At 68.0% G+C, this 56,335-nt stretch carries 53 protein-coding genes and 4 tRNA genes (1 of these 57 cut by a window edge); 16 read left to right on the top strand and 41 right to left on the bottom strand.

The annotated features are described in order from the left end of the window. Positions 1-1,007: the 5' portion of an ABC transporter permease gene (locus CQ034_RS10890; protein WP_105711051.1), read on the bottom strand. 22 nt of this gene lie to the left of the window's left edge; the window shows 1,007 of its 1,029 coding nt (coding positions 1-1,007); its start codon is at positions 1,005-1,007; its stop codon lies off the left edge, out of view. Beyond that, entirely contained in the window at positions 1,004-2,533 is a 1,530-nt protein-coding gene (locus CQ034_RS10885) for a sugar ABC transporter ATP-binding protein (protein ID WP_105711050.1), read from the bottom strand. Before CQ034_RS10885 ends, CQ034_RS10890 begins: the two co-directional genes overlap by 4 nt. A 149-nt stretch (positions 2,534-2,682) precedes the next feature. Between CQ034_RS10885 and CQ034_RS10880 the strand changes: the two genes are divergently transcribed. After that, entirely contained in the window at positions 2,683-3,690 is a 1,008-nt protein-coding gene (locus CQ034_RS10880) for a LacI family DNA-binding transcriptional regulator (protein ID WP_029263743.1), read from the top strand. Positions 3,691-3,695: 5 nt separating this feature from the next. Here CQ034_RS10880 and CQ034_RS10875 read toward each other — a convergent pair whose 3' ends face one another. The 9 genes from CQ034_RS10875 to serS all read right to left on the bottom strand — a co-directional run bounded on the left by CQ034_RS10875 (position 3,696) and on the right by serS (position 13,467). Next, entirely contained in the window at positions 3,696-4,643 is a 948-nt protein-coding gene (locus tag CQ034_RS10875) for a carbohydrate ABC transporter permease (RefSeq protein WP_091035694.1), read from the bottom strand. Beyond that, positions 4,640-5,605, bottom strand: a complete 966-nt coding sequence (locus tag CQ034_RS10870; protein WP_181156285.1) for a carbohydrate ABC transporter permease — start codon at positions 5,603-5,605, stop codon at positions 4,640-4,642. Before CQ034_RS10870 ends, CQ034_RS10875 begins: the two co-directional genes overlap by 4 nt. Before the next feature lie 6 nt (positions 5,606-5,611). Further along, complete coding sequence (locus CQ034_RS10865) at positions 5,612-6,982, bottom strand: ABC transporter substrate-binding protein (RefSeq protein ID WP_105711049.1); 1,371 nt, start codon at positions 6,980-6,982, stop codon at positions 5,612-5,614. 42 nt (positions 6,983-7,024) lie between these two features. Then, positions 7,025-8,668, bottom strand: a complete 1,644-nt coding sequence (locus CQ034_RS10860; RefSeq protein ID WP_181156298.1) for a glycoside hydrolase family 13 protein — start codon at positions 8,666-8,668, stop codon at positions 7,025-7,027. Between the two features lie 179 nt (positions 8,669-8,847). After that, positions 8,848-9,852: a LacI family DNA-binding transcriptional regulator gene (locus CQ034_RS10855; protein ID WP_105711047.1), complete on the bottom strand. Its 1,005-nt coding sequence runs from the start codon at positions 9,850-9,852 to the stop codon at positions 8,848-8,850. Between the two features lie 63 nt (positions 9,853-9,915). Continuing rightward, on the bottom strand, positions 9,916-11,154 hold the full coding sequence (locus CQ034_RS10850; RefSeq protein ID WP_105711046.1) for an LCP family protein: 1,239 nt from the start codon (positions 11,152-11,154) through the stop codon (positions 9,916-9,918). Positions 11,155-11,204: 50 nt separating this feature from the next. Then, positions 11,205-11,289: transfer RNA gene (locus tag CQ034_RS10845), tRNA-Ser, on the bottom strand. A 43-nt stretch (positions 11,290-11,332) separates the two neighbouring features. Further along, positions 11,333-12,154 carry an HAD family hydrolase gene (locus tag CQ034_RS10840; RefSeq protein ID WP_105711045.1) on the bottom strand — a complete coding sequence of 274 codons (822 nt, stop codon included), beginning with the start codon at positions 12,152-12,154 and terminating at the stop codon, positions 11,333-11,335. Continuing rightward, positions 12,151-13,467, bottom strand: coding sequence for a serine--tRNA ligase (gene serS, locus CQ034_RS10835; protein WP_091035711.1), 1,317 nt, complete (start codon positions 13,465-13,467; stop codon positions 12,151-12,153). The genes CQ034_RS10840 and serS overlap by 4 nt, the downstream gene beginning before the upstream one ends. 111 nt (positions 13,468-13,578) lie before the next feature. Here serS and CQ034_RS10830 point away from each other — a divergent pair, with 111 nt between their 5' ends. After that, on the top strand, positions 13,579-13,959 hold the full coding sequence (locus CQ034_RS10830; RefSeq protein ID WP_029263734.1) for a nuclear transport factor 2 family protein: 381 nt from the start codon (positions 13,579-13,581) through the stop codon (positions 13,957-13,959). 34 nt (positions 13,960-13,993) lie between these two features. Here the strand turns inward: CQ034_RS10830 and CQ034_RS10825 are convergent, their stop codons facing one another. Next, a complete protein-coding gene (locus CQ034_RS10825) occupies positions 13,994-14,524 on the bottom strand; it encodes an RNA polymerase sigma factor (protein WP_105711044.1) in 531 nt (176 codons plus the stop codon). A gap of 82 nt (positions 14,525-14,606) precedes the next feature. Between CQ034_RS10825 and CQ034_RS10820 the strand changes: the two genes are divergently transcribed. Next, positions 14,607-15,605: a diacylglycerol kinase family protein gene (locus CQ034_RS10820; RefSeq protein WP_105711043.1), complete on the top strand. Its 999-nt coding sequence runs from the start codon at positions 14,607-14,609 to the stop codon at positions 15,603-15,605. A gap of 109 nt (positions 15,606-15,714) precedes the next feature. Here CQ034_RS10820 and CQ034_RS10815 read toward each other — a convergent pair whose 3' ends face one another. The 3 genes from CQ034_RS10815 to CQ034_RS19575 all read right to left on the bottom strand — a co-directional run bounded on the left by CQ034_RS10815 (position 15,715) and on the right by CQ034_RS19575 (position 18,220). Beyond that, the gene (locus CQ034_RS10815) at positions 15,715-16,443 is read right to left on the bottom strand and encodes a hypothetical protein (RefSeq protein ID WP_105711042.1); all 729 of its coding nucleotides are present in this window, start codon (positions 16,441-16,443) and stop codon (positions 15,715-15,717) included. A gap of 56 nt (positions 16,444-16,499) precedes the next feature. Then, the gene (cls, locus tag CQ034_RS10810) at positions 16,500-17,960 is read right to left on the bottom strand and encodes a cardiolipin synthase (protein WP_105711041.1); all 1,461 of its coding nucleotides are present in this window, start codon (positions 17,958-17,960) and stop codon (positions 16,500-16,502) included. Positions 17,961-18,046: 86 nt separating this feature from the next. Then, complete coding sequence (locus CQ034_RS19575; protein WP_168380830.1) at positions 18,047-18,220, bottom strand: hypothetical protein; 174 nt, start codon at positions 18,218-18,220, stop codon at positions 18,047-18,049. Between the two features lie 112 nt (positions 18,221-18,332). Here CQ034_RS19575 and CQ034_RS10800 point away from each other — a divergent pair, with 112 nt between their 5' ends. Next, entirely contained in the window at positions 18,333-19,457 is a 1,125-nt protein-coding gene (locus tag CQ034_RS10800; RefSeq protein ID WP_105711040.1) for a DUF4192 family protein, read from the top strand. 16 nt (positions 19,458-19,473) lie between these two features. On the opposite strand, the gene lysS is transcribed toward CQ034_RS10800, so the two are convergent. Next, positions 19,474-21,006: a lysine--tRNA ligase gene (gene lysS, locus CQ034_RS10795; protein ID WP_105711039.1), complete on the bottom strand. Its 1,533-nt coding sequence runs from the start codon at positions 21,004-21,006 to the stop codon at positions 19,474-19,476. A gap of 80 nt (positions 21,007-21,086) precedes the next feature. Here lysS and CQ034_RS10790 point away from each other — a divergent pair, with 80 nt between their 5' ends. Continuing rightward, the gene (locus CQ034_RS10790) at positions 21,087-22,955 is read left to right on the top strand and encodes a DUF2207 domain-containing protein (RefSeq protein WP_105711038.1); all 1,869 of its coding nucleotides are present in this window, start codon (positions 21,087-21,089) and stop codon (positions 22,953-22,955) included. A 13-nt stretch (positions 22,956-22,968) separates the two neighbouring features. On the opposite strand, the gene CQ034_RS10785 is transcribed toward CQ034_RS10790, so the two are convergent. The 15 genes from CQ034_RS10785 to CQ034_RS10715 all read right to left on the bottom strand — a co-directional run bounded on the left by CQ034_RS10785 (position 22,969) and on the right by CQ034_RS10715 (position 35,580). Then, positions 22,969-23,661, bottom strand: coding sequence for a DUF2520 domain-containing protein (locus CQ034_RS10785; protein WP_029263726.1), 693 nt, complete (start codon positions 23,659-23,661; stop codon positions 22,969-22,971). Positions 23,662-23,663: 2 nt separating this feature from the next. Beyond that, positions 23,664-25,703, bottom strand: coding sequence for a PH domain-containing protein (locus CQ034_RS10780; RefSeq protein ID WP_105711037.1), 2,040 nt, complete (start codon positions 25,701-25,703; stop codon positions 23,664-23,666). Beyond that, positions 25,700-26,281, bottom strand: coding sequence for a PH domain-containing protein (locus CQ034_RS10775; protein ID WP_029262837.1), 582 nt, complete (start codon positions 26,279-26,281; stop codon positions 25,700-25,702). Before CQ034_RS10775 ends, CQ034_RS10780 begins: the two co-directional genes overlap by 4 nt. Next, a complete protein-coding gene (locus tag CQ034_RS10770) occupies positions 26,232-26,714 on the bottom strand; it encodes a DUF3180 domain-containing protein (RefSeq protein ID WP_029262838.1) in 483 nt (160 codons plus the stop codon). The genes CQ034_RS10775 and CQ034_RS10770 overlap by 50 nt, the downstream gene beginning before the upstream one ends. After that, positions 26,711-27,250, bottom strand: a complete 540-nt coding sequence (gene folK, locus CQ034_RS10765; protein WP_105711036.1) for a 2-amino-4-hydroxy-6-hydroxymethyldihydropteridine diphosphokinase — start codon at positions 27,248-27,250, stop codon at positions 26,711-26,713. Before folK ends, CQ034_RS10770 begins: the two co-directional genes overlap by 4 nt. Next, positions 27,247-27,642 (bottom strand): dihydroneopterin aldolase, encoded by a 396-nt coding sequence (gene folB / locus CQ034_RS10760; RefSeq protein ID WP_029262840.1) that lies wholly within the window; start codon positions 27,640-27,642, stop codon positions 27,247-27,249. The genes folK and folB overlap by 4 nt, the downstream gene beginning before the upstream one ends. Before the next feature lie 44 nt (positions 27,643-27,686). Further along, positions 27,687-28,496 carry a dihydropteroate synthase gene (gene folP / locus CQ034_RS10755; protein WP_105711035.1) on the bottom strand — a complete coding sequence of 270 codons (810 nt, stop codon included), beginning with the start codon at positions 28,494-28,496 and terminating at the stop codon, positions 27,687-27,689. Further along, positions 28,496-29,101, bottom strand: coding sequence for a GTP cyclohydrolase I (gene folE / locus CQ034_RS10750; RefSeq protein WP_105711034.1), 606 nt, complete (start codon positions 29,099-29,101; stop codon positions 28,496-28,498). Before folE ends, folP begins: the two co-directional genes overlap by 1 nt. A 1-nt stretch (position 29,102) precedes the next feature. After that, complete coding sequence (gene ftsH / locus CQ034_RS10745) at positions 29,103-31,103, bottom strand: ATP-dependent zinc metalloprotease FtsH (protein ID WP_105711033.1); 2,001 nt, start codon at positions 31,101-31,103, stop codon at positions 29,103-29,105. Between the two features lie 71 nt (positions 31,104-31,174). Then, on the bottom strand, positions 31,175-31,726 hold the full coding sequence (gene hpt, locus CQ034_RS10740) for a hypoxanthine phosphoribosyltransferase (RefSeq protein ID WP_029262844.1): 552 nt from the start codon (positions 31,724-31,726) through the stop codon (positions 31,175-31,177). Between the two features lie 55 nt (positions 31,727-31,781). Then, the gene (locus CQ034_RS10735; RefSeq protein ID WP_105711032.1) at positions 31,782-32,234 is read right to left on the bottom strand and encodes a hypothetical protein; all 453 of its coding nucleotides are present in this window, start codon (positions 32,232-32,234) and stop codon (positions 31,782-31,784) included. 148 nt (positions 32,235-32,382) lie between these two features. Beyond that, positions 32,383-32,886: a hypothetical protein gene (locus CQ034_RS10730; RefSeq protein WP_258134183.1), complete on the bottom strand. Its 504-nt coding sequence runs from the start codon at positions 32,884-32,886 to the stop codon at positions 32,383-32,385. Between the two features lie 26 nt (positions 32,887-32,912). After that, positions 32,913-33,356 carry a hypothetical protein gene (locus CQ034_RS10725; protein ID WP_136025628.1) on the bottom strand — a complete coding sequence of 148 codons (444 nt, stop codon included), beginning with the start codon at positions 33,354-33,356 and terminating at the stop codon, positions 32,913-32,915. A 62-nt stretch (positions 33,357-33,418) separates the two neighbouring features. Beyond that, entirely contained in the window at positions 33,419-35,314 is a 1,896-nt protein-coding gene (locus CQ034_RS10720; RefSeq protein WP_105711031.1) for an alpha/beta hydrolase, read from the bottom strand. After that, positions 35,311-35,580: a hypothetical protein gene (locus tag CQ034_RS10715; protein WP_029262849.1), complete on the bottom strand. Its 270-nt coding sequence runs from the start codon at positions 35,578-35,580 to the stop codon at positions 35,311-35,313. Before CQ034_RS10715 ends, CQ034_RS10720 begins: the two co-directional genes overlap by 4 nt. A gap of 138 nt (positions 35,581-35,718) precedes the next feature. Here CQ034_RS10715 and CQ034_RS10710 point away from each other — a divergent pair, with 138 nt between their 5' ends. Continuing rightward, positions 35,719-36,321, top strand: coding sequence for a DUF937 domain-containing protein (locus CQ034_RS10710; RefSeq protein WP_105711030.1), 603 nt, complete (start codon positions 35,719-35,721; stop codon positions 36,319-36,321). 51 nt (positions 36,322-36,372) lie between these two features. On the opposite strand, the gene tilS is transcribed toward CQ034_RS10710, so the two are convergent. After that, on the bottom strand, positions 36,373-37,365 hold the full coding sequence (gene tilS / locus CQ034_RS10705; RefSeq protein ID WP_105711170.1) for a tRNA lysidine(34) synthetase TilS: 993 nt from the start codon (positions 37,363-37,365) through the stop codon (positions 36,373-36,375). A 64-nt stretch (positions 37,366-37,429) separates the two neighbouring features. Here tilS and CQ034_RS10700 point away from each other — a divergent pair, with 64 nt between their 5' ends. Continuing rightward, positions 37,430-38,077: a TMEM175 family protein gene (locus CQ034_RS10700; RefSeq protein WP_105711029.1), complete on the top strand. Its 648-nt coding sequence runs from the start codon at positions 37,430-37,432 to the stop codon at positions 38,075-38,077. A gap of 40 nt (positions 38,078-38,117) precedes the next feature. Then, on the top strand, positions 38,118-38,609 hold the full coding sequence (locus CQ034_RS10695; RefSeq protein WP_105711028.1) for an inorganic diphosphatase: 492 nt from the start codon (positions 38,118-38,120) through the stop codon (positions 38,607-38,609). Between the two features lie 80 nt (positions 38,610-38,689). Here the strand turns inward: CQ034_RS10695 and CQ034_RS10690 are convergent, their stop codons facing one another. Then, positions 38,690-40,066, bottom strand: a complete 1,377-nt coding sequence (locus CQ034_RS10690) for a M23 family metallopeptidase (RefSeq protein ID WP_105711027.1) — start codon at positions 40,064-40,066, stop codon at positions 38,690-38,692. Between the two features lie 210 nt (positions 40,067-40,276). Here CQ034_RS10690 and CQ034_RS10685 point away from each other — a divergent pair. The 4 genes from CQ034_RS10685 (at position 40,277) to CQ034_RS10670 (ending at position 41,016) form a co-directional block, all read left to right on the top strand. After that, positions 40,277-40,349: transfer RNA gene (locus CQ034_RS10685), tRNA-Glu, on the top strand. Positions 40,350-40,378: 29 nt separating this feature from the next. Then, a tRNA-Asp gene (locus CQ034_RS10680) sits at positions 40,379-40,452 on the top strand. A 69-nt stretch (positions 40,453-40,521) separates the two neighbouring features. Beyond that, positions 40,522-40,594 (top strand) — tRNA-Phe (locus tag CQ034_RS10675). 89 nt (positions 40,595-40,683) lie between these two features. Then, positions 40,684-41,016 (top strand): hypothetical protein, encoded by a 333-nt coding sequence (locus tag CQ034_RS10670; RefSeq protein ID WP_258134182.1) that lies wholly within the window; start codon positions 40,684-40,686, stop codon positions 41,014-41,016. Positions 41,017-41,034: 18 nt separating this feature from the next. Here CQ034_RS10670 and CQ034_RS10665 read toward each other — a convergent pair whose 3' ends face one another. Both CQ034_RS10665 and CQ034_RS10660 read right to left on the bottom strand, forming a co-directional pair. Continuing rightward, complete coding sequence (locus tag CQ034_RS10665) at positions 41,035-41,880, bottom strand: transposase (protein ID WP_105711025.1); 846 nt, start codon at positions 41,878-41,880, stop codon at positions 41,035-41,037. Between the two features lie 51 nt (positions 41,881-41,931). Beyond that, on the bottom strand, positions 41,932-43,257 hold the full coding sequence (locus CQ034_RS10660; protein WP_105711024.1) for a VCBS repeat domain-containing M23 family metallopeptidase: 1,326 nt from the start codon (positions 43,255-43,257) through the stop codon (positions 41,932-41,934). Positions 43,258-43,587: 330 nt separating this feature from the next. On the opposite strand from CQ034_RS10660, the gene CQ034_RS10655 reads away from it, so the two are divergent. Beyond that, complete coding sequence (locus tag CQ034_RS10655; protein WP_105711169.1) at positions 43,588-44,979, top strand: cell division initiation protein; 1,392 nt, start codon at positions 43,588-43,590, stop codon at positions 44,977-44,979. Positions 44,980-45,064: 85 nt separating this feature from the next. On the opposite strand, the gene CQ034_RS10650 is transcribed toward CQ034_RS10655, so the two are convergent. The 4 genes from CQ034_RS10650 to CQ034_RS10635 all read right to left on the bottom strand — a co-directional run bounded on the left by CQ034_RS10650 (position 45,065) and on the right by CQ034_RS10635 (position 49,008). Beyond that, a complete protein-coding gene (locus CQ034_RS10650; RefSeq protein ID WP_181156284.1) occupies positions 45,065-46,237 on the bottom strand; it encodes an acyl-CoA desaturase in 1,173 nt (390 codons plus the stop codon). A gap of 94 nt (positions 46,238-46,331) precedes the next feature. Further along, positions 46,332-46,616, bottom strand: a complete 285-nt coding sequence (locus CQ034_RS10645; protein WP_146114833.1) for a hypothetical protein — start codon at positions 46,614-46,616, stop codon at positions 46,332-46,334. Positions 46,617-46,817: 201 nt separating this feature from the next. Beyond that, complete coding sequence (locus CQ034_RS10640) at positions 46,818-47,786, bottom strand: intradiol ring-cleavage dioxygenase (RefSeq protein ID WP_105711022.1); 969 nt, start codon at positions 47,784-47,786, stop codon at positions 46,818-46,820. A gap of 79 nt (positions 47,787-47,865) precedes the next feature. Next, a complete protein-coding gene (locus tag CQ034_RS10635; RefSeq protein WP_105711167.1) occupies positions 47,866-49,008 on the bottom strand; it encodes a low temperature requirement protein A in 1,143 nt (380 codons plus the stop codon). Between the two features lie 351 nt (positions 49,009-49,359). Between CQ034_RS10635 and CQ034_RS10630 the strand changes: the two genes are divergently transcribed. Genes CQ034_RS10630 through CQ034_RS10620 form a run of 3 tightly spaced genes read left to right on the top strand, consistent with a single transcriptional unit; the run spans position 49,360 to position 53,220 of the window. Further along, a complete protein-coding gene (locus CQ034_RS10630; protein WP_105711021.1) occupies positions 49,360-50,886 on the top strand; it encodes a sugar transferase in 1,527 nt (508 codons plus the stop codon). Positions 50,887-50,890: 4 nt separating this feature from the next. Continuing rightward, the gene (locus tag CQ034_RS10625; protein ID WP_105711020.1) at positions 50,891-52,087 is read left to right on the top strand and encodes a DUF1972 domain-containing protein; all 1,197 of its coding nucleotides are present in this window, start codon (positions 50,891-50,893) and stop codon (positions 52,085-52,087) included. After that, entirely contained in the window at positions 52,084-53,220 is a 1,137-nt protein-coding gene (locus CQ034_RS10620) for a glycosyltransferase family 4 protein (protein ID WP_105711019.1), read from the top strand. Before CQ034_RS10625 ends, CQ034_RS10620 begins: the two co-directional genes overlap by 4 nt. 28 nt (positions 53,221-53,248) lie before the next feature. Here CQ034_RS10620 and CQ034_RS10615 read toward each other — a convergent pair whose 3' ends face one another. Then, positions 53,249-54,583, bottom strand: a complete 1,335-nt coding sequence (locus CQ034_RS10615) for a lipopolysaccharide biosynthesis protein (protein WP_105711018.1) — start codon at positions 54,581-54,583, stop codon at positions 53,249-53,251. 10 nt (positions 54,584-54,593) lie between these two features. Continuing rightward, on the bottom strand, positions 54,594-56,335 hold a 1,742-nt coding region (locus CQ034_RS10610; protein ID WP_181156283.1), incomplete at its 5' end, for a right-handed parallel beta-helix repeat-containing protein.

Here is a 56,335-nt window from a genome sequence, read left to right as displayed (position 1 = left end):
ATGAGCTGCCGTCTCTGTCGTACGGCGAGCAGCCGGTCGAGCACGATCGCGCCGATGATGAGCACACCGACCACGGCGCGCTGCCAGAAGTCCGGGATGCCGAGGATGGGCAGGGCCCGGTTGATGGTCATCAGCAGCATCGCGCCGATGGCCGCACCCCACACGGAGCCGACGCCGCCGGTGATCGCGATGCCGCCGATGACGGCCGCGCCCACGGCATCCAGCTCCCAGCCCGAGCCGACCTGCGAGCTCACGGACCCGTACCGCGTCACGTAGAACACACCGGCGAGGCCTGCCAGAGCGCCGGAGAGCACGAACGCGCTGAGCACCCGGCGGGTGGTCTTGAGGCCGTAGAGCTCGGCGGCTCCCGGGTCGGATCCGATCGCGTAGTACTCGCGGCCACCGCGGGTGTTGCGCATGTACCAGGCGGCGAGCGCCAGCACGATGATCGCGACGATGGAGAGCACCGGGATCGTGAGGATCTGCTGGGTTCCCAGGCGCAGGAAGTCCTTCGGCAAGTCGGACGGGTGCACCTGGTCACTGCCGGTCCAGAGCACGTTGATGCCGCGGTAGGCATACAGCGTGCCCAGCGTGATCACCATCGCCGGCACCTTGGCGAAGGCCACCAGCGCGCCGTTCACCAACCCCAGGAGAGCGCCGAAGATCACGGCGGCGATCACCACGATCGGGATCGGGATACCGGGGACGTCGATGAACAGCCGCCCCGTCAGGAACGCGGTGAGCCCCATGACCGAGCCGACCGAGAGGTCGACGTTACGGGTGATGATGACGATCGCCTGGCCGACGGCCACGAGCACGAGGATCGACGGGGTCAGCAGCAGGTCGCGCCACCCGTCGGCGCTGAACAGGAAGTTCGGGTTCTTCACGGTGGCCGCGACGACCACCAGGACGAGGGCGGCGAAGATGCCGAGTTCGCGCGCGCGTCCGATGCCGCCGGGCTTCTTCGCGAACGCGGGTGCCGGTGCCGCCAGTGCCGTGGTGCTCATGCGTGCTGCTCCGATGCGTGCGTGGCGGCGAACATGACGTTCTCGCTGGTGGCGTCCTCACGGTCGAGCTCGGCGGTGATCCGACCCTCACGCATGACGAGCACGCGGTCGGCCATTCCGAGCACCTCGGGGAGCTCGGACGAGATCATCAGGATCCCCATCCCCTCGCCCGCCAGCTGCGAGAGCAGCCGGTGCACCTCGGACTTGGTGCCGACGTCGATACCTCGGGTCGGCTCGTCGATGATGAGCACCCGGGGGTCGGTGGCAAGCCACTTGGCCAGGACGACCTTCTGCTGGTTGCCGCCGGAGAGCGTCGAAGACACCGTGTCGAGCGCGTGCGTCTTGACCTCGAGGCGGGAGGCCCAGACCTTCGCCGCACGGTTCTCCATGCCGGTGGTGATCAGGCCCCACTTGGCGAGGGTGCGACGGATGGCGAGGGTGATGTTGCCGCCGACGCTCGCATCGATCACGAGGCCCTGCTTGCGCCGGTCCTCCGGCACGAGGGCGAGGCCGTGGCGCATGGCGGCGGTGGGGTTTCGGCGCGGCACACCGGCGCCGAGCATCCGCACTTCGCCCTCGCGGTAGCCGTCCACGCCGAACACGGCGCGGGCGACCTCACTGCGGCCGGCGCCGACGAGTCCGGCGAGTGCGACGATCTCGCCCGCGCGGACGGTGAAGGAGATGTCGTGGAAGACACCGGGGCTGGTGAGTCCGCGCACCTCGAGGAGCGGGTCGCCGATCTCGGCCGCCTGCTTCGGGAAGAGCTCGGTGACGTCACGGCCGACCATCTGCCGCACGAGGTCGTCGACCGTGGTCTCGGCGATGGGCGTCGTGTCGATGTAGGCACCGTCGCGCATCACGGTGACCGTGTCGCACAGGTCGAACACCTCGTCGAAGCGGTGCGAGATGAACAGGATCGCGCGACCCTCATCACGCAGGCTCCGTGCGACCGCGAAAAGCCGATCGACCTCGACGCCGCTGAGCGCCGCGGTGGGCTCATCCATGATCAGCACACTGGCGTCGAGCGAGATGGCCTTGGCGATCTCGATGATCTGCTGGTCGGCGATCGAGAGGCCCTCGGTGATGCGGTCGGGATCGAGTGCGACCCCGAGGCGACGGAAGATCTGATCGACCTCGGTGCGCATGGCCTTGCGGTCGATGCGGCCGAGAGCACCCGTGGGCTGCCGACCCATGAAGATGTTCTCCGTGACCGAGAGGTCGGGGAAGAGCGTCGGCTCCTGGTAGATCACCGCGATGCCCGCGGCCTTCGACTGGGCGGTGCTCGTGAAGTCGACGTCTTCGCCGTGCAGACGGAAGTCGCCCGAGTCACGCCGGTAGAGCCCGGCCATGATCTTCACGAGCGTCGACTTGCCGGCGCCGTTCTCGCCGATGAGGGCGTGGATGGACCGCGACTGCAGCGTGAGGCTTCCGGAGCGCAGCGCGATGACGGGCCCGAAGGACTTCACGACACGGTGCAGCTCGAGCGCGGTGGGGGGAGCACTGCGGGCGGGTGCTTCATCGACCACGGGCTTTCCTCTCCGTTGAGGGGGATGATTGTGCGGAATGAATCTACCTGAATCGATTCAGGTGGGTTTCAGGCTAGTGTATGTGATGCGGGCCGCAGGTCAACCCCTGATGCCCGAACCGTGATCCGCCCGACGTCGAGAGGAGAGCCGTGCCGGTCAGCATCCGTGATGTCGCCCTCCGCGCCGGGGTGTCGGTCGGGACCGTCTCGAACGTCCTCAACCGTCCGGAAGAGGTCTCCAGCGATTCGGTGGCGCGCGTGAGCCGGGCCATCGAGGAACTCGGGTACGTGCGCAACGACGCCGCCCGCAAACTGCGCGCCGGCATCAGCACGACGGTCGGCTTCGTGGTCCTCGACGGGCAGAACCCGTTCTACAGCGATGTGGTGCGCGGCGCCGAAGATGAAGCCTCCAGTCACGGCATCGCGATCCTCTACGGCAACACCGACGACGACCCGTCCCGCGAGAAGGTGTATCTCGACCTCTTCCGCGAGCAGCAGGTGCGCGGCCTCCTGATCGCCCCGTACGGCGACGTCATGACGCAGCTCCGCCGATTCCGGGCCAGCGGCATCGCCACCGTGCTCGTCGACAGGTTCAGCGCCGACAGCGGATTCTCATCGGTCTCCGTCGACAGCGTCGCGGGCGGACGTCTCGCGGTCGAGCACCTCATCGAGGCGGGGCGACGACGCATCGCCTTCGTCGGCGGCCCGTTCGACATGCGCCAGGTCACCGATCGGCTCGCCGGTGCGCGCGCCGCCGCCGAGAACGCCTCGGTGCACGTCGACCTCGAGGTCGTCCCCACCTCGGCCATGACGGTGGAGGAGGGAGCCACCGCGGGCGCGAAGCTGCTCACCCGGCCGCGCCGAGAGTGGCCCGACGCCCTGTTCGCCGCGAACGACCTGCTGGCGCTCGGTCTGCTGCAGTCACTCGTCGCCGGGGGACGGGTGCTCGTCCCGGACGAGATCGCGCTGATCGGGTTCGACGACATCCCCTTCGCCGCCGCCGCCGCGGTGCCGCTCTCATCGATCCGACAGCCCAGCCGGATGATCGGGCGCACGGCCCTGCGCATCGTGCTCGAAGAGGCCTCCGACCCCGAGAGCATCCCCCGGCAGACCGTGTTCCCGCCCGAACTGATCGTGCGGCGCTCGACCACCGGCTGAGCCGACTAGCCCTTCACGGCACCCCCGAGTCCGGCCGAGCGCAGGAACACCGACTGGAAGATCAGGAACATCGCGATCGGGATCAGCGTCGCGATCGCGAGGGCCGCGAGGAACACATCCAGCTCGGTCTGCGACTGCACAGCGGGAAGGCGCACCGACAGCGGCTGCACAGACGGATCCGGCAGCACGAGCATCGGCCAGAGGTAGTCCTTCCACGCGGCGATGATCGCGAACACCGAGACCACCCCGAGGATCGGCTTCGACATCGGCAGCACGATCGACCAGAACAGCCGGAAGGGACCGGCGCCGTCGGTGCGCGCCGCCTCGAACACCTCACGCGGCAGGCTGTCGAAGAACCGCTTGACCAGCAGGATGTTGAAGGCGTTCGCCCCCATCGGCAACCACACGGCGAGGTAGTTGTTGAGCAGGCTCACATCCCCCAGCAGCGGCGGGTGCACGATCGTCAGATACAGCGGCACGAGCAGCACGATGCCGGGGATGAACAGCGTCGCCAGCACGAGCGCGTTCAGGATCGGCGCGTACTTCGGCTGCAGCACCGAGAGCGCATAGCCTGCGGTGGTCGCGATGAACAGCTGCACGAACCAGGCGCCGAGCGCGATGATCACCGTGTTGAAGAAGTACTGGTCGATGTGGATGTCGTTCCACGCGGTCGACAGGTTCTCCCAGTCCATGCCGTTCGGCCACAGCGCGAACGGCTGCTGCAGGGTGTCCTGCGTCGGCGTGATGGCCGACTTCGCGAGCCACAGGATCGGGCCGAGGCCGGCGACGACCAGCCCGACGGTGAGGAACACGTGCGTGATCGACATTCCGACGCGGATGCCGGGGCGCCGGCGCTCCGAGTCGGAGATGACCGTGCGGTCCCCGACGCGATCGGCGGCCTTCTCCGCCGCCTTCTCCGCGGCACGGGTCGAGAGGCGGGTGGTGAGGCTCACGTCGTGCTCCAACGGTCGGTCAGCTTGAAGTACAGCCAGGAGAGCAGGGCGAGGACGATGGCGAGCAGCACCGAGACGGCCGTCGCCTCTCCGTAGTCGCCGCCCAGGCTGTTGCGGAAGGCCTTGTCGTAGATGTACAGCAGCACGGTCTTGGTCGCTCCGGCGGGGCCGCCGCCGGTGAACAGGAACGGTTCGAGGAAGACCTGCGCGGTGGCGATCACCTGCAGGATCAGCATGATGAAGAGGACGCCGCGCAGCTGCGGCAGCGTGACGTGCCAGATCTTCTTCCAGATGCCGGCGCCGTCGACCTCGGCTGCGTCGTACAGCTCGGGCGGCACGCCCAGGAGCGCGGCCAGGTAGATGATGATCGATCCTCCGGCTCCCGCCCATGTCGCCTCGAGCACGAGCGAGGGCATGGCCTGCACGGCGTCCTGGATCCACGGCTGCGGAGGGATGCCGACGAACCCGAGCACCGTGTTGAAGACACCGGACGGGTCGGCGCTGTAGAAGAACTTCCACAGCAGCACCGCCACCACGGGCGGGATCACGACGGGGAGATACGCGAGCGCCGAGTAGATGCCCTTGCCGCGGCGTACCTCGCTCATCAGCACGGCCATGAGCAGCGGCAGAGGGAAGCCGAAGAGCAGAGCGAGCACGGCGAACCACAGGGTGTTGATCACGGCCCGACCGAGTTCGGGGTCGCCGATCACGGCGAGGTAGTTGTCGATTCCGACCCACTCGGAGACGATCAGGTTCGTCTTCTGCAGGCTCATGATCACCGACTGCACGATCGGCGACCACGAGAAGAAGATGAACACGAACAGCATCGGGAGCACGAACAGGAGGTTCGCGAGCCCGCCGCCGCGGAACCACGTGAGCGGTGAGCGGCGGCGGGAACGGCGCACAGCGGGCGGCGGAGAGTCCTCCACCGCCGCCCGCTGCTCGGAGAGCGTCATCGTCATGGAGCGTTACTCGTCGAGCTTCGCCTGCGCATCGGCCTGCACCTGGGCGAGCAGCGCGTCGATGTCGGCGTTCTGATCGGTCAGGACGGTCTGCACCGCGGTGTCGAGAAGCGCGTAGACCTCCTGCGTCTTCACCTTCGGCTCACCGACCGGCGTCTGGTCCCAGATGCGGTCGCTGAACGGCGCCATCTGGTCGACCGGTACGTTGATGTAGTCGGCGATCCACTCCTGCGACTCGTCGTACAGCTCGCGGCTCAGCACCGGCAGCAGCGGCGTGCCGACGGCCTGACCGGACTCGTTCAGGGTCTTCGCGTCGAGGACAGCCGCGTCCTCGTCCATGAGCTTCTGCATGTAGTACCAGTCGATCCAGGTCACCGCTGCGGCCTTCGTCGTGTCGTCGACCGTAGGGCTGATCACGGCGATGTCGCCGCCGCCGAGAGTACCGGGGTCATCGCCCTCCATCGGCACGACCGTCATGCCGTAGATCGCCGAGTCCATGCCGAAGTCCCGCACGAGCGCGGTGTAGATGTCGGAACCCGAGGTGTACATGCCGATGTTGCCGGCCGCGAACTCCTGGTTGATGGTTCCCCAGTCGAGGTCGACCTTGGAACCGAAGGCCTTGTCCTCCCACTTCACGTCGTGCAGGAACTGCAGCGCCGCCTTGGTGGCGTCGTTGTCGATCGTCGACTCCGCCGTGCCGTCGCCGTTGTCGGTCTGCGTCCGACCGCCGCGCGCCACCGTCTGCGAGGTCAGCTGCCAGCCTCCGGTGTTGTTGATCGCCATCTGCGCGTAGCCGGCCTTGCCCGTGGCATCCGTGATGGCCTTGGCGGCCTCGCGGATCTCGTCCCACGTCTCCGGCGGGTTGTCGGGGTCGAGCCCGGCCTGCGTGAACAGGTCGCGGTTGTAGTGCAGTGCGGCCGCGTACGCCTGGCGCGGGAAGCCGTAGATCTTGCCGTCGTCGCCCGTGACGCCGTCGAGGATGATCGGGTTGAACTTGTCGGTGTAGCCGAGCTCGTCGATGGCGTCGGTGACGTCCATCAGCTGGCCGTTCTCGAGCAGCGTCTTGGAGTCGGTGAACGGCACGGTGAAGACGTCGGGCAGGCTTCCGCCGGCGAGCTGCACGGCGAAGGTCGGCCCCTCCCACTCGTACTCGACACCCACGATGTCGATGTCGGGATGTTCCTTCTCGAACTGCTTCTCCTGTTCGGCGAACGCCTCATAGGCGGCAGCATCCGCTCCCGGGGGGAACGTCGCGACCCGCAGCTCGGTCTTGCCGTCGGCACTGTCGTCGCCCCCGCTCGACGTGCAGCCGGCGAGCGCGCCGACCGTCGTGAGCACGGCGACGCCGGCGACGAGGGCTTTCATCGGTGACTTCATTGTCTGTGTCCTTCCATGTGGTGCTGATCGGGTGGTGCAGGGCTAGTCGGTCGCTCGCGACGAGCGCCCGGGGACGGCTCGGAGCGCGAGCCAGGCGGTGGAATCCGGGGGCAGCTCACCGTCGAGCGGGGCGCTGGCGAGAAGCACCTCGTGATGCGCGGGGAGAGGCACCGGCACGGCACCCAGATTCGTGATGCTGACGGTGCCGTCACCGCGGCGGAACGCGAGGATGTCTGCTCCGAGCTCCAACCACTCCAGGGCGCTGCCGGCGAGATCCGCGATCCGCTTCCGCAGGGCGATCGCCGCGCGATACAGGTTCAGGGTCGAGGCGGGGTCGGCGTCCTGCGTCTCGACGGTGAGCGTCGCCCAGTCGTCCGGCTGCGGAAGCCACGGGGCGCCCCCGAAGCCGTAAGGAGTCGCCGTCCCCGCCCAGGGCAGCGGAACCCGGCATCCATCGCGTCCCGGATCTACACCCCCGGAACGGAAGTGCATGGGGTCCTCGATCGCGTCGAGCGGCAGCTCCACCTCGGGCAGACCGAGCTCGTCGCCCTGGTAGATGTAGAGACTGCCGGGGAGCGCGGCGACGAGCAGCGATGCCGCGCGGGCCCGACGCGCGCCTCGAACCGCGTCCGTCGGGGTGCCGAACCTCTTGCGCTCGAACGCGAACGACGAATCGGCCTGCCCGTAGCGGGTGACCGGCCGCGTGACGTCGTGATTCGAGAGCACCCAGGTCGCGGGGGCACCGACGGGCGCGTGCTCGGCGAGGGTGCGCGTTATGGAGTCACGCATCGCCTGAGCGCTCCACGGCTGCGTCATGAACCCGAAGTTGAAGGCGGTGTGCATCTCGCCAGGGCGCAGGTAACGGGCGAAGCGCTCCGCGTCGTCGAGCCAGACCTCTCCGACGAGCACGCGCTCGCCGTCGTATTCGTCGGCGACGGCACGCCAGTCGCGGTAGATGTCGTGCAGTTCGTCGCGGTCGATGTGCGGATGCCCCGAGGCCGGTGCCGTGCCGGCGGGGAGGTCCGGCAGCGCCGGGTCCTTGACCGGGAGGGCCGCCGAGTCGATGCGCACCCCGGCGACACCACGGTCGAACCAGAAGCGCAGGACGTCTTCATGCTCGCGCCGCACATCGGGGTGGTTCCAGTTGAGGTCGGGCTGCTGCGGCGTGAACAGGTGCAGGTACCACTCCCCCGGTGTGCCGTCGGGGTTCCGCGTGCGCGTCCACGTCTCGCCTTGAAAGCTCGACACCCAGTTCGTCGGCATCTCCGCGCCGTCTGCGCCTCGACCGGGATGGAACCAGAAGCGCTCGCGCTCCGGGCTCCCCGGCTGCGCCGCCAGCGCCTGCTGGAACCACGCGTGCCGGTCGGAGATGTGGTTCGGCACGATGTCGACGATGGTGCGGATGCCGTACTCGAGCGCTTCGGCGATCAGCTGCTCCGCCTCCTCGAGCGTGCCGAAGCGCGGATCGATGAGCCGGTAGTCCTGCACGTCGTAGCCGCCGTCGGCGAGCGGGCTCCGGTACCACGGCGTGAACCACAGGGCGTCGACGCCGAGGCTCTTCAGGTAGGGCAGCCGTGAGCGCACGCCGGCGAGGTCGCCGATCCCATCGCCGTTGCCGTCGGCGAAGCTGCGCACGTACACCTGGTAGATCACCGCAGTGCGCCACCATCCCTCGCCCGCGGGCATGGTCAGCGTGCGTGCGGGTGCGGCCGTGCGCAGAACGTCGGTGTCCACGGAACTCCTCGTCGTCGGTGGCGATGAGTCGAATGTAGCTTTCTCTAACGTTCCACGCAAGAACTAAACAGATTATTGGAATTTTGCAATGCCTTGCAGGCGCACAGAAGACCGCACCTTCCGGGTGTCGGTCAGACCAGTGGCCCCGTCGAAGCGCGCAACACCAGCTCGGGCTCGAACAGCAACTCGTCGCTCGGCTGGGAGGTGCCGGCGATCTGCGCGAGCAGCAGCGCGATGATCGCGCGCCCCATCGACTCGATCGGCTGCCGCACCGTGGTCAGCGGCGGTTCGGTGCAGCTCATCAGCGCCGAGTCGTCGAACCCGACGATGCTCACCTCTCCCGGCACCGACAGCCCCGCGCGACGTGCAGCACGCACCGCCCCGAGTGCCATCGGATCGCTCGCGCACACGATGGCCGTGGCGCCGGCGGCGAAGAGTCGCGCCGCCCCGGCCTGCCCCGACTCGAGCGAGTACATGCCGCGCACGATGAGGTCGTCCGAGAGCGGCGCTCCGAGCTTCTCGAGCAGACGGCGCGCGGAGTCGAGCTTGCGCTGCGACGGCACATGATCCTCCGGCCCCAGCAGCAACCCGATGCGGCGATGCCCCAGCTGGTGCACGTGCAGGACCGCCTGCTCGGCCGCAGCCGCATCGTCGGTGGAGACGGTCGCGAACTGCAGCTCGGGGACGCGGGCGTTGACGAGCACGGTCGGCAGGTTCACCTGGCGCAGCCGCTCGTAATGCTGGTGGGCGGCATCCGCCTGCGTGTAGTTACCACCGAGGAAGATCACCCCGGACACCTGCTGCGCGAGGAGCAGGTCGACGTAGTCCGATTCGGTCACCCCGCCGGCGTTCTGGGTGCACAGCAGCGGGGTGTACCCGTTCTGCGTGAGTGCGCCGCCGACGATCTCGGCGAAGGCGGGGAAGATCGGGTTCTGCAGTTCGGGCAGCACCAGGCCGACCAGACGCGCGCGCTCGCCGCGCAGCTTCGTCGGGCGCTCATAGCCGAGCACGTCGAGTGCCGTCAGCACCGCTTGGCGCGTGGCATCCGAGACGCCCGGCTTGTCGTTGAGCACACGGCTGACCGTGGCCTCGCTCACTCCGACCTTGCGCGCCACCTCGGCGAGTCGCTTCGACATGGGGTCAGTGTACGCAAGTTCTTGCAAGAACGCGCAAACGGATTGCGCTGATGCTGTCTCGACTCAGCGGACGTTGCCGTTGGAGCAGGTCTCCTGAGCCGCAGAATTGCCCTTGATCGAGTCCGGCAGCGCCACGACGTTGTCCGGCGTCGCCGAGGGATCCGGCGTCGCTTCTTCGACCGGCGCCGTCGGCTCCTGCACGACCACACCGTCGTTGCTGTTGTTCTGGTGGGTGATCTGCAGCTGCGCGTTCGCCTCGATCGCATCCCAGAGCGCCGCGGCCGCTTCCTCGTTGGGCACGACCTTGTTCGGGTCGGCATAGTCGGCACCGGTCGGGTACTGCACGAAGACGATGTCCTCGAACGGGACCGACTTCACGGCGAGCGCGATCTGGACGAGCGTCATCGGGTTGTTCGCCAACGACGTGCTGGCCTCGAGGTTGCTCAGCGCCGTGTTCGCCAGCTTGAGCATGACGGGCACGTTGCCCAGCACCTCGCCGCTGATCATCTTGCGGGCGAGGCTCGACATGTACTGCTGCTGGTTGCCGATGCGGCCGAGGTCGCTGCCATCACCGACACCGTGTCGGGTGCGAAGGAACTGCAGCGCCTGAAGACCCTCCACGGTGTGCGTTCCCGCGGCCATGTCCAGACCGGTGTAGCGGTCCTTGATCGGGTTCGCCAGGCACACGTCGACGCCGCCGATGGCGTTGGTGATCTCGATCACGCCACCGAAGGTGACGGATGCCGCGAACTGGACCTCTTGGTCGGTGAGTTGCGAAATCGTCTGGACGACGCAGTTCAGGCCGCCGTCCGTGTAGGCCGTGTTGAGAGGCTGCTTGCTCATCGCCGAGTGCACGTTGCCGTCTTCGTCCGTGCACTCCGGGATGGGCAGCATCAGGTCGCGCGGGAAGCTGACGACGGTGATCCGGCGGGGCTCCTGCGACACGTGCACCAGAAGGTTCACGTCATTGAGTGTGCCCTCGGCGTCGCCCCCGGTGCACCGGTCACCGAACAGATCCTTGTACTTCTCTTCGCAGGTGTCGACACCTGTGAGGACGAGGTTGAAGCCGCTCTCGTACTCGCCGATGTCCGGCGGGATGACCTCCTGGCCGTCCAGGTCGACAGCGTTCGCCGCGACGGTGCTGGAGAAGTCATAAGCGATGTACATCGCCACGCCGAACCCGCTGACGAGCACCACGGCCAGACCGATCGCGATGAACCTCAGCAGCTGTCCGAGCGGGCTCGGCGTCGCGAGTTGACCATGTCGTGCGATGGTGCGGCGGCGTCGGGTGTTGTCGCTCACTCGGACCCTTTCGGATTCAGCGCCGGTGCGGGGTCACCGTGCTCACTATGCGGAGGGTGTGGGATTCGAACCCACGAGACATCTCTGCCCACTGGTTTTCAAGACCAGCTCCATCGGCCGCTCGGACAACCCTCCTCGACAGACGTATCTGTCGACAAGGCGTGAGTCTAGCCGAGTTCTATTCTCCCGCGCTGACCTGGGCGGGCGCTGGAAGCGTGTCGAGCGCCTGCGCCAGCCCGCCGTCCTCGACGTCGGCGGTGACCTCGCTCGCGGCTTCCTTCACCACGTCCGGAGCCTGCCCCATCGCCACGGCCCGTCCCTCGAGGGAGCGCGCCCACCCGAACATGCCGATGTCGTTGCGCCCGTCGCCGGCGACCAGGATGCGTCCACTGTCGAGCCCGAGCTCGGTGCGCACCTGCTCCAAGGCGGTGCCCTTGTCGACGCCCTGCGGGGCGATGTCCAGCCACGCAGTCCACCCGATCGCGTAGGAGACCTCGTTGAGGCCGGCATCCGCCACCAGGCGGTGGAAGTCGTCTTCGTCGTGACCGGGCGAGACGACCACGATGCGGGAGACCGGCAGCGCGGCGAGTTCGTCGAAGTCGACCTGTCGTCCGCCGTCGAGCGTCCAGTCGTCGAGCTGCTCGGTGAACAGCCGCTGCCCGGAGGCGAGCTCGACCATGTACCGGGCGTCCGGAAGACGGTCGCGCAGTAGCCCGAGGACGGGAGTGGGGTCAAAGGTCTCGACGTTCCAGCGCTCCCAGTCTTCGCCGTCGCGGCGCATCGTCACGGCGCCGTTGGAGCACACGACGTAGTCGGCGGTCAGACCGAGCTCCTCGACGTAGCGGCGCGTGGCCATCCAGCTGCGCCCGGTCGCGATGGTCACCACGTGCCCGGCATCGCGCACGCGCGCGATGGCCTCGGGCACACCGGGACTCATGGTCTCGTCCTGCAGCAGGATGGTGCCGTCGACGTCGAGGCCGACCAGCCAGTGCCCCGTCATCGAGCAGCCCGCCCGTCGCCGAGGGGCAGGATCACTTCGAGGCCGCCGAGGTACGGACGCAGCACCTCGGGCACACGCACCGATCCGTCGGCCTGCTGGTGCGTCTCGAGCAGAGCGACGATCCAACGCGTGGTGGCGAGCGTACCGTTCAGGGTGGCGACGTGCTGCGTCTTCGCGGAGCCCTGCGCGGCAGCATCCGTCGCATCGACGGCCGGGCGGTGCCTGACGTCGAGTCGGCGCGCCTGGAAGGTCGTGCAGTTCGACGTCGACGTGAGCTCGCGGAACGCTCCCTGCGTCGGCACCCACGCCTCGATGTCGTACTTGCGTGCTGCGCTCGAGCCGAGGTCGCCCGCAGCGACATCGATCACACGGTAGGAAAGCCCGAGGGAGGTGAGCATCTCCTCCTGCAGCGCGACGAGGCGCAGGTGCTCCGCCTCGGCCTCCTCTGCGGTCGTGTAGACGAACATCTCGAGCTTGTTGAACTGATGCACCCGGATGATGCCGCGGGTGTCCTTGCCGTGCGAACCCGCTTCGCGGCGGTAGCAGGTCGACCATCCCGCATAGCGGAGGGCGCCGTCGGCGAGGTCGACGATCTCATCCTTGTGGTACCCGGCGAGCGCGACCTCGCTGGTGCCGACGAGGTACAGGTCGTCGTCCTTGTCGAGGTGGTAGACCTCGTCGGCGTGCTCGCCGAGGAACCCGGTGCCCTGCATGATCTCGGGGCGCACGAGGGTCGGCGTGATCAGAGGCACGAACCCGTTCTGCAGGGCCTTGTCGAGCGCGAGGTTCATGAGGGCGATCTCGAGGCGGGCCCCGATGCCGCGCAGGAAGTAGAAGCGCGCACCGGAGACCTTCGCTCCGCGCTCCATGTCGATCGCGCCGAGGAGCTCACCGAGCTCGAGGTGGTCGCGCGGCTCGAAGTCGAATGCGGGCACCTCGCCCACCCGACGCAGTTCGACGAAGTCGGCCTCGCCGCCGGCGGGGACGCCGTCGACGACGACGTTCTCGATCCGGGCGAGTGCTGCGGATGCCGCCTCCGCCGCCTCGTTCGCCGCATGCTGCGCCTGCTTCACGCGCTCGGCGAGGTCCTTCGCCTGCGCGACGAGGGCGGCCTTCTCGTCTTTGGGAGCCTTCGCGACCTGCTTGCCGAACGCGTTCTGCTCGGCGCGCAACTCCTCGAAAGCGGAGAGTGCGGCCCGGCGCGATCGATCGGCCTCGAGTGCGACGTCGACGGTGCTCTGGTCGTTTCCACGGGCAGCCTGCGAACGGCGGACGATCTCCGGGTTTTCGCGGAGGAGTGCGAGGTCGATCATCTCCCAAGTCTACGGTGCCGTGCCGACGGCGAATCCGGATGTCACACGCTCGCGGTTGCGTCGTCTTCCTCTGCAGAGGTCGGCAATCGGTCGACCCAGGAAAGGAACCCCATGACCATCCCCGTGACCTCCCTCGACCAGCTGAACCTGGCGTTCGCCGACCGGTTCAACGCCCGCGACCTCGACGGCCTGATGGCCTTGAACACATCGGACGTCGTCTTCGTCCCGGCGCCGGGAACTGCCGTCACGGGCACGGCCGCCGTGCGCGGCGCGCTCGAGCAGTTCCTCGGACTGAATCTGCCCATCTCGATGCGCGTCCGTCACGTCTTCGAGAGCGCCGGCACCGGACTCGCGATCGCGGACTGGACCATCACCGGCACCGGCCCCGACGGCTCCGAGATCGCCCTCGCGGGCACCACGGCCGACGTCGCGGTGCACGACGAGGTGCACGGCTGGCGGTACGCCGTCGACAACCCCTTCGGCACGGCCTGAACCCCTCGGGGGAGGTCCGACGATCGGGCCTCCCTCAGCCGTCACCCATGCCCGTCGCGCGGCAGGCCCGCAGTGCCTTGCGCGCCCGGGAGATCCGCTGCCGCGCGGCTGCGGGCTCGATCCCGAGGCGTGCTGCCACCTCGTCCGCGGAGAGACCGTCGACGACGGCCAGCAGCAGGGGCTCACGGATGGTCTCCGGCAGCGAATGCAGAGCCTCGAGCGCGCCGTCGAGGAACACGCGGATCTCCACCGCGGCATCCACGCCCGTCTGCTCGCCGGCGGTGTCGTCGTCGAGAACGGCCTCCGGCCGGCGCGCACGCTGCCGAGCCAGGTCGATGGCGACGTTCCGCGCGATGGCGTCGAGCCAGGAACATACGCGGCCGGGTTCCGGTGTCTCGAGATGCGCGACCGAGCGCCAGGCGCGCAGCAGGGAGGTCTGCGCAGCGTCTTCGGCATCCGCAGCGGGTACCCCCAACGAGATGCTGCGGCGACGGAGTCGGTCGGGTTCCGCCGTGATCAGTCCGGAGAGCACCGCGCGGGTCGCGTCGTCGGAACCATCGTGCATCCGGATGCTCCTCGTCCTCGCGACCGGAATGGCGCGGTCCGTTTGTGACCGACCCGGGCGCGTCCCGGTTTAGAGTAGCGCCATGACCACCAGCGCCCCCGTTCAACGACAGGCGGCGCTCATCTACAACCCGATCAAGGTCGACGGCAAGCATCTGCGTGCGACGGTGCGCGATCTGTCGCGTGAGGCCGGATGGGATCACCCGGCGTTCTATCCGACGACGATCGAGGATGCCGGGCAGGGCGCGACCGCACAGGCGCTCGCACGCAACGTCGATGTCGTACTGGTCGCCGGCGGCGACGGCACTGTGCGCGCGGTCTCGGAGGCGATCGCCAATTCCGGAGTTCCCCTGGCGATCCTGCCGAGTGGCACGGGGAACCTGCTCGCACGCAATCTCGGCCTGCCGCTCGCCGACCCGGGTGAGATGATCCGAGCGGCGCTCGGCGACTTCCGCCATCCGATCGACATCGGTCGGGCGCGACTGACCCGGGAGAACGGCGACGAGGAGGAGCACGCGTTCGTGGTTCTGGCCGGCATGGGACTGGATGCCGACATGATCGCGAACACCCGCTCTGATCTGAAGAAGTCCGTGGGATGGATCGCCTACGTCGACGGTGCCGCCCGCTCCCTCCCCCGCGCGAAGCCCTTCCGCGCCGTGTACCAGGTCGATGAGGGCCGACTGCATTCGCACCGTGCGTACAGTCTGCTCTTCGCCAACTGCGGCACGCTTCCGGCCGGCATCGCCCTCATCCCGGACGCGTCGATCACGGATGCCGCCCTCGACATCGCCGTCATCCAACCCACCGGAATGCTCGGCTGGTTCGCGGTGTGGCGCAAGATCTGGTGGGACAACTCCGTACTGCGGCGCTTCCGCGCGGGGCGCCGTGTGCTCGAACGTCGCGGCAAGAACGCGTCGGTGCACTTCTTCCACGGGGCCGCGGCCGAAGCCGCCGCTCCGACTCCGATTCCGATCGAGCTCGACGGCGACGAGTTCGGCGCCGCCGTGCGCATCACGTGCTGGGCCGACCCCGGTGCGCTGCTGCTCGCGCTGCCGCCCGGCCACCCGGTTCACATACTCTGAGGCGGAGCGGCGCCCGTCAGCGCTTGCGTCGCTTGTTCACGATGATCACGCTGATCCCGGCCAAGAAGACGAGCGTGGCCCAGAAGATCTCCACGGTTACCCGTAGAGGTCAGCGGACCTCGACCGTGCCGTCGAGTCCACCGCCGACCAGCGTCAGCGTGAAGGTGCCGTCGTCGTCAACCGTGTCCTCCCCGAACGCGAGCAAGGTCGCTCGGGGTGCCATGTCCATGGTGCAGACCTGGTTCTCGTCGGTCACGAAGTACGCGGTTCCGGTGTTTCCCGCGCCCTCGAGAGACTCGATCTGCGGCAGGCAGCTCGACGATCCCCAGGTGAGCAGCAAGAGGCCGTCGTCGTCGAGCCAAGCGGCGGACGGCTGGAACTCGGTCGTGCTTCCCGGTGTGCCGGTGGCGGCCGGGTCACCGTCGATGTCGACGTCGTCGGTGAGGTCACCGTAGGTCACGTTCAGGGTGATGTCCGACTTCGGGTCGACGCCCTCCGGCAGTGCGCCGAGGCTCGCCCGTGGAGCGAGATCCTTCGTGCACGGCTTCGGCGATTCGCCCTCGGGGTCGACGAGCGTCACGGTGACGGTCTGACCCTCGGCCGCGACCTGATCGACCTGCGGCACGCACGTCGATGAGCCCACCGTGATCACGGCGAACATGCGTCCATCGTCGAGCAGGGCGCCCTCGAAGTCGTTCTGGTCATCCACGTCTCCCGTGCCCGGAGCCGGCGAACTCGACGGGGCGTCGGAACCGGGGCCGGCGGTGCATCCCGCGACGAGGAGTGCTGCGGCGACGAGGCCGACGACAGAAGCGAGGGGACGAAGCGCAGAGGTCATGCTCACAGGGTAGCCCGCGGGCAGATCCCCCGGAAAGCCCGGATGGCCTGCGACGACTACTGCAGAGCGGAGGTCAGGCGGGCGAGGTTGTCGAGCACGGTCGAGCGCAGCGGCTGCTGCATCCACTCCTCGAGTGTCAGCTCACGGCTGAGGGAGCGGTACTTGTCCTCGACCTCGCGCATCTCCGTGACGAACTCCTCGCCGCGCACCAGCATCGAGACCTCGAGGTTCAGACCGAACGAGCGCATGTCCATGTTGCTGGAGCCGATGACGGCGACCTCGTCGTCGATGGTGAGCGTCTTGGTGTGCAGGATGTACGGCTTGCGGTACATCCAGATGCGGACACCGGCCTTGAGCAGCACCTCGTAGTAACTCCGCTGGGCGTGGTAGACCATCGCCTGGTCGCCCTCTTCCGAGACGAAGAGCTCGACGTGGACGCCACGATCGACGGCCGCGGTGACGGCGAGCAGCAGCGCCTCGTCGGGGACGAAGTAGGGGCTGACGATCATGATCTTCTTCTTCGCGGCATACAGCAGCCCGAGGAAGAGGCGCAGGTTGTTCTCGACCTCGAACCCGGGGCCTGACGGCACGACCTGGCAGTCGAGGTCGCCGGAGCCGATGTTCGCGTGGGCGATGTCGATCCCCTCGAGCACCGTGTCGGTCTCGCTGTACCAGTCGGCGACGAAGATCGCGTTCACGCTCAGCACCACCGGCCCGTCGAGGCGGACCATGAGATCGACCCAGTGCAGCCCGCGCTTGATGTTCTTCGGCAGGTTGTATGTCGAATCCGTGATGTTCTGCGACCCGAGGAACGCGATGTTGCCGTCGACGACGAGGAGCTTGCGGTGATTGCGCAGATCAGGGCGCTGCATCTTGCCCTTGAGTGGCTGCACCGGCAACATCAGGTGCCAGTCCGCCCCCATCGCGTTGAGTCGGGCGATCGTCTGCCGATACCGGGGCTTGCCCTGGTTGGCCCAGTGATCGAGAAGCACCCGCACCTCTACGCCACGGGCGCACACCTCTTCGAGTGCGCGGAAGAAGTTGTCCGTCGCCGTGTCCGACTGGAGGATGTAGAACTCGACATGCACGTATTCCTCTGCGGTGCGGATGGCCTCGGCCATCTCGTCGAGCGACTCCTGGTAATCGGAGATCAGGTGCGCGCCGTTGTCACCGGAGAGCGGCAGCGCTCCGAGCTTCTGATTCATCTGGACGATCGGACCGAACCACGCGGGAGCGTTCGGGCGCAGTGTTCCGAAGTGCAGGTGCTCGCTCGTCTCGGCGATGTACTCGTTGATCTGGTCCTGCTTGCGCCGACGTGCGCGCGGCAGGCGCGGGTTTCCGATCAGCAGGAAGAGGAAGACTCCGACGAACGGGATGAAGAACACCGCGAGGAGCCAGGCCATCGCGGCGGTCGGACGCCGATTGCGCGGGATGACGATGATCGCCGTGACACGGATCGCGATGTCGAGCACCAGCAGGAAGGCGGCGATCCACCAGCCCCAGGTCTCCGCGGTCATCGTGCACCTTCCCCACCGCGGTGACGATCACCTCGGGTGCGCGCCGAGGTCAGCACGCTGGCTTCACAGTAGCGGATGGGTGGGACTCAGACGCGCGGCGGAAGGCCCCGTGCCGCGCGCTCCTCCGCCTCGATCTGCGCGTGGACCTTGCGCTCCGTGCGGTCGAAGCGGAGGATGCCGCGGAGCACGAAGACGAACACGATGCTCACTCCGATGGTCGGCAGAAGCGACCATGCCGCGGCGAGCCAGAAGTTGTCCATCACCCCATGGTACGCGAGCCACTCCTCGTGCACACCGCCGCGCATTCAGGTTCCGCGTCCACAACTCGGCTTTTCCGCCCCCGAGGGATCGCTGCTCCGAAACACTCTCGACATGACAACACTGCTGCGCGCCACCGATTCGGCCGCCTTCCTCGGCATCGTCCCCACTCTCGCGGGCTTCACCCCTCGTCGAAGCATCGTGCTGCTGCCCTTCCGCGGCACACGCACCGACGGGGCCATGCGACTCGATCTGCCCTCTGACGGGACCGACCTCGCGTTGTACGCCGACGCTGCGGTCGGCCTCGTCGCCCGCGTCCAGGGGACCGATGCCGTCGCCGTGGTCGTGTACACGGACGAGCCTTCGCACGCTACCCGCGACGGCCTCGTCCTCCCCCATGCCGTGGCCGTCGACGAACTTCTCGGCTGCGCGGAGGACGCGGGACTCCGCGTCGTCGATGCGCTCTGCGTGACCCCCTCCGGGTGGTCGAGCTATGTGGAGAGCGACCCCGACCTCCACTCGCTGGCAGAGATCTGCAGTCCCACCGAGGGACCGACCGCGCCTGGCGTCTCGGAGGACCAGGCTGCGGGGGCTCGACTGCCCGAGGTGGATCTTGCCGAGAAAGAACGAGTGGGGAGAGCGGCACTCGAACTCGCGGCACTGCTCGATGGAGAGGGCAACGGAAAGGGCCGGCTGACCGGACGGGAGAATCCGCAGCTGATCGCCGCGCTCGTGCTGCTCGAAGACGTGCCGGCGTTCTTCGAATCGGTGCTCGCGGCCCCCGATGCTCTTCCGTCGTACGCGACCGCGACGCTGCTGTGGTGCCTGGAACGTCCGCTGCTCCGAGATGTCGCGATCGCGCAGTGGGCGAGCGACCTCGCGGGAGGCATCCGCGCACTCGACGCGCAGACCGCGTTCGCGAAGTCCGGCGAGATGGTCCCCGACGAGCTCGGACGGTTGTTCCTGGGGCAGGGGCCCGCCCCGGACCTCGATCGGCTCCGCCTCGCACTGTCCGTCGTACGCGAGGCAGCAGCGCGGGCACCCCGCGAGGCCCGACCAGCACCTCTCACCGCGGCGGCCTGGCTGTCGTGGGCGCTGGGGCGAGCCACCCACGCCGCCCGCTATCTGGAACTGGTCCGCGAGATCGACCCGCGATACTCGCTGGCCGCCCTGCTGGAGACCATGATCGCCGGCGCGATGCTTCCGGAATGGGCGTTCCGTCGACGCTCGGCGGCATGACCGCAGGCTTCGGAGACTACTTGACGAGCGGGAAGAGGATCGTCTCGCGGATGCCGAGGCCGGTGATCGCCATCAGCAGACGATCGATCCCCATTCCCATTCCGCCGGACGGCGGCATGCCGTGCTCGAGCGCCCGCAGGAACTCCTCATCGACCGGCATCGCCTCGACATCGCCGCGCGCGGCGAGCTTGGCCTGCGCTTCGAACCGTTCCCGCTGGATCACCGGGTCGACGAGCTCGGAGTATCCGGTCGCCAGCTCGAACCCCCGGATGTACAGGTCCCACTTCTCCACGACGCCGGCGATCGAGCGGTGCTCGCGCACGAGGGGCGACGTGTCGACGGGGAAGTCCATCACGAAGGTCGGGCGGACCAGGTCGCCCTTCACGAAGTGCTCCCACAGCTCTTCGACGAGCTTGCCGTGGGTGGCCTGCGGAGGAAGATCGACGTCGTTCGCCTCGGCGAAGGCGATGAGGTCCTCGACCGAGTCCTGCGGTGTGACCGTGCGACCGGATGCCGCCGAGAGCGACTCGTACATCGAGATGCGGTCCCAGTCCCCGCCGAGGTCGTACTCGGTGCCGTCGGCCCAGGTCACGGTCGTCGAACCGGCAACCGCGATCGCCGCCTTCTGCACGAGCTCCTGCGTGAGCGCGGCCATCTGGCTGTAGTCGCCGTACGCCTGGTAGGCCTCGAGCATCGCGAACTCGGGGCTGTGCGTGGAGTCGGCTCCCTCGTTGCGGAAGTTCCGGTTGATCTCGTACACACGCTCGATACCGCCGACGACCGCACGCTTCAGGTAGAGCTCGGGCGCGATGCGCAGGTACAGCTCGGTGTCGAACGCGTTCGAGTGCGTGATGAAGGGACGTGCGGAGGCGCCGCCGTGCTGCACCTGCAGCATGGGGGTCTCGACCTCGAGGTAGTCGTGGCTCGTGAACGTCGCGCGCAGGCTCGCATTCACCGCGGCACGGGCACGCACGGTCGTCCGCGCCTGCTCGCGGACGATGAGGTCGAGGTAGCGGCTGCGCACACGCCCTTCCTCGCTGAGCTCGGAGTACGCATTGGGGAGCGGGAGGATCGCCTTGGAAGCGATCGCCCAGCCATCGGCCATGACCGACAGCTCTCCACGGCGGCTGGAGATGACTTCGCCATGCACGAAGACGTGGTCGCCCAGGTCGACGTATTCCTTCCAGTCCGCGAGCGACTCCTCGCCGACGTTCGCGAGAGAGATCATCGCCTGGATGCGCGAGCCGTCACCGGCCTGCAGGGTGGCGAAGCAGAGCTTGCCCGTGTTGCGGCTGAACACGACGCGACCCGCGACACCGACGACGACACCCGTCTCGGCGCCCGCCTCGAGCTCGCCGTACTCGGCGCGCAGCGCGGGAATCGTGTGCGTGACCGGCACGCCGACCGGGAACGCTCCCCCACCGGCATCCGTGCGCTTCTCGATCAGGCGCTCACGCTTGGCGAGGCGCACGGCCTTCTGCTCATGAACGTCCTCTTCGAGAGAAGGTTCGGTCGAGGCCGATTCGGGCGCGGCAGACGCGTCAGTCATGTGGGGGGCTCCTTGGAAGTCCCTCCCAGTTTACCGAGGCGGCGTGCCGGCTCAGGGCGCATGCTGGGTAGCCTCGAAGAATGGCCCTTCCACGGATCCTCCGCGCGTTCGCCGTCCTCTCGCTCGCGGTCGCTGCGATCGCCGCTCCCGCCGCAGCCACTGCCGTCGACGGACCTGGACTCGCACCGCAGGTACGCGCCGCGGAGCCAGGCGACGTGGGCGACTTCTCGTATGCATCGTGGGATGCCGTGTACGAGGTGGGGCTCGACGAGGAGGGCCGCGCGCGGATGCACGTGACCGAGACCTTGGTAGCCCGCTTCCCCGAGACGGACCAGAATCTCGGCATCGTCCGCGGGCTCGCGACCTCGTACGAGGGGGCGAGCACCGAGACGCGGGTGCTTTCCGTGACCGATGACGACGGTCAGGAGGTGCCGTACGAGACCGACGAGGAGGACGGGCTGCTGTACGTGCTCACCGGCGACGACGACACCTACGTGCACGGCCTCACCACATACGTGATCGAGTACGAGATGCGCGACACGGTTCTTGCGACGAAGCCGGCCGCAGGGTCTTCGACGCCGGCAGTGGACGAGTTCTACTGGAACCTCCTGCCGCTCGACAGCACGCAGCCCATCGAGCGGTTCCGCACCGACATCGTGCTCGATCCCGAGCTGGCGGCCGCGCTCACGGGATCCACGCGCTGCTACACGGGGCCACCGGGATCGACCGACGAGTGCGATCTGCAGGGGCCGACCACCGACGGTGACGCAGCGACGTTCCGTGTCGAGTCCGGAGAGCGGCCCGCCGGCGACGGGGTCACCGTGGCCATCGGGTTCGAGCCGGGCACGGTCGCGCAGCCCCTCGCACGCACACCTGACCCGGTGGGCGACGTCGCCCCCTTCGTCGCGGCCGCGGGCGCTGCGGGATTGTCGGTCGGCAGCTGGCTCGCCGTCTGGGCGTTCGCTCGCCGGCGACGGGTGGCCACCGGTATCGTCGTGGCCCAGTACGACGTGCCGGATTCCCTGCCCCCGCTCATCGCGGCGAAGGCCATCACCGGCGCGAAGGACGTGATCCCCGCAGAGATCGTGCACCTCGCCGTACGGGGAACTCTGCGCATCGAAGAAGGCGTGGAGGCGGAAGAGCCGCGCCTGCGCCGCCTCCCGGGGGTGGCGGCACCGGACGAGCTGGATGCGGAGGCACTGGACGCACTGTTCCTCGACGCCGACTCGGCCGGAGTGGTGGAGCTGCCCGCCGCCGATGAAGCATTCGCCGCCCGCATGACCGCGCTGCAGGAGAGTGGAACGACCGCAGCGGCATCCCGCGGCTTCACCGAGAGGGCGCGCAGCCGTGGCGCTGTGCTCCTGCAGTGGTGCGCGATCGGCGTGGCGCTGATCGGATTGGGCCTGGGGATCTGGGCAGCCACCAGCGGCCGCCTCTCCGCGATCCCCGCGCTCGTCGTGATGTCGTTCGTGGCCTTCCTCGTATTCCTGTCGAGCGTGTACGCGTTCTCGAAGCACACTGTCCTCACGGCCGAAGGAGCGCGCGCCTCCGAGTATCTGCAGGGGGTGAAAGAGTTCATCCGCGTCGCGGATGCCGACCGCCTCCGTATGCTGCAGTCCTACAGCGGTGCTGAGCGCCGACAGGACGGCACGGCGGACGTCATCCACGTGTACGAACGGCTCCTCCCCTACGCGATCCTCTTCGGCATGGAGGACGAGTGGGGCGACGTGCTCGAACGTGCCTACGCGCACGAGCAGCGAGGAGCGTCCTGGATCGGCGACCCGACCTCGTTCGCCCTTCGCATTCAGCTGGCGTCGTTCATGGCGTCCTCGCAATCTGCGGCGACTTACTCCGCACCATCAGCCGGCGGCTCGTCGAGTGCCGGCGGGTCGTTCGGCGGCGGGTTCTCCGGTGGTGGCGGAGGCGGAGGGTTCTCGGGCGGACGATGAGCCGCCGGCACCGTCAGATCAGTGGCGGGGCGTCGGATGCTTCGCGCAGCGCACGCTCGACCGTCGACTGCACCAGCGCCGACAGGTAGCCGCCCGGGTTCTCCACGCCGAGCTCGCGCAACCGGGCCGTCGACTGGCCGATGATCGATCGCGAGAACTCGGTGGCCGTCGCGATCGCATCCGCGTAGGCCGGTCGGTCTGCCTCCGCGATCACGACCGGCTCGCATCCGATCTCCACCGCGAGCGCCTGGGCGATCGGCAGCACCGCGGCGGGAGCCGTCACCGCGGCGAACCCCGCCTGCAGTTGACGCAGGTCGATCGAGGTCCCCGTGAACGTGATGGCGGGGTGCACGGCGAGCGGGATCGCGCCGCGCTCGGCGGCCGGCCGCAGCACGTCGATGCCGTACGCGGGATCGGTGTGCAGCACGAGCTGCCCGATCTGCCAGCCCCCGACCTCGGCGATGCCGGCGACCAGCGACGGCAGCTGCTCGGAGGGAACCGCGATGACCACGAGCTCGGCTCGACGCACGACCTCCAGCGCGTCGAGCACGGGCACATCCGGCAGCACGGCCGAAGCGCGCTCGTCATCGGACCCGCTCGTGATCCCGATCACCGCGTGCCCCGCTCCGCCGAGCGCCGCACCGATCACCGGACCGACACGTCCCGCGCCGATGATGCCGACGCCGAGACGCCCGTCCCGCGCCACCGTCACTCCTCCGGCTGATCCGACGGTGCGGGCGGCGGCGTCCTCCGCCGCCGCAACTGCGGCTCAGCCGGCGGCTCAGCCGGCGCTGCAGCAGGGTCGGGCTGTGCTGCCGCAGGAACCACAGGCGAAGGCGGAGCTGCGGGAGGTGCCGCAGGGGCGGGAGGTGCCGCCGGTGCCGCAGCAGGCGGCGTGAATGCCGGCGGCGCGTACGATGCCGGCGGGGCGTACGATGCCGGCGGGGCGAACGGCGCCGGTCGCGCCCCCGGCGCCGGGGGCGCGAGGTTCGGCACGAATGGCGGCGGCGGCGGAGTCACGGACGGCGGACCTGCGTACGCGGGCGGCCCCACGGGCTGCGTCTCGGATGCGGCGGCCGCATGCTCGCTCCAGCGGTGGGTCGTGTCGCGCGATGCGGCCTCGGCGGCCGCCCGGCTGACGTCGTCGAGCAGCGCCAGGGCATCGGCGCGCTCGAGGCCGGAGAGGTAGCCGGTGATGGGTCCCGGAACCGAATGCACCTGCGCGCCCGAGACCCGCTGCGACCGGTCGATCGGCCCCTGACTGAGCGAGACGCCCTGCAGGCGCGCGAGCGGGAACACGGCGAGCTTGCGCCAGACGATGCCCCGACGCAGCAGCAGGCCGAACTCCTCGACGAGGTAGCCGTGGCGCTTCCAGGAGAAGGGACGCCGCCACCATGCGCGCCGCGGCATCGTGCGGTACGTGTCGCCTTCGACCGGGCCGACGACGCCCTGCTCCCAGAGTGAGTGGATGCTCTCGGCGGGAACGTCCGGCAGCACCAGCGCGAGCACGCGCTCGACGTCGGCGCGCTTGCCGACCGGCAGCACCACGTTGAACTGCTGTCCACTGCCGGAGGACTGCTGAGCGGCGCTCTTGCCGCTCATCCGGTTGATCTTGATCGTCCACCAGCCGAACGGGCGCCACAGCAGCGACTGCGTCACCTCGACGGCGAAGATGCGCCCAGGCGGGAGCGTCTCGGTCACGGTCGTGAGGAGCCCGTACGTGATGCGCACGCCGTCGGGGGTGGGGGCGATCGAGTAGCGCAACGACTTCGAGATCTGCGCCCAGGTGATGCCGACCACGGCGATCACCAGCGGTACTCCCATGCCGAAGCCCAGGCCGAGCAACACGACGCCGCCGTCGGTGTCGCCATCGATCAACAGGCCGATCAGCGCGCTGCCGAACGCGATCGCGAAGATCGCGCCGAAGAACACGACCCACAGCAGACCCGAGATCAACTGCGATCCGACGAGGCGCCCGGTCGGGATCTTGACGACGCTCTCGGGGACGACGTCGGCGAGGTCGACGCCCGCGAGGAGGTCGTTGACTCCGGCGTTCACCGATCCGACCAGCTGCGCACGCGCGGATCCCGGCGCGGTCGCAGCCGGGGCCGAGACGGAACCCGGGTTCAGCGCGGCGTTGCGGGCCGCTCTGGCGCCCGATGCCAGGCGCAGGATGTCCGACCTCACGGACTCGGCGCGCGACGTCGCGAGGTACTCGAGTTCGACGTTCGCATCGTTTCCGGCGCCCACGACCTCCAGCTTCGCGAGTCCGATGATGCGCGCCGGGAACGGACGGGTCAGGTTGACGCCCTGCACGCGATCGAGCGGAGCCCGGCGGTGCGAGCGGAAGATGAACCCCTTGCGCACCTCGACGTGGTCGCCGGTGATCCGGAACTGATGGAAGCGCCAGACGAACCAGAAGATCAGCACGAGAACGATGACGAGTCCCAGCACACTGAGCAGCGCGACGAGGATCAGGTTGTTGGAGAGCACCCAGTCGACGGGATCGCCGCCGGAGTAGTCACCGACGTGCGCCTCTTCCGGCGCGAAGAGCGCGACGGCCCAGGTGATGAGACGATCGCGCATGTTCGTGATCACGATGCCGGCGACGATGATCAGCACCAGCCCGCCCTTGAAGAGCGGCGTGAGCGGATGCATGCGGTGCCACTCGCCGTTGGCGAGGGTGGTCGACGAGTCGACGCCGGTCGCCCGCGTACTCGGGGCGGGCGGGAGCTGCGGCTCGCTCACAGGCCGGTCCGGCGGGTCTCGGCGACGTGGATGAGGGTGTCGCGCAGCGCCTCCGCCGCCTCCTGGGTGAGGCCGGGGATCTGCACGCCGGTCGTCGCGGCGGCCGTCACCATCTTGAGCTGCGCGATGCCGAAGCCGCGGTCGAGCGGGCCCTGGGTGATGTCCACCAGCTGCATACGGCCGTAAGGCACGGCGATCATGCGCTGCCAGAGGATGCCCTTGCGGAACACGATGTCGTCAGCGCGCAGCATGTAGCCGATCGCCTTCGCCTGCCGCGGGAGGATGATGAGCGCGATCACCGTGATGAGGAGGACGACTCCGGCGGGGATCCACACCCACTGCTGGTCCAGCACGAGGCTGAGCACGAGCGCCGCGGCGGCGACGATCACGAGGAAGATCACGTTCTGCACGATCTGCGACACCACGTAGCGCGGCGAGATCTGGTGCCACGCACCGTCGAGTTCCAGCCGGGCCTCGTTCCGAGCCGTCCGCAGCTCGGAGTACGTACCCTGATCGAGGGCGTCGAGGTCAGTGCCCTCCGCCGGGTTCAGGGGCGCGGTCTCTGGGTTCTGAGTCATCAGGATCCTTCGGCAGGGTGCAGAACTGTTCGGCGACGAGCGCGGCGATCGTGAGGACGATCGCGCTACCGATGAGGGCCAGCATGGCCACAGTCGACCCTACCTGTGGATCGACCGGCCGCGAGAGGAGGAACACCAGCAGCCCCGCTCCGAAGCCCGCCATGATGGCGCCGAGCAGGCTCGAGGCACGGGCGAGCGTCGCCGCTCTCAGCGCGCGGAACGGATCGATACGCACGCCCGAGCGCACGCTGCGGCGCACCGGCCAGGCGACGCCCAGGGAGGCAGCGGCGATGAGCAGAAGCAGCACCGGGAGCAGCAGCGACGGCGTGAACGTGACCCGGCCGGACGCCGTGAGCAGATGATCGAGCAGGAAACCGCCACCGGCCGCGAGCAGTGCGAGCAGAAGCAGGAGCCCCGCAGAGGTGCGCCTCATCGTTCGCCCCGGCCGCGCAGATCGGCCGCGAGGTCGGCCACGCGCCCTCGTCCGAGAAGCTCCGCATCCGGGTCGACGTCGAGCCAGGGGTCGAGCACGAAGAGGCGTTCCGCGGCGCGCGGATGCGGCAGCTGCAGACGCGGTTCGTCCGAGACGACGTCCCCGTACGCGATGAGGTCGAGGTCGAGCGTGCGGTCGCCCCACCGCTCGCGGCGCTCCCGACCGTTCTCGTCCTCGATGGCGTGCAGCATCCCGAGCAGGATCTCCGGGGCGAGACGCGTGGTGACCAGCGCGACCGCGTTCACGTACCCCGGCGCCTCGGGATCCGGTCCGTCGAGGCGGAGTGCGACGGTCTCGAACAGGTCGGAGAGTCGCACATCGCTCACGAGCGGCAGGCGGGCGATCCGTTGCGCCGCGGCGCGGATCGTCTCGTGCCGGTCACCGAGGTTCGCGCCGAGGGCGACGACGGCCACGGTCTCCGGGCGTGCCGGGCGGGGGCCGGGCAGCTCGGGCGCTTTCGCGAGGTCCCGGCTCATATCGTGATGTCCTCGAGCGCCTGCGGCGGGCGGCTGCGGTTCACAGTGACCGCCACATCGGCGAAGTTCAGCGGGATCGGGGCGTGCGGCTTGTGCACGGTCACCGTCACGTTCTGCACCCGCTCGTCCTCGAGCGCCGCCGACGCTATGCGTTCCGCGAGCGTCTCGATCAGATTCACCGGCTCGCCCGCGACGATCGCCGCCACCTTCTCGGCGAGCTCGCCGTAGTGCACGGTGTCGGTCACGTCGTCGGAGGCCGCGGCCTGATCCAGCGACAAGCGCAGGCGGAGGTCGATCGTGAAGTCCTGGCCCTCTTCCCGCTCGTGCGTGTAGACGCCGTGGCGGCCGAAGACGGTCAGACCGGTGAGGACGATCTCATCGAGGAAATCCATGACTCTAGCGTACGGGGGACCCATCCCCTCGGCTGGGTGGGGGTTCAGCCTGCCCAGGCGTGCGTGATCGCGAGCGCATCGCGGGTGCCGGCCACGTCGTGCACGCGCACCGCCCACACCCCGGCGCGGGCCGCCAGGGCGCTGGTGACGGCCGTCGCGAGATCGCGGCGTGACTCGGAGACCTCGTCGTCCGCGCCGGCTTGCTGACGCAGCGCCTCCGCCAGGAAGCGCTTGCGCGAGGTGCCGATGAGCACGCGAGGACCCAGAGCGACGATCTCGTCGAGTCCGCGCAGCACGTCCCAGTTCTGCGCGCCGGCTTTCGCGAACCCGATACCCGGATCGAGGATCAGTCGCGACGGTGCGATCCCGGATGCGGCGGCTTCGCCCATGCGCTCCTGCAGCTCTCCCGCCACCTCGCGCGCGACGCGACGGTACTCGGCGTTCGCATACATGTCGGAGGAGAATCCGCGCCAGTGGCCGATCGCGTAGTCTGCCCCGGATTCCGCGACGGCTGCCCGCATGTCGGGGTCTGCAAGCCCTCCGGAGACGTCGTTCACGATGCGCGCGCCGGCCCGCACGGCTGCGGCGGCGGTGGCCGCATTGAGTGTGTCGATGCTGACGGGCACGCCCGCCGCGGCGAGCTGTTCGATCACCGGGATCACGCGCTGCTGCTCGATATCGGTGCCGACGCGTTCGGCGCCGGGCCGGGTCGACTCGCCGCCGACATCGAGCACCGCGGCGCCTTCGGCCCGCAAGCGCAGACCGTGGGCGACCGCCCGATCGACGTCGAGGTAACGACCGCCGTCGCTGAAGGAGTCGGGGGTCACATTGACGATGCCCCAGATGCTCGTCATCAGCGCGTTGCTCCGGATCCCGCCGACGCGCCGATCAGCGTGATGAGCTCGGTCCTGGCGACGGCATCCGTGTACTCCCCGCGCGCCGCGATCGTGAGGGTGGACGCCTCACTCTGGCGTCCGCCGCGCATCGTGACGCAGCCGTGCGAGGCGTCGAGCACGACGAGCACTCCCCGGGTGTCGAGGTGCTCCGCGATCGTGTCGGCGATCTGCTCGCCGAGACGCTCCTGCACCTGGGGACGGGCGGCGAGGATCTCGACCACGCGCACGAGCGCCCCGAGGCCGACGACCTGCTCGCCCGGGAGATACGCGATGTGAGCGTGCCCGGCGAACGGCAGCAGGTGGTGCTCGCACACCGAGCGGAAGCGGATGTCCCGCAGCAGCACGGCCCCGGAAGGCAGGGTGTCGGGAGCGGGTCCGCGCGAGACGCTGATGGTGCGTGCGAGCGGTTCGGCGGGATCCTCCCCGACCCCCGCGAAGAACTCGGAGTACAGCTCGGCCATGCGCGACGGCGTCTGCTTCAGCCCCGGTCGATCAGGATCTTCGCCGATGGCCTCGAGCAGCTCGCGGGTGAGTCGCTCGACACGGTGCCTGTCGACGGTCACGTCACGCCGTCGCGGGTCGCGGGTTCCCGGCTCCCGCCGAGCCCTGCTGCGCGCGGGGTGCGGTGGCGGGTGCCTCGACGGATGCCGCGAGCGAGACGTCCTTCTTGGGCACCTCGATCGGGGGCCGCTCCGACACCGGACGGTCTTCACTCGACAGCCACAGCGGACGCTCCGGAAGCTTCTTCACCTCGGTGAAGATCTCGGCGATCTGGTTGTGGTCGAGGGTCTCCTCCTCGAGGAGCGCCAGGGCGAGCTTGTCGAGGATGTCGCGGTTCGCGCTGATGACCTCGTACGCCTCGTTGTGCGCCTGCTCGATGAGCGCGCGCACTTCGGCATCCACCCGCTCGGCGACGCGCTCGGAGTATTCGCGGCCACGGCCCATGTCACGACCGGCGAAGGGTTCGCCGCCCTCGCTGCCGAGCTTGACCGGTCCGACCTGTGTGGTCATGCCGTACTCGAGCACCATCTTGCGGGCGATCGACGTCGCCTTCTCGATGTCGTTCGATGCACCGGTGGTCGGGTCGTGGAAGATGATCTCCTCGGCGACGCGACCGCCCATGGCGTAGGTCAGTTGGTCCTGCAGCTCGTTGCGGGTGACCGAGTACTTGTCGTCCAGCGGCAGCACCATCGTGTATCCGAGGGCCTTGCCGCGGGGCAGGATCGTGATCTTGGTGACCGGGTCGGTGTAGTTCATCGCCGCCGCCGCGAGGGCGTGTCCACCCTCGTGGTACGCGGTGATCAGCTTCTCCTTGTCGCGCATCACACGGGTGCGGCGCTGCGGTCCGGCGATCACGCGGTCGATGGCCTCGTCGAGGGCGCGGTTGTCGACCAGCTGCGCGTTCGAGCGGGCGGTGAGCAGCGCGGCCTCGTTGAGGACGTTGGCCAGGTCTGCACCGGTGAACCCGGGGGTCTTGCGGGCGACGACTTCGAGGTCGACGTTCTTCGAGAGCGGCTTGCCCTTGCTGTGCACCTCGAGGATCCGCTGGCGGCCCTTGAGGTCAGGGGCGTCGACCCCGATCTGGCGGTCGAAGCGGCCGGGGCGCAGCAGCGCCGGGTCGAGGATGTCGGGGCGGTTGGTCGCGGCGATCACGATGACGTTCGCGTTCGGGTCGAAGCCGTCCATCTCGACCAGCATCTGGTTGAGGGTCTGCTCGCGCTCGTCGTTTCCGCCGCCCATGCCGGCACCGCGGTGGCGGCCGACGGCGTCGATCTCGTCGATGAAGATGATGGCGGGGGCGTTCTCCTTGGCCTGGCCGAAGAGGTCGCGCACACGGGAGGCACCGACACCGACGAACATCTCGACGAAGTCCGATCCGGAGATCGAGTAGAACGGGGCGCCTGCCTCGCCGGCGACGGCGCGGGCGAGGAGCGTCTTGCCGGTTCCGGGAGGGCCGTACAGGAGCACGCCCTTCGGGATGCGGGCGCCGATGGCCTGGAACTTCGCGGGATCCTGCAGGAACTCCTTGATCTCGTGGAGCTCTTCGATGGCCTCGTCGGCACCGGCGACGTCGGCGAAGGTGACGGTCGGCGTCTCCTTGTTGACGAGCTTGGCCTTGGACTTGCCGAACTGCATGACCTTGCCGCCGCCGCCCTGCATCGACGACAGCAGCCACCAGAACAGGAGGCCCAGCAGCACGAGCGGGAGGAGGAGCGAGAGGAAGCCGTCGAACCAGGTCGCACGCGGCACGGCGTCGTTGAAGCCGTCCTTGGGAGCAGCCTCGTTGATCGCGCTGACAACCTCGTCGGCGCGGGCGTCGACGTAGTAGAACTGCACGTTCTCGGAGCCCTCGAACGCCTTGGAGAGGGTCATGTCGACGCGCTGGTCGCCGTCGGTGTTGACGACCTCGGTGACCGTGGTGCCGGAGAGGAGCTTGAGCCCCTCCTGCGTCGTGATCTGCTTGGGCGCACCCAGATTCGAGATCAGCAGGAAGCCGCCGAACAGCAGCAGGCCGATCAGCGCGACGTAGATCAGCGGATTCCGGGTGAGCTTCTTCACATCCATGATCGGATCAGCGTATCGCGCGCGCCCTAGGGGGTCGCTGTGCGTTCACCCACGGCGTAGCGTGCCGCCCGTCAGGAGTAGACGTGCGGGGCGAGCACCGCGACGTCGCGCAGGTTGCGGTAGCGCTCGTCGTAGTCGAGGCCGTATCCGACGACGAAGTCGGTGGGGATGTCGAAGCCGACGTACTTGCAGTCGATGTGGACCTTCGCGGCCTCGGGCTTGCGCAGCAGGGCGAGCACCTCGATCGACTCGGCACCGCGGGATCCGAAGTTCTCGAGCAGCCAGCTGAGGGTCAGCCCCGAGTCGATGATGTCCTCGACGATCAGGACGTGCTTGCCGTTGAGATCGGTGTCGAGGTCTTTGCGGATCTGCACCACACCGCTCGACTTGGTGCTGGCACCGTAGCTCGACACCGCCATCCAGTCCATCGGGGCGTGGAACGGCAGAGCCCGGGCGAAGTCGGCCATGACCATGACAGCACCCTTGAGGACGCCGACGAGGACCAGGTCCTTGCCCTCGTAGTCCTGCGCGACCTGCGTCGCCAGCTCATCGAGCTTGGCGAGGATCTCCTCCTCTGTGACGAGGATCTGAGCAAGGTCGTCCTGGATCTCCGCGGCGCGCATGGATCGATTTTAGGTGACGGAACCGGGTGCTCCGGTTCAGGGTTCTCCGTTGCGATCAGGAATGGATCTCATCGTGGTCGCCGCGGGTGGTCTTCGGGCTGAGCACGCCGATCTCGATGGTCTCGTACTTGCCCTCCTCGGAGCGGACCCAGGTCACCTCGACGTACCAGTCGTCCTTGCCGTAGGCGTCTGCGGTACGCCGCCCTTCCGAGGTCTCACGTGCATCCGTGTGCTCCCACCCGTCTGCGAGCAGCTGGGTGGCGATCGCCTTGGCCGAGTCCTCAGAGGCCCCGTCACGCTGGACCGGCTCGACGTGGGTGTCGACCTGCCACCAGACCGAGTCCTCGACAGACGGTTCGGCGGAGACCGGGTTCTGGAGCATCCGCCCTCGGGACTCCACATCGGGCGTCGTCGACGGCGCAAGGTCCGCCGGGATCATCCCCACGATCTCCTCCGCCAGCACTTCCGCCTGCACCTGATACTCATCAAGGCGACTCTCGGCCGTCATCGCACACCCTCCCACGATGCATGCCGCAGCAAGCACCGCCAACGCACCCCAGAGACGCCTCATGCGTCAGGACGACAGCTCGTCGCTGTCGACGCGCACCATCTCCGGGCTCACCATGAGGACGCGCTGGCTCCCTGTTCGGCCTCGGTCAAGAGGAGATGTCATCATGGTCTCCGCGCACCGTCGTGGGGCTGACAACCGAGATGTCGAACCGTTCGACCTTGCCTGGTTCAGACTTCACCCACGCGATCTCCACGTACCAATCGTCCTGTCGGAAGCCGTCCGTGATCGTGCGGCCTTCGCCTGTCTCGCGGACGCGCTCCACCGTCCAACCATCCGACTTCATGGCCTCCGTGACGGCGGCAATCGCCTCAGCCGCTGCACCCTCCCACTCCACAAGGCTGACGTAGGCCCGAGCCTGCCACCAGGCGGGATCGCCCGGACGTTTCTCGGCGGTGACACCGTTCTGCGGCGCCTGCCCCCGCGACTCCAGCTCAGTATCGAGCGCCGGCTCCAGGTGAACGGGGATGAGCTCGACGACACTCATCGCGAGCGTCTCACTCTCCGCCTTGTACTCGTCGAGTGGACTCTCCGGTGTCGGTGGCACCGCGCATCCTCCCAGAATCAGCACGCAGACGAGCGCGATCATCATTCCCGTCAGTCTTCGCACCATTCGGCTCAGGAATGGATCTCGTCGTGATCGCCACGGATCGTGTCAGGGCTCACCACGAGGACCCTCAAGCTCTCGATCGTTTTCGGAGTAGAGCGTACCCATGCGACACGCACATACCATCCGTCCCGTCGGTACTCATCCGTCTTGTAGACCGGATCCGGGGAGCCCGACTCTTCAGCCTTCTTCCATCCGTCGTCAACGAGCGCGGTTTCGATTGCTGTGGCCGCGGTCTCGGACGCCGCAGGCTCGTCGAGCATGACCACCGAGGTCTTCACTTCCCACCAGGCGGGCGTTTGAGGGGTGTCTCCCATGCTCTGCGCCAGCCGCCCGGCGGAGGCACTATCCGGGGCTTCATCCGCAATCACTGCTGCGGGAATGGACTCCACGACCTGCTGCGAGATCGCCTCGCCTTCAGCTCGAAACTCATCCAACCGACTGTCAGCCGACACGGCACACCCTCCGATCAAGCCCACCGACGCGAGCAGTGCAACGATTCCCCACCATCTCCGCATCAGTCGATCCTCACATAGTGCGGCTCATAGTCCGAAGCATCGATCCCATCGATCGCAATGCTGGAGTATCCACCCGTGACGTACTCATTCGGAGCCCAACTGATCGCCTCGCCGCCGGTGATGACCTCGACGATGTTGTGAAACGCGGTCGACCGCGGATTGAGCACGGAGCTGTGACTCTCAATCCCATTCGGGAAGCCGTAGTCCTCGAGGTCGGCGCTATCGGGATCTGCATGGTCGATCCATCCAGTCTCCAGACGCGTAACGTCGTCGGCCAACAACGGGGACTGGCCGTGGATCGCATACCAATCGTCGTGATCACCCTGAATCATCCCCACCACGGCGTCGTTCCTAGCCATCATCGAGTAGTGCGGAACGCCGGATGTGTACGGGAAATCTTCGACGCCGGCCACCCCAGCCCCCATGCCGGCCGCAGAGACGTAGAGAATACGGTCGGCCTTCAAACCGGCCTGCTCCGCCAACCCCACGGTCGCGCCGCCGTAGCTGTGTCCCATAACGGTGAGAGTGGAATAGGCCGGGCGTTCGATGCCCGCGACGAAATCGACCAGCTTCGGAGCGAGATCATGGGAGTACGAAGCATCCGTGGGGCCGGGGACTTCCAGCTGCGGAAAGCTACCGCCAGCCCATTGGAACACTGCGCTCCCCGGGCCGTTCGCATCGATAGCCGCGGAATAGAGACTTGCTCCGGTTCCGTGACCGAATTCACTGATTGTGGTCGTCGTTCCCGGCACGGAGACCGCCACGTTCTGCACCCAGACCGGGATGTCGCCGGTGACGGGGTCGATTGCTCCGTGATAGGTCGCAATGGCATTCGCATCAGCATTGAAGACGACGACCTGAGCTCCACTGTGCTTGTGTTCGCGGCCGGACTCGTCGTACCAGACTGGCTGCTCATCGAGCAGATCCTTCCACGCACCGATCGGCTCCCGCAGCTCGGCGATCTCGTCGCTCAGGCTCTTCCGTCGCTGGGCGCTCCAGTGGTTCCGCGCCGTCATCCCGTCGAGCTTCTCCTGGAGCCGGGCGATCTCCGCTTCCCGCCGCGCGATCTCGGCGCGCATGTTTGTGTGGTTCGCGGTGACCCGGTCACGGATCGGGATGCCGTTGAGGTTCCCGAGGATCATCGGTGATGCGGCAAGCAGCGCATCCCGCGTCGCCTGATCCATCGTGTTCCACGTCTCACGGATGATGTCCGGATCCCCGAGACCGGCCAGGGACTCGGCCGTGATCGCATTGACGTTCCCCGCCCACGCGAGACTGGCTGCCGCGAACCCCGCACCGCCGACCTTCCCGCCCTGCGTGACGGCGGAGATGAGCGGTACGGCGGCGATCGCGTTCACGGCACGCTGGTCGATCGCAGTGCGCTCCTCCGCCAGCGCGTTGTACGACGCCCGCGCCGTGTAATAGTCGTCGATCGCGTCCTGCCAGCGACGCAGGTAGCTCGGGTCGTCGACGTACATCCACGACGGCAGCACCGCGTCCCACGGCAGCGCCCAGCCCGTGACGAACTCGCTCGCCGCGCTCAACGCCTCGGCCCGACGCACGAAGATGTGGTCGTACGCATTCTGCGCGCCCCGCAGCCGACGGGCAGCCTCGCTCTTCAGCCCCTCCAGGTCGGTCACATACGCCGACACCGCGGTCGAGATGCCGTCCAGTCCCTCAGCCGCCTCGCCCATGCGCTGCGACAGGAGCACGACTCGCGCACCGAGTGCATCCGCCGCGGACGCCGTCATCGACGTGATGCTCGCCAGCGCCGCATCCGCATCACCCTTGCGCTCTCGCGACGACGCCGCCCGCGTGGAGAACGTGGTCGCGTACCCGCTCACGGCGCCCGCATCTCCGCGAGCCGGATCGTCGATCAGGCCTGGCAGACTCATTGCGCCGCCTGCTGCGCGAGCGCCTCGTCGTTGGCGGTGAAGGTCGATGCAACGGATGCCGCATCGGTCGCAGAGTTGGTCGCCGTCTGCGCGAGGGCCGACAGGATCTGCGTTACCAGCGACTCGGCCTCGCCCAGCGCACCTTCGACCGAAGACGACCCGGTGCCTCCGAACGACAGGCACGACGTGATGATCGGCGCGGCCCCCGCAGTGAGCCGTGCCTGCGCTGCGTCGAGCGCCTCTTTCTGCACATCGAGATCGGTCACCGATCTTCCTTCCCCCCGGAAGCTTCCACCATAGAACGTGCGGCCGACGGTGGCGATGGGCAGATCTCCCCATCCCCACCGCATCCGCACTACTGTGAGCGGTGATGTGGGCGGACGCCCCGGACGGAAGGATTCACCATGGCTCTTGACGACATCCTCACGCAGGTTCCGATCGACGACATCGCCGAGAAACTGGGGGTCTCGCGAGACGAGGCGAAGGTTGCTGTCGAGCAGGGCGGCGCCGTGCTGCTGGGCGGGCTCGCGAAGAACGCAGAGACCGACGAGGGCTCCGCGGCCATCCAGAACGCGCTGAAGAAGCACGAGGGCACGGCCGGCGCTTCGAAGGTCGACGACATCGATCAGGCCGACGGCGACAAGATCGTCGCGCACATCCTCGGCTCCAAGAAGACGGAGGTCACGAAGGAGCTCACCGAGTCGAAGGCTACTCCCGGCATCGACTTCGGCAAGCTCCTCCCGATCCTCGCCCCCATCGTGATGGGCCTCATCGCGAACGCGACGAAGGACAAGACCGCGAAGGCGGATGCCGGAGCCGAGAGCTCGGGCGGCATCGGCGACGTCATCGGCGGGATCCTCGGCGGCGGCAACAGTGGCGGTTCGGCCGGCGGAGGCGGAATCGGCGACGTGATCGGCGGACTGCTCGGCGGTGGCAAGAGCGGCGGCTCCGGCGGCGGCATCGACCTCGGCGGCATCCTCGGCGGCCTCTTCGGCGGCAAGAAGTAGTCACACCCCGCACTTCCGGTCGCGAGGCGAAGGCGCTTCGGCGGAGGGTCCTCAGCGACCGGATGCAGTGAACACGATGCGGCCGCCCTGGCGCACAGCCGCGCACCCGGGCAGATCGATCGGCCCCTGACCGCGCCAATCGGTGACGAGCCGCGCGACCTCGATGGTCTGCGTCCTCGTGAGGCTCACCCCGAACTCGCTGTCGACGACCAGGCGGATGATGCGGTTGCGCAGTGCTGCGGGGTTGGCGGCGAGCGCGGCGACGCTCACCGAGATCCCCGCCTCCGCATGCTCGACGATGTCCTCGATCGTCTCGTGGATCATCTCGTCGAAGGCCTCGGCGTCCTCCCGCAGCTGCTCCGCGGTGCGGACGAGCGCCTCGGCGATGCCCGGACCGAGCTCGGCCTCGAGCACCGGCAACACGCGCTCCCGCGCCCGCACCCGCGCGTAGCGGTCATCGACATTGTGAGGGTCGTCCCAGACCTCGAGATCGGATGCGGCGCAGAACGCCCGTGTGGTCTCGCGACGGACGCCGAGCAGCGGACGCAGCCAACGGAGCCCGTCGTCGTCTTCCCGCGAGGGCGCCATGCCCTGCAGGCTGGTGGCGCCCGAGCCGCGGGCGAGTCCGAGGAGCACGGTCTCGGCCTGGTCGTCGAGGGTGTGGCCGAGCAGAACGGCAGCGGCGCGGACATCCGCCGCCGCGTCACGGAGCACACGGTACCGCGCGTCGCGCGCTGCGGCCTCAGGTCCGCCTTCGCCATCCACCTGCACGCGCACGATCAGCGGGTCGAGTCCGAGCGCCGCTGCCGCCTGTGCCGCCGTCGACGCGACCTCGGCGGAGTCATCCTGCAGGCCGTGGTCGACGGTCAATGATGCCGCACGGAGACCCAGCTTCGACGCTTCGAAGGCCGTCGCCGCGGCGAGCGCGAGAGAATCGGCGCCCCCCGAGAGCGCGACGATCACGGTCGAACCTTCGGGAAGGTCGACGAGCGCGGTGCGCACGGCCAGGCGGATCTCGGCGATGGCGGGAGAGAGTGTTGGCACGGTTCCACGGTAGGGCACGGTCACACCCCTGCGGGCGGCACGACCACGGGACTATCCTGACGCCGTGAACGATCACCCCCGCACTCAGCCGTTCCGGTCCGAACGGTTCAAGGCCTTCGTCGATGCCGTGGTGGCGATCGCCATGACGCTGCTCATCCTTCCCCTGATGGAGTCGGTGTCCGAGGCCGCATCCGACCATAAGAGCACGGCCGAGTTCTTCGACGAGCACTCGGGTCAGCTGCTGAGCTTCGGGCTGAGCTTCCTCCTGATCGCGACGTTCTGGATGGGACACCATCGCCAGTACCGGAACGTGGAGTTCGTGACCGGGCCCCTGCTGTGGATCAACGTCGCGTGGATGGCGACGATCGTGTGGCTCCCGGTTCCGACCGCGATGATCGGGCAGATGGACACCGACCCGCTCCAGGCCGTGGTCTACATCGGCACGCTGATCATGACGCAGGTGACCACCCTCGCCGGATGGCTCTACCTGGCGCGCCATCGCGACCTCGGCACCGTGTCGACCGAGACCATCCGACTGGGGGCCATCGGCGATGTCGCCGCGATCGTCCTGTTCACCGCCGCACTCGCGATCGCCGTCGCGGCTTCGCCGAACGGATACACGGGGCTGTTCCTGCTGCTCCTGAGCGACCCGATGAGCCGTCTGCTGAATCGTCTCCTCCGAAAGCGCCGGAGCGAGCCGCAGGTAGGCTAGTCCGCAGCATCCAACCGAACTTTTCCTGAGGAGCACACGCATGGGCGCACACGACGCCGTCATCGAGATCCCGCGCGGCAGCCGCGTGAAGTACGAGGTCAACCACGAGACCGGACGAGTGCACCTCGACCGCGTGCTCTACACGACCTTCGGCTACCCGGCCGACTACGGCTACTTCGACAACACGCTCGGCGAAGACGGCGACCCGCTCGACGTGCTCGTGCTCCTCGACCACGCCATCTACCCGGGCGTCGTCGTCGAGGTCCGTCCCGTCGCCGTGCTGAAGATGAGCGATGAGGCCGGCGGGGACGACAAGCTCGTCGCCGTGCTGTCGAAGGACCCGCGCTGGGCACACATCCAGGACATCGACGACATCGCCGACTACACGAAGAAGGAGATCTCGCACTTCTTCGAGCACTACAAGGACCTCGAGCCCAACAAGTGGGTCAAGGTCGACGAGTGGGGGAACGCCGCCGAGGCGCAGCGCATCCTCGACGAGGCGATCGTCCGTTTCGGCGAGCAGGGTCACTGACTCGCTGAGTCGCCAGACACGAAAGACCCCCGGGCCGCAGAAGCGGCCCGGGGGTCTTTTCGGTTTCGGTGGGCCTGCGATCAGGCGGAGACGCCGTGCCGGGCCAGGAACTGCACCGGGTTGATGGCGTTGCCGCGGTCGTAGACCTCGAAGTGCAGGTGGCATCCGAACGAGCGACCCGTGTTGCCGGCGTAGGCGATGACCTGCCCGGAGCGGACCCACTGGCCGGACCTGACGATGATGCCGCCGTTGCGGATGTGTGCGTAGCCGGTGCCGATCCCGCCGCCGTGCTGGATACGGATGTAGTTGCCGTAGCCGCCGTTGTAGCCCGCGTAGTCGACGGTGCCGGACTGCGCGGCGTAGATCGCGGCGCCACAGCCGTTCGCGAAGTCGGTGCCGTAGTGGAAGCTCGAGGAGCAGCCCTGCGGACCGCACTGCTGCGAACGCGGACCGTAGCCCGAGCTCTTGCCCCCACCGTGCGGACGGCACCAGCCGCCGCTGCCCTGGGTTCCCCCGCCGCCACCGCCGCCGCCACCACCGCCGCCGTTACCGGCGGCAGCCGCTGCTGCCTCGCGGGCCTCGCGTTCCTTGCGCTTCTTCTCCTCGAGGGCGACACCGGCCTTGTAGCCTTCGACGGTCTTCGCCGTCGCGTCCTTCAGCGCTGCGAGCTGCGCCTGCATGGTGGCGAGGTTGGCGGACTGCTCGTCGAGCGCGGCCTGAGCGGCGTCGGCAGCCTGCTGTGCCACGACCATCTTCTCTTCGGCGATCTTCTGCAGCCGATCGCGCTCGTCGCGGGCGACCACGGCCTGGTCGCTCATCGACTGCGCGGAGTTCCGGGCGGCGACGGCATCGTCGTACACCGACTGGTTGTACTCGAAGAGCTTGTCCATCGTGCCGAGCCGCGCGAGCAACTCGTCTGCGTTGTCGGCAGAACCGGTGAAGAGGAGTTCGAGAGAGGTGTCGTCACCGCCGTTGCGGTACAGCTGCGCGGCGACCTGCCCGGCCTTCTTCGCGGACTCGTCGGCCTTCGCCGACTGCTCGTCGGCCTTCGCCTGCAGGGAATCGGCTTCGGTGGCTGCAGCGAAGTACTTCTGCTGCGCGTCGTAGAACTCGTCTGCGGTGGCCTTCGCGACTGCCTGCGTCTCGGCGACCTTCTGGGTCAGCGACTGGATGAGTCCCTCGATGCGGGTGACCTCGGCGGCCTTGGCGGCTTCGCTGTTCTTCGCGCGCTGCACGTCGTCCCAGCTCGGGTACGAGGCGGCATAGGCGGCGGAGACCCCGTTCGAGATGCCGAAGGCGCTGAGCGCCACGACGCTGAGCACGCCGAGACCGAGTGCACCACGGCGGCTGAGGCCGTCTTTGCTGAACGCACGGCGTTCGGTCGGGCTGGGCGCGCAGCCGCAATCATCTGAAGCCGCGGCAACCGCAGCGTCCAGAGTGTTCTGGTCGTCGTTCACACGGCCCCTTCCGCCGGTTTCACAAATGCCACACTAACAACAACCGTCACATCTGCACCAGGCCGAGCATGCGGTCGCCAGCGCACGCCTGACGGGTCCATCGTCCTCCTGAAACACGCCCGGGGGAAGGCGCCGCGCCCTCGATTCGCGATTTGCCCAGAACATCCCTTATGCTTGAGCGTCGGCAAGGAAGTCCCCCGGGACTGACTCGGCCCCATCGTTTAGCGGCCTAGGACGCCGCCCTTTCACGGCGGTAGCACGGGTTCGAATCCCGTTGGGGTCACACCTTCCGATACAATTGAAAACAAGTATGGCCCTGTAGCGCAGTTGGTTAGCGTGCCGCCCTGTCACGGCGGAGGTCGCGGGTTCAAGTCCCGTCAGGGTCGCTCCGTGCGTTGAGCTCTTTCTTCGGAGAGGGCTCTTCGTCTAGGACGCGACAGGTTCGCCGGTCGCGCGGCTCTGTAGCTCAGTTGGTAGAGCGTTCGACTGAAAATCGAGAGGTCACGGGATCGACGCCCGTCGGAGCCACACGAGTGATCATTACAATCACTCCAGAAACCCTCGCCTAGCTTCTACATGGCGGGGGTTTTGCCTTTCCCAGCTAGGCTTCGGTCATCATGGATGACTCCGCCCGACCTGCGCCCGAGCGACAGACCGGGATGAACAGCCGCCGGATCGAGCTCACGATGCGACGCCCGCGGTTCACGCTCTATGCGGGGATCAAGCCGACTCTCGTCATCGGCGAGCGTGGGCAGCCCACGCAGTGGGGTCGAGGTACGTGGCAGGTTCCGTCCGACCAGCCGGTCGCCATCGGCGTCTACCTCTTCAACCGCGTGTGGCACTTCGGCCGAGCGGAGGCCACCCTCGATCCGGAGGATGGCGCCGCGTGGGAGTACCGGGCGCCGATGCTGCCATTCCTGCCCGGGCGCCTCGGCCACAGCCGCGGCTGACCGGGCCGCCCGATCGCCCTACAGCTCCTCCAGCGCTTTCTGGGCGCGCGTGACGGCGCCCGCCGCAGCCTCCGACTGCTGCCTCGCATCGGACTGTCGGTCCTTCGCCTGCTGCAGGTCCTTATCCACGCGCTCCGCCTCCGCGCGGGTGCGCGCGAGCTGAGCCTCGAGCTCGGCCACGCCCTTGGCGAGCTCCGCCGCCCTGGTCTGCAGATCCTGCAGAGCCGCGTCTTGCTTGGCGAGCGCGCGCTCCGCAGCCTTGCGCTCCTTCTCCGCGCTCGCAAGCAGGCGCTGCGCGTCGCGGCGGAGGCGTCGCGCCTGCAGCTCATCCGGCGGCCGCTGCGGCACCGACTCCAGCTCCGGGATCTCCCCCACCACGGCATCCCGGATGTCGTCGGATGACGCCGAGGCCTCGATCGCCCGCATCAGCCGCCCGGAGGCGACGGCGCCCGCCGCTGCGGGGTCGAAGAAGGCGGCCGAGATGCTGCCCTCCACTGCCTCCCGTGTCGCAGACGTGATCTTCTCACCACGGGATCCCGCCAACTCGGCCGCCATCTCCGCGAGGCGTCTCGTGAGCGCACGGCGCTCCCTGCCGAGCTTCGCCAGCGCCGGCGCATCCAGGTCCTCCTGCGCTTCGCGAAGCTCTGCGGCCAGTTGCAGCGCCTCCCCCAGCTGCCCGGCGCGCTCCTGGGCGAACAGGTTCACCACCCAGGCGGCGACCGACGGCTTTCGCAACGCGCGGATACGTGCCGCGAGCACGCGGTCCTCGACACTCTCCGCGTGGGTCTCTCGCGACGATACGAACGACTCCGGCGGACCGGCGTACAGGGCTGCGGCGATCTCTTCGAACGTCGGGCCAGCCATGCGCCCACGATACGCCGTGCGCCGTCCGGCGGGGCTGCGGGAGGGCCGCCGCTACTCGATGGCCAGGTGGTCCGCCCAATCGGCGCTGATCAGGGTGCGTCCGCCGAACGTGCCGTTTCCGAGGCCCGGATACAGGTAGAGCTGCCCGGACGCGGTGCGAGCGAGCAGGTCGGCATGACCGTCGCCGTTGTAGTCGACCCCTCCGGTCAGTGCGGTGAACTCACCCCATCCGGATCCGACCACGCGCATCGCGCGGAAACCTCCGGGCACTCCCGAATAGAAACGGAGGGCGCCGTCGGTGGCCACGGCGATGATGTCGCCGCTGCCGTCGTTGTCGAAGTCACCGCCGACGAGGAAGTGGAACCCCTGCCACCCTCCGCCGAGGGAGATCTGCGGTCCGCCGAAGGCACCGGCGCCGTTTCCCCGGTAGATCGTCAGAAGACCGGTCGCGGAGACGCCGATCACGTCCTGCTTGCCGTCCCCGGTGTAGTCGGCACCCGAGGTCACATGCAGCAGCCCGTACCAGTTTTTACCGATGCCGACGGCCCTCGCGAATCCCCCTGCGCCATTGCCGGCGTAGAACTCCAGATCACCATCGGATCTGGTCACGAGGATGTCGGCCTTGCCGTCGTTGTTGAAGTCCGCATGGGTGATGTGTCTGCGGGATCCGCCCCAACTGCTGAAGACGGTCTTAGCCGCCCCGAAGCCGCCGCTACCCGTGCCCGCACGCAGCCGCAGGTCACCGTTCCCCGAGACCGTCAGCAGATCGGCCTTCTTGTCGCCGGAGTAGTCGGCCGAAGCGACGCCCGGCGCCTGTCCGGAACCGAGCCCGGGGAAGTACAGCGGGAGAACGCCGCCGCGGGCGACGTTCGACAGGCAGGTGAACCCGTTGTTGATCGCGGTGTACACCGCACCGTTCAGCCGCACCTCGAAGTGCAGGTGGTACGCGGGAGAGTTCCCGGTGTTGCCGACGACACCGATCTGCTGCCCGCGGGCGACCCGGGTGCCAGGCGCGTACATGCCGGGCGAGGCCATGTGTGCATACCGCGTGACGTAACCGCCGGGATGCTCGACATCGGTGTAGTTGCCGTAGCCGCTGTTGGCGGTGCGGGACTTGATCACTCCGCCGTAGGAGGCCACAATCGGCGTGCCACCCCCGCCGCCGATGTCGATGCCGTCGTGCGCACGGTAGTTTCCTCGACAGCCGTCGCCGACCTTCGATTGGATGTTGCCCGAGGACGGATACACCATCTGATCGTTGACGGCAGCAGTCGCGGAGGTAGTCGCCGACAGGGACGGTGCCACTGCTCCGATCACGACCGCGAGCACGGTGGCGATCCCGATGCGGGCGAGGCGCACGCGGGACGGTCGCTTCATCTCGAAGTTCTCTCTTGCTCGGCGGCCCCAAGGACGTGATGCCCTCCGCCGTCACCGTACCAGGGCTGCGCGATCCTTCCGCGAACGCCGCCGAGGAACCGGCGGATCCGTCTTCACCCACGGTGCACCGTGCAGCTGCCCGCTGAAACCGCACACCCAACATTCGGCCTCCGCAACTAGGCTGGGAGGCACGCCCCGCCCTGCCGGACCTCCGCCGGGTCACGGTCGTGGCGTGAGCCCAGACGACCTCCTCCTCCGGTCGCACGATCCCGTCCATCGGGATGGAGCCGCAGCTCCGCCGTGTGGCCACGCCAGAAAGGCATGAACCTCATGAGCGAATCCTCCGGAACCGCCGACCGCGACGGCGAGCGCTCGCCGGACTTCTTCGACCAGCTGATCGAGACCCCGCCCCGTGACCAGCAGGGCGCGTTCACCGTGGGCTTCCGCGGCTACGACAAGGGAGAGGTCGACGCCGCGCTCGCGGCCCTTCGCAACCAGCTCAAGCAGGCCGCCGCCGACGTCGCCGAGGCGCAGGCCCGCGAAGAGGAAGCCGTCGAAGCGGTGCGCGAAGAGGAGCGCAAAGCCCGCGAAGCTCTCGAGAGCGAGCTGACGGCGGCGAACGCAAAGGCATCCGATGCCGAGCAGCAGGTCGCGACTCTCACCTCCGAACTCGTCGACGCACCGCAGCCCGACGGCGAAGAGGCTCCGTCGCGCCAGCAGTTCGAGGCGATCCTGCGGGTCGCCGAGGAGCAGGCGAACGTGCTCATCCAGAACGCCGCCGTGCAGGCCGACCGTCTGATGACCTCCGCCCGCGAGGAGGTGACCGCGCAGCGTGCCGAGGCCGAGGCCGACGCCGAGCGGATCACCGCCCAGGCGCAGCGCGACGCCGACCAGGTGCGCCTGAAGATGGACACCGAGTACACGGCACACGAGGCCCGCATCGAACGCGAAGCCGCCCATGCCGCAGAAAAGGTCAACCAGGCCGCTCAGGAGGCCACCGCGATCCGTACCGAGGCCGAGAAGGGCGCAGCAGCCCTGCGCTCCCTCGTCACCCGCGAGACCACTCAGCTGCGCGCCGACGCCGAGCGCGACGTCCGCGACATGAACGCCCGCGTGCTGGAGTTCGAGGAGACGCTCACCCGCCGCCAGGACGACGCGCAGCAGGAGTTCCTCGTGCTGCACAACCAGGCCGTGGCGCACGCCGAGCGGATCACCAACGACGCGAACGAGCAGGTCTCGGCATCGCTCGAGCACGCCCAGCGCATCTCCGCTCGGGCCGAGGACTACGAGCGCCTGACCCGCTCGCAGGCACAGGCCATCGAAGCCGAAGCCCAGGTCCGTGCCCGCGAGACCCTCGAACGTGCCCGCGCGAAGGCCCAGAAGATCGTCGACTCGGTCACCGGGCACACCACCGCGGTGTTGCACGACGCCGAGGACCGCACCCGTCAGCTCCGGTGGCAGCAGCAGCAGCTGTCGAGCTTCATGGCCGAGGTCAAGGAGCTCATCCGGCCCGACGGCATCTTCTCCGACGGCTCCCTGCCCACGGAGATCACCGGCGCGGATGCACCTGCCGCCCCGACCCCCGCGGAGGCTGCCGCAGACGAGACGCCGGAGGACACCTTCCTCGGCGATGAGGTTCTCGAAGACGAACTCGACGACGACCGCCCGCTTGAGAAGATCACGATCGACGTCGTGGAGACCAAGAAGAAGTCTTCCAAGTAGACGCACGAACGACAGAGGCGCGAGCAGGATTCCTGCTCGCGCCTCTGTCGTTGCCGGACTGATCAGGCCCGGTGATGTCTGAGGGCTACGGCCGCCCGAACTGCGCCACTGCAGGGCAGTCGAAGGGGTCTGCGCCGGCGGAGAGTCCGACACGGTTCAGGTACTCGATCACGATCATGTACGAGCGGCCGAGGCTGGTCTCCGTGTACGGCACGTCGTTCGCCGCGCAGTAGTCACGCACGATCTCGCGCGCCTTCGCCAGGTGCGGTCGCGGCATGCTCGGGAAGAGGTGGTGCTCCACCTGGTAGTTGAGGCCGCCCATGAGCCAGGTCGTCCACCATCCACCGCTGATGTTGCGGGAGGTGCGGACCTGCTTGGTGAAGAAGTCGAGACGGGCACCGGGCTCGATGATCGGCATGCCCTTGTGGTTCGGTGCGAATGCGGCTCCCATGTAGACGCCGAAGACGGCCATCTGCACGCCCATGAAGGCGAATGCCATACCGAGCGGAAGCATCATGAACACGGGAACGAGGATGAGGGCGAATCGCAGCGTGATGATGCTGAGCTCGGTCCAGCGACCCTTCACGTTCTTCGTGGTGAGGAGGTACTTCAGGCCGAGGAAGTGGAGGTTCAGTCCCTCCAGCGTGAGCAACGGGAAGAAGAGCCAGCCCTGCTTGCGGGTGATCAGTTTGATCAGGCCCTTCGCCTTCGCGGCGTCCTCTTCGAGGAACGAGATCGTGTCGACCTCGATGTCGGGGTCCTTGCCGACCTGGTTCGGGTTTCCGTGGTGCTTGGTGTGCTTCGAGTCCCACCACGAGTAGCTCATGCCGATGCTGGCGATGACGATGCGGGCGAGCTTGAAGTTCGCCGGCCCTGTGGTGAGGATCTGACGGTGCGCGGCCTCATGTCCGAGGAATGCGATCTGCGTCAGGACGATGCCGAGTCCCGCGGCGATGAGCAGCTGGAACCAGCTGTCGCCGAGCAGGATGAAGCCCGTGATGAGGCCACCGAGGGCGACGGCGAGCCCGGCGGCGACGAAGACGTAGAACCACTGCGTGCGGCCGAGGAGTCCCATCTCCTTGACGACCTGGGACACCTGCTTGTATGCCTTGGCCATCGGGGGGAAGTCCGCGTTGCCGGAGTACGTCTGACGAATCGGACCCAGCGTTGCCGCGGTCGGTTCGATCTGTGTGATGGAGATGATCTTCTCCTGACGATCGGAGCCCTTGAGCTGTGGAAGCCCAAGGCAGTTGCCCAACGCTTACCTCACAGTAGCCCTGCCCGCATGCGCCTTCGGGAATACATCCGCACCCCTTGACGGACCGCTTTCAGTGTGCGTGAAGCCCTTGATTTCAGGCGCGAGCGCGGCGCGTCTTGCGCCGCCATGCCCGCGGAAGGATCGGGGCGAAGGCGGATCCATTCCGCGTGGGCGCGTGCGCGTCCTCGAGTGCGCGGAACGCATCCTCGAGGGCCTCGAAGGCACCGAGATCGTCGCCGTGGTTGTCGCGTACGAGGTGCGTGGTGCCGTCGAACTCGACGAAGCCGGCGAATTCGCCGGCACGCGTCGCGACGTGCACATCGGTGTCGGCCTGCTTCCAGGTCAACGGATCTGATGGGGGAAAGGTGGTCGTGCTCATGGTGATGCTCATTGCTGTGTGGCGGACACGCGTCGGCGCTCCGCAAGATGTGAGATCGAGGCGGATACCGCACGCATCGATGTGCGCGGTCCTTTACGGCCCTGATCAGTGGCGACGTGGCGGCCGAAAGGGGCGAAGCACACACGTTGCATGATCAGCATAGCAGACCATGCTCCGGCCTCGAAACTGCCCGTGTCGCGGTCAGTTCGCCGGGGGCTCCCCGCCGCCTCCCGGTCCTCCCTCGCCACCCCCGGGCGCGGCGCCGGCAGTGGGTGTCGTCGTCGTGTCGACGCCGACCACCAGGGAGGCGGCGTAGCCCGCCGAAACGCTCCCGCTGACCGTCGCGACCTGGAGGGCACCGGCGTCGTCACCGAACACGTTGTCGCTCGCGAGCGTGATCTGCGCGAGGTTCCGTGCAGATCCGTCGTACGCCGACTCGGCGTATACGGCCGAGCAGGCCGCCTGCGGAAGGGCCAGCTGCGACGTGGCGATCGCCGTCGTCGAGTCGGTGATCGACGCGTCGTCCGGGTAGATCTCGAAGTGGATGTGCGGCCAGCGGCCGGAGTAACAGCCGGGGAAGACGGAGGTGAACGACACCGTGCCGTCGGCGTCGGCCACCTGCACACCACGCAGGTACGTGACGTCTTCCAGGCCGGAGGAGTACATCGAGTATTCGCCCTGAGCAGTGCAGTGCCACGCGTAGACCGCAACCCCGGCGAAGGGAACGCCCCCGTTCGCGAGATCGAGGATCTGCAGCTCGAAGACGAGCGGCACGCCGTCGGCGGTCGCCGCTCCGTCGATCGACGAGCGGATGTCCTGCCGTACGATGCCCGAGTCCTCGAGCACGTCGGGGCCGTTCGACCCGTCGCCCGGATAGGGCCCCGCCGTCTCGTCGGGGATCTCGGTCACGCTCGCCGAGCCCGCATCACCGCCGGGGGAAGCAGTCGGTGGGGGGGTGCTCGACGCGCCGCCAGAGGCCGCCGGCGCGCAGGCCGCGAGCACGACGGCCCCCAGGCCGAGACCGGCGAGCCCCAGGACGCCCCGCCTGCTCATCAGCGTGCGGATGTCGAATGCGGCGCCCTGGTCGACGACCTCTTCATCGACGCGGTCGAGCAGTCGCCCCTCGTATGCGGGGCCGTCGGGGGTCTGGGTGGGTTCGGGAATGCTCATTATCTGGCTCCTCTCGGGCGGACCGGTGATGGTGCGTCACCATGGTCCCCGAGCACCTGATCAGAGCCCTTTGCTCGGCCTATGTCTTGTCTATGTGCTCCCGCACCACCGGCGGACGGACCACGAGCACCACGACGATGCCGACGAGGATCAAGGCGGTCAGCGTCACCGGGATCGGGAGCACGGGGTCGAGCAGCACCAGGACCGCCCCCAGAGGGACGACGGTGTTCACGACGCGGTCCGCGTTCTCTCGAATCGCGATCCACCAGATGCCGATGAGGAAGATCGCGATCGGAATGGTGACCGTGAAGGAAGCGGCCAGGTTGGACAGATGGCTCTCCCCCGTCAGCACGTCGATCTCCACTTCGATCCCCGCGGAGAAGGCCGCGGCAGCCGCGAACACGAAGTAGTGCGTGTAGCCGTAGCGGAGCGACCGGCGGAAGGTCGTGATCGCGCGGTGATGAGGAGGCCAGAAGTAGATCCACCAGAGCGACGCCGTGACCACGAGGGTGAGTACCGCGATCGCGATCAGCGGGCCGAGGGACTCGACCTCGTCGAGCGCATCGATGATGGCATTCGCCGATGCGAGCAGGCTCTCGCCGAGGACGATCAGCGTGAACAGCCCGTACCGCTCCGTGATGTGATGCGGATGCCACGGAGTCTGCCGGCGGTACTCGGCGAACACCGGGACACCGATCTCGATGAGAGCGATAACCACGAATGCGGTCAACTGCAGGGATCCGGTCGGGATGAGAAGGAAGAGGATCCACAGCACCTGCACCGCCGCGATGCCGAACGCGTAGCGTCGCGTCGCCGAACGCAGTGTTCCGGCGGAGCGCGAGGCGCGCAGCCACTGCGCGACCATCGCGACCCGCATCACGACGTAGCCGAGCACCGGAACCGTGAAGTCCCCCTCGACGAACGCGCCCGGGATGCCGGCGGCGAGAACGAGGACTCCACCCATCTGGACGAACGTCGTCACACGGTAGAGCCAGTCATCGGTGTCGAACGAGGTGGCGAACCACGTGAAGTTCATCCACGCCCACCAGATCGCGAAGAACACCATCGCGTAAGACGTGACGCCGTGCAGGAAGTCCCCGTGACCGAGCGAGTGATGCAGCTGCGCGGAGGCGATGCTCACCGCCACGACGAACACCAGATCGAAGAACAGCTCGAGGGTGCTCGCGGTGCGATGCGGCTGTGCGGGATCGCGTGGCGACATCGTGCGGAGCCGGAAGCGCGAGGCGGTGGATTCGGCGGTCACCGCCACAGAATAGCGCTCGCCCGACACCCGTTCGGAGGCCGGTTTCATCCATTCGTAAGAAATACTTCCGATTCATAGGGAGGTTCCGCTACAGTAAGAAAGTCTGCAGTGCCTGCTGTCAGCGATCACCGTGTGGGACGGTGAAAACGCCCTCCGTGATGTGGGAATCACAGAGAGTTTCAGCAGGACCCGAGGGGTCGGGACGCAGACGAATGCCGTGAACGTGGGGTTCATGGTCTGGGGAAATCTGGGGAATCAAATGACGCACTGGGGAATTCTGCGTACATTCACGGCTCAAGGGGCCTCGGCATGACTTCCGTCGAGGATGCTCTGAGCATCGCTCGTACGGGCTTCGTGCCGGTCGCGGCTCCGCGAGCCACCAAGTCGGTGACGCGCACGGTGGTCACACCGCGCACTTCGGCGACCTTGGAGAGGCGCCGACAGTGGGAACGTCGCTACCGGATCCGGCTGCGGCTGACGGATGCAGCCGTCATCCTGTTCGCCGTCGGTCTGGCGGCAGCAGTCCAGCTGTCCATCGGTGTCTCGGCGATCGAGGTGCTGAGCGGCGCCGTTCCGCTCGCCGCTCTGTGGTACCTCATGCTGAGCGGGCTGCACACGCGGGACGCCGCGCTGTTCCGCGCGAGTGCCACCGAGTACCGAGGCGTGGTCCACGCCAGCGGGCTCGCCTTCGGGATCATCGCCATCGTGGCGGTGCTGCTCGCATGGGAGTCGATGCAACCGATGCTGCTGCTGGGGCTGCCCATCGGTGTGTTGACTCTTCTCGTGACCCGGTGGATGTGGCGCCACTGGCTGCAGACGCAGCGTTCGCACGGGCGGTTCGCCTCCCGGACGCTCGTCGTGGGCAACCGGGACGACGTCGAGTACGTGGTGCGCACGCTGCACCCGATCGGGGCCTCCGGTTACCAGGTGGTGGGCGCGACGCTGCTCGACGGCAACGCGCGTGACATCGAGGTCGGCGACACGAGGTTCCCGGTTCTGGGGAACGTGAACTCCGTGTCGTCGGTTGCCGCCGAGGTCGGTGCGGACACGATCATCGTGGCGAGCCGCCCCGAAGGCGAGCCCGAGTTCGTGAAGCAGCTGAGCTGGCAGCTCGAAGGGACCGCTGCCGAACTCGTGCTGTCGAGCCGACTCACCGATGTGGCTGGTCCGCGCATCTCCTTCGCCCCCGTCGAAGGACTGCCCCTCATCCAGGTGCAGATCCCGCGGTACGAAGGAGGCCAGCACCTGCTCAAGCGCGCGCTGGACGCCGCAGTGGCGACTGTGGCGCTCATCCCGATCGCTCTGCTCGCCCCGGTGCTGGCGCTGCTGATCAAGCTCGATTCGCCGGGACCGGTCTTCTTCTTCCAGGAGCGGGTCGGCCGCGACGGACGCCGCTTCAAGATGGTCAAGTTCCGCTCGATGAAGACCGACGCCGAGCAGCAGCTCGCCGCGCTCAAGGCACAGAACGAGGGCGCCGGCCTTCTCTTCAAGATGAAGGACGACCCGCGCGTCACCCGTGTGGGACGAGTGCTGCGCAAGCTCTCGCTCGACGAACTGCCGCAGTTCTGGAACGTCCTCGTGGGCGACATGAGCGTCGTCGGGCCCCGCCCGCCGCTGCCGAGCGAGGTCACCGCATACGACGGCACGGTCTTCCGCCGCCTCTACATCAAGCCCGGGATCACCGGTCTGTGGCAGGTCTCCGGGCGCAGCGATCTCTCCTGGGACGAGAGCGTGCGACTCGATCTGCGGTATGTCGAGAACTGGTCCGTGATGAACGATCTGCAGATCATGTGGCGCACCGCCAAGGTCATGGTGCAGCCCAGCGGGGCATACTGATCGGATGAGCAATTCGAACCGCCTCACCATCGCGATGGTGGGGACCCGAGGAGTGCCCGCGGCTTACGGCGGATTCGAGACGGCGGTCGAGGAAGTCGGCCGCCGTCTCGCGGACCGCGGTCACGACGTCGTCGTCTACACCCGCGGATCGGAGCGACGGGAGAAGGAGTACCTCGGCATGAGGGTCGTACACCTTCCTGCCGTTCCCGTGAAGCAGATCGAGACGCTCAGCCACACCGGGCTCTCGGCGCTGCACCTCGTCTTTCGGCGCCGTCCTGATGCGACCTTCGTCTTCAATGCCGCCAACTCGCCCTTCCTCCCGCTCCTCCGCATGCGTCGCGCCCCCGTCGCCCTGCACATGGACGGACTCGAGTGGAGGCGGTCGAAATGGGGCCCGCGCGGCAGGGCCTACTATCGCTGGGCAGAGCAGTTCGGCGTCCGCACCGCCGACGCCCTGATCGCGGATGCGCCGGGGATCGCCGACTACTATCGCCATCAGTTCGACGTCCCGACGGAGATGATCCGCTACGGCGCCCCGATCCTCGAAGAGCTCCCCGAACGCGGTGTCGCCGAGATGGGAGTCACGCCGGGCGGCTATCACCTGGTCGTGGCCAGGTTCGAACCCGAGAACCACGTGCTGGAGATCGTCGAAGGCTATCGTGACAGCGACGCGACGCTGCCGCTCGTCGTCGTCGGGTCGGCACCGTACAGCGCCGGATACACCCAGGAGATCCAGCGCGTGGCGGACAGCGACGACCGGATCAGGCTCGTCGGCGGCGTATACGACCAGGAGTTGCTCGACGCCCTGTACGCGAATGCGCTGACGTACCTGCACGGCCACTCGGTGGGTGGCACGAACCCTTCCCTCCTGCGCGCCATGGGCGCCGGAACGGCAGTGATCGGCTTCGACGTTCCCTTCAACCGTGAAGTGCTCGACGGCAACGGGTGGTTCTTCACCGACGCCGCCGACGTCGCAGCTCAGGTCGTCGCGGCGGAGGCCGCCCCGGACCTGACCGCCTCACGGGGGAAGACCGTGCAGGAGATCGCGCGCACCCGGTTCCGTTGGGACGATGTCGCGGACGAATACGAAGCGCTCGCGCGCAGGCTCGCGGAGGGATCGAGCATCCACTCCTCAGCTCGACAGGCACGTCGGCGCACCACCGATTGGTCGCCCACTCCAGCGGATCCGGCGACGCGATGAGCGGCGACGGAGACCAGCGCACGGTCCTTCTCGTACACCCCGGCGCCGAACTGTTCGGCTCGGACCGCATGTTGCTCGAGAGCGCGATCGGCCTCGTCGCGGCGGGCGCACGGGTCGTGGTCGCACTGCCGAGCTCGGGGCTTCTCGTCCCGGAACTGCGCGCGGCCGGTGCCGAAGTCGTCATCCTCCCGATGCTCGTCCTGCGCAAGGTCCTGCTGACCCCGCGCGGACTGCCCCGCCTCTTTCGCGACACCTTCCGGGGTCTCGGAGCAGCCTGGCGCCTGATCGGCCGGCTGCGCCCCGACGTCGTGTACGTCTCGACGATCATCATCCCCCAGTGGCCGCTGGTCGCCCGGCTGAGGCGGACCCGCTCGGTGAGCCATGTACACGAGGCCGAGGCGTCGGGCAACAAGCTGGTGAACGGCATCCTCTACTCCCCCCACCTGGCCTCTGAGCGCACGATCGTGAACAGCCGGTTCAGTCTCGAAACGATCCGCACCGCGCTGCCCGCTCTCGCCCGTCGCTCACACGTGGTCTACAACGGCGTCGCCTCGCCTCCGCAACCGATCTCACCCCGTCCACGCATCGAGCGGGCCCTCCGTGTGCTCTACATCGGTCGGCTGTCTCCGCGTAAGGGTCCGGACCTCGTCATCGAGGCAGCCTCGGCGCTGCACACCACGGGTCGCGAGGTCGAGGTCACGCTCCTCGGTGCGGTCTTCGAAGGATACGAGTGGTTCGAGCGCGACCTTCGCGAACAGGCCGCAGCGGCGGGCGTCTCCGTCGACTTCGCCGGCTTCCACTCCACGATCTGGCCGTTCCTCGCCGAAGCGGATGTGCTCGTCGTCCCGTCCCGCGTCGACGAGCCGTTCGGGAACACCGCGGTCGAGGGCATCCTCGCTCTGCGCCCCGTGATCGCGAGTGACAGCAGCGGGCTCCGAGAGGCAGCGGGCGGCTACGCGACCGCTCAACTGGTCACCCCAGGCGATGCGGAATCGATCGCCGCCGCGCTGACCGACATCCACGCGCGGTGGAACGAGATCGTGTCGACCGTCGCGGACAGCCGCGCGGAGGCACTCCGCCGCCACGCGCCTGACGTGTATCGCGCGAGCATCACGGCACACGTCCTGCCCTGACCGGCTGCGGCAGCGCGCGGACCCCCGTCTACGCGACGTCGTCGCTGGGCTGCGGCACCGATTCCTGGCTGCCGACGGTGAGCCGGGTCTTGTGCCGCACGATGTAGATCGAGAACGGGATCAGCTGGCACACCAGCAACGCGAACGCGACGCCGATCAGAGGTCCGGCGATTCCGAGCACGGGCGTCAGGACGAAGGAGAGTCCGATTCCCACAGCGGCCATGCTCAGGGTGGGGATCACCTGGAAGCGGATGCCGGGCTTGTCCATGATGAACATTCCCAGCGGGTACACCGCCGCGGTCATCATGATCATGAGACCGAAGGCGAAGATGGTGCTCGGACGCACCGTCAACTCGCCCTGCGTGATGAATCCGAAGAGCCACGGTCCGACCAGCCAGACCATGACTGTCGCGGCAGCGATGGCGGCGGCGAACAAGGCGGAGAGTAGGAACGGGCCACGCCGGAGACCGCCGTCGTGCCGCATTCGAGCGAAATGCGGCCACAGAGCCAGACCACCGGCCATCACCAGCCCGTTCAGCGCGAAGAAGACCTGTCCGGCCACGCCGTATTCGGCGACATCGGTCGGTCCGCCGAGCTGAGCGATGACGTATCGCTGGGATCCCACGGCGATAGGATACGTCACCATCTGCGCGAGCATCGGCCAGCCGACGTCCATCACGCGCACGCCGGGAAAACGTCGCGGGCGCAGAACCATCCGCACGGCCGACGGGATCAGGGGCGACGTCGTGCGCGCCGTGATCAGGATGCCCAGCACCGACACGAGGAAGGAAGCAGCGAAGGAGGCGACGGCGACGAAGGAATGGAGGTTCTCCCCACCGAACGTGAGGATCAGCCATACACCCGCCATCGTGAGCGGCGAGATCAGGCCCTGGAGCAGGATCACGACGTGGTTGCGACGCTGTCCGAGCATGATGCGCACCCAGACGCCGAGCGGGATCCCCAGGCAGAAGATCGTCACGCAATAGAACGCCGCCAGTGACGCGCCGGGGCGTCCCCCGGCCTCTCCGAAGACCAGCTCCCAGGCGCCGGTGAGGACGAGGAAGGTGTTGATCGCCATCGCGCTGGCCGCGAACATGAGCAGCACACGTCCGACGGAGGTGAGCTGGTATCTCAGCTTCTCATCGGTGCGCACGTCGTCGCTCGTCGCGACGGCGTTGACCAGGACCGCCCCGCTGCCGAGGTCGGTGAACGTCAGCAGCGAGGGGATCGTGGTGAGCAGTGTGTAGAGGGCGAAGCTGTCGACGCCCGCGCCTCCGATGATCATGCGCGTCGTGAGAACGCCACAGACAAGCGCGATGACCATCGTCAGCGCGCGGGCGCCGACAGCGAGAAGTGAACCCATACCTACATCGTCACCGCTGCTGGGCTCCCAGTGTCGCGCTGTTGGCGGGGAGTCGCGATACCGAGGCGATATCGGCCGGCACCGGGACCCCTGCGGCCGCCCGGGTGGAGAGCAGCGTGAACCCACCGTTGACGACGCTCGCGCCCTCGACGAACTGCGATCGACGGTCCTGCCCGGTCGCGGCGGTGAAGGCCGCGAGCGTGTCGGCGACCGCGGGGTCCTTCGACGCCGCGCCCCGGGACCATGCCGAGAACCATCTCGGTGTGCCCGGCGCCGTGCGGTGATACAGGTTGCCGTCGATGCTCGACACCATCTGCGCGCCGGTGAATCTCAGCGAGTAGTCCTGCACGCACACGAGGCAGTTGCCGGCGCTCTCCGCGATGACATTGTTCGATACAACCGTGTTGCGCACGGTCCACGGCGCCAGCGGCGCGTATCTCGTCCGGGGGTCGTGGCCCGCCGCGTTCGGATCGGAGGCGCTGCGCGCGTCCTGCCCGATGCTGATGTTGCGGTTCGCGTTACCGACGAAGGTGTTGTTCCAGATCTTCACGTTCCCGGAGTTGAGTACGAAGAGCCCGAAGTCGCCGTTGCGCGCGATGATGTTGTCGGCGACGACCGCACGCTCGGACAGCTCGACCATGACGCCGTGCCCCGTGTTGCCGATCACGTCGTTGCCCGTGAAGGCGATGTCGACGACGGACTCGTCGAACCACGGGCCTCGCCCGTTGTTGGCGGTGAACGCACTGTCGGCCACCGTCACCTTCTGAGTTCGCGTGACCTTGAAGGCGCCCGACACCGGAGAGTGATTGAAGCCCTCGGAGTTGTTCCCCGTCGAGAGCATCTGCGTCACCTTGAGCCCGTCGGCCTGCGAGGCTCCTCCGCCGAGCAGTCCGTTGCCGATCAACGACACCCGGGTCAATTTGGTGCGCGGAGACCACGAGTAGAAACCGGTGGTGGAGTTGTCGCGGATCGTCACATCGGTGAGCGACACGTCGGCCGCCGCCGCGATCACCGTGCCCATCTCGGGGACGGAGGTGGCATATCGACGCACGCCGATCCCGCGGATCTCCGACCCGGCCGAGCGGATCGAGAGGGCCTGCGAGAGCACGCTCGCCTCGACCGCCTTGCCCGTGGGGTTCGTGCCGATCACGAGTCGCTTCGCCGCGTCGTCGACGAAGAAGGTCCCCGCCTTCACCTGCGCCGCGGTGCCGACCTCGCGCAGCTGCGCGCCTGCCACCCAGACCTGGTCCGGATGAGCAGCCATCGGATGCGCGGGGTCGATGAAGCGCCAGTCGGCCTGGGTGTAGTCGGGGGCGCCCTTGGTGTAGGTCGGGCTCGAGTCGAGCTTGGTCGTCCAGCCGTCGACCACCCAGGTGCTTCCAGAGGGCTTCCACCCGGTGACGGGCTTCGCTCCGTCGAGCCAGACCGCCTCGTTCGACGCCGGCTGGATGGTGACCTTCTTCTGCGGCGGGATCACGATCTGCTCGTGGTAGGCACCTCCGCGCAGAACGATGGTCCCCCCGTTCGGGACCAGGCGCAGCGCGGCTTCGATCGTCCTGACCGGCGAGTTCTTGGTGCCGGCAGCGCCATCCGAGCCCGTGGGCGCGGCATAGATCGCCGTTGCCGGGGCGTCGTAGGAGAGCGAGCCCGGGATTCGTGCACCCGGCTCACCGCGCACGCCTGCCGGCGTCCCGGGAGTGACGGGAACGGGCGCCGGCACAGGGGTCGGGGCAGGCGCGGGGGTCGGCGCCT

Source organism: Microbacterium sp. MYb45, from assembly GCF_002979655.1.
In the GTDB taxonomy this organism is placed as follows: domain Bacteria; phylum Actinomycetota; class Actinomycetes; order Actinomycetales; family Microbacteriaceae; genus Microbacterium.
This window is presented reverse-complemented; position numbering and strand designations above follow the sequence as displayed.

Excerpts from the sequence above, each read along its gene's own strand:
- folB (WP_029262840.1), bottom strand. The coding sequence starts at position 27,642 with ATGGATTTCCTCGATGAGATCGTCCTCACCGGTCTGACCGTCTTCGGC.
- CQ034_RS10625 (WP_105711020.1), top strand. The coding sequence starts at position 50,891 with ATGAGCAATTCGAACCGCCTCACCATCGCGATGGTGGGGACCCGAGGA.
- CQ034_RS10620 (WP_105711019.1), top strand. The coding sequence starts at position 52,084 with ATGAGCGGCGACGGAGACCAGCGCACGGTCCTTCTCGTACACCCCGGC.
- CQ034_RS10830 (WP_029263734.1), top strand. The coding sequence starts at position 13,579 with ATGACCATCCCCGTGACCTCCCTCGACCAGCTGAACCTGGCGTTCGCC.
- CQ034_RS10735 (WP_105711032.1), bottom strand. The coding sequence starts at position 32,234 with ATGACGGCCGAGAGTCGCCTTGATGAGTATCAGGTGCAGGCGGAAGTG.
- CQ034_RS10775 (WP_029262837.1), bottom strand. The coding sequence starts at position 26,281 with ATGACTCAGAACCCAGAGACCGCGCCCCTGAACCCGGCGGAGGGCACT.
- CQ034_RS10630 (WP_105711021.1), top strand. The coding sequence starts at position 49,360 with ATGACTTCCGTCGAGGATGCTCTGAGCATCGCTCGTACGGGCTTCGTG.
- ftsH (WP_105711033.1), bottom strand. The coding sequence starts at position 31,103 with ATGGATGTGAAGAAGCTCACCCGGAATCCGCTGATCTACGTCGCGCTG.
- CQ034_RS10645 (WP_146114833.1), bottom strand. The coding sequence starts at position 46,616 with ATGAGCACGACCACCTTTCCCCCATCAGATCCGTTGACCTGGAAGCAG.
- CQ034_RS10720 (WP_105711031.1), bottom strand. The coding sequence starts at position 35,314 with ATGAGTCTGCCAGGCCTGATCGACGATCCGGCTCGCGGAGATGCGGGC.
- CQ034_RS10655 (WP_105711169.1), top strand. The coding sequence starts at position 43,588 with ATGAGCGAATCCTCCGGAACCGCCGACCGCGACGGCGAGCGCTCGCCG.
- CQ034_RS10710 (WP_105711030.1), top strand. The coding sequence starts at position 35,719 with ATGGCTCTTGACGACATCCTCACGCAGGTTCCGATCGACGACATCGCC.
- CQ034_RS10660 (WP_105711024.1), bottom strand. The coding sequence starts at position 43,257 with ATGAAGCGACCGTCCCGCGTGCGCCTCGCCCGCATCGGGATCGCCACC.
- CQ034_RS10860 (WP_181156298.1), bottom strand. The coding sequence starts at position 8,668 with ATGCCCGCGGGCGAGGGATGGTGGCGCACTGCGGTGATCTACCAGGTG.
- CQ034_RS10770 (WP_029262838.1), bottom strand. The coding sequence starts at position 26,714 with ATGAGGCGCACCTCTGCGGGGCTCCTGCTTCTGCTCGCACTGCTCGCG.
- CQ034_RS10840 (WP_105711045.1), bottom strand. The coding sequence starts at position 12,154 with ATGACGGGGCACTGGCTGGTCGGCCTCGACGTCGACGGCACCATCCTG.
- CQ034_RS10800 (WP_105711040.1), top strand. The coding sequence starts at position 18,333 with ATGACAACACTGCTGCGCGCCACCGATTCGGCCGCCTTCCTCGGCATC.
- CQ034_RS10870 (WP_181156285.1), bottom strand. The coding sequence starts at position 5,605 with ATGACGATGACGCTCTCCGAGCAGCGGGCGGCGGTGGAGGACTCTCCG.
- folP (WP_105711035.1), bottom strand. The coding sequence starts at position 28,496 with ATGACGAGCATCTGGGGCATCGTCAATGTGACCCCCGACTCCTTCAGC.
- hpt (WP_029262844.1), bottom strand. The coding sequence starts at position 31,726 with ATGCGCGCCGCGGAGATCCAGGACGACCTTGCTCAGATCCTCGTCACA.
- CQ034_RS19575 (WP_168380830.1), bottom strand. The coding sequence starts at position 18,220 with ATGGACAACTTCTGGCTCGCCGCGGCATGGTCGCTTCTGCCGACCATC.
- CQ034_RS10635 (WP_105711167.1), bottom strand. The coding sequence starts at position 49,008 with ATGTCGCCACGCGATCCCGCACAGCCGCATCGCACCGCGAGCACCCTC.
- CQ034_RS10730 (WP_258134183.1), bottom strand. The coding sequence starts at position 32,886 with ATGATGATCGCGCTCGTCTGCGTGCTGATTCTGGGAGGATGCGCGGTG.
- serS (WP_091035711.1), bottom strand. The coding sequence starts at position 13,467 with ATGATCGACCTCGCACTCCTCCGCGAAAACCCGGAGATCGTCCGCCGT.
- CQ034_RS10615 (WP_105711018.1), bottom strand. The coding sequence starts at position 54,583 with ATGGGTTCACTTCTCGCTGTCGGCGCCCGCGCGCTGACGATGGTCATC.
- lysS (WP_105711039.1), bottom strand. The coding sequence starts at position 21,006 with ATGACTGACGCGTCTGCCGCGCCCGAATCGGCCTCGACCGAACCTTCT.
- CQ034_RS10820 (WP_105711043.1), top strand. The coding sequence starts at position 14,607 with ATGACCACCAGCGCCCCCGTTCAACGACAGGCGGCGCTCATCTACAAC.
- CQ034_RS10670 (WP_258134182.1), top strand. The coding sequence starts at position 40,684 with ATGGATGACTCCGCCCGACCTGCGCCCGAGCGACAGACCGGGATGAAC.
- CQ034_RS10640 (WP_105711022.1), bottom strand. The coding sequence starts at position 47,786 with ATGAGCATTCCCGAACCCACCCAGACCCCCGACGGCCCCGCATACGAG.
- folK (WP_105711036.1), bottom strand. The coding sequence starts at position 27,250 with ATGAGCCGGGACCTCGCGAAAGCGCCCGAGCTGCCCGGCCCCCGCCCG.
- CQ034_RS10815 (WP_105711042.1), bottom strand. The coding sequence starts at position 16,443 with ATGACCTCTGCGCTTCGTCCCCTCGCTTCTGTCGTCGGCCTCGTCGCC.
- CQ034_RS10790 (WP_105711038.1), top strand. The coding sequence starts at position 21,087 with ATGGCCCTTCCACGGATCCTCCGCGCGTTCGCCGTCCTCTCGCTCGCG.
- cls (WP_105711041.1), bottom strand. The coding sequence starts at position 17,960 with ATGACCGCGGAGACCTGGGGCTGGTGGATCGCCGCCTTCCTGCTGGTG.
- CQ034_RS10665 (WP_105711025.1), bottom strand. The coding sequence starts at position 41,880 with ATGGCTGGCCCGACGTTCGAAGAGATCGCCGCAGCCCTGTACGCCGGT.
- CQ034_RS10695 (WP_105711028.1), top strand. The coding sequence starts at position 38,118 with ATGGGCGCACACGACGCCGTCATCGAGATCCCGCGCGGCAGCCGCGTG.
- CQ034_RS10855 (WP_105711047.1), bottom strand. The coding sequence starts at position 9,852 with ATGTCGAAGCGACTCGCCGAGGTGGCGCGCAAGGTCGGAGTGAGCGAG.
- CQ034_RS10825 (WP_105711044.1), bottom strand. The coding sequence starts at position 14,524 with ATGCACGATGGTTCCGACGACGCGACCCGCGCGGTGCTCTCCGGACTG.
- CQ034_RS10865 (WP_105711049.1), bottom strand. The coding sequence starts at position 6,982 with ATGAAGTCACCGATGAAAGCCCTCGTCGCCGGCGTCGCCGTGCTCACG.